Origin of the sequence: Bacillus sp. 2D03 (genome assembly GCF_003946765.1) — a bacterium.
Classification (GTDB): domain Bacteria; phylum Bacillota; class Bacilli; order Bacillales; family Bacillaceae_G; genus Bacillus_A; species Bacillus_A cereus.
This window is the reverse complement of record NZ_RPSJ01000010.1, coordinates 1-57,671: the sequence shown is the minus strand read 5'-3', so window position 1 is coordinate 57,671 and position 57,671 is coordinate 1. Positions and strand designations below refer to the sequence as shown.

The window sequence follows — 57,671 nt, the reverse complement described above, 5'->3', positions numbered from 1 at the left end:
ATGTATTTCTACTGTTTTTCTTATTCTTCTTTCTTTTTGCGTTCTTTTATAAAATTATGATGGAATGTAACAAATGGGAGAAAACGTATTTACTTTGTGATTTATGCATTGTTGTTACTGCTATTTTTACATTAGAGTGGTACCTATTTAATAAACCATCTGCAAATATTTTATTCTTATCAATTGGAGATGTTTTTCTCTCATTTATTTTTCCGATTATAGATTTATTGCTTCTATTACTTGGAGTTACACTGATCTTTCGACCTGCTATTTTCAATGCAAAAAGTAAATTGTTTATTTTTATCCTAGTATTAACTGGATTGGCTATTACGGACTATTTGTATTTTTACTTACAAGGTGATTTGTCAGAGCGTTCAGTTATATTTTTAAGGTGTTTGTATAGAGTTTTCCTATTATTTATCGCTATTGCTGCTACAATCCCAAAGAATACTTCTTCTAAAAGAAATTATTTTATTATTAATCCGACATTTGGAGAGAAACTTCTTGGTATATTCCCTTATCTTGCAGTTGCAGTCTTAATTGGCTTTACTTTGAAAGAGCAAACTTCTTCAGCTACATTAATTACGGGAAATTGTATTGCTTTTGTATTTGTACTGATTCGTCATACAATCGTACGAATGCAAAACAAAGAGTTAACTAAAACATTAAAAGTGTTTAATAATCAATTAGAACAAACAGTATCTCAAAGAACAAGGGATTTAATAAATAAATCTAATGATTTAGTAAAAAATCAAGAGAGATTTAAGTCATTATATGAGTATCATCCGGATCCTATTTTAACGATTGATTCAAACGGTATCGTATTAAATATAAACCAGGCTGGAAGTATGTTACTAGGAAAAGAAAGTGCTGCATTGATAGGGAAAGAGTGCTTCTCTATTTTTTTAGATGAAGATAAATCTGAATTGGAAGCAGCTATAAAGAAAGGGAAACGATGTAGTTCATCTTCACTACAGTTACGTGTGAAAAATAACAATGAGAAGGATATACTCTTTTGGTATGTCACTATAGTTCCTATTATGATAGAAGGACAAACCTTTGGGAGCTATGTAATGGTAAAAGACATAACAAGGATGAAACAACAACAGGAAGAGATAAATTACCTTGCATTCCATGATACGGTGACGGAGATTGGAAATCGTATATTCTTCCAACAAGAATTAGATAGATCTATTAAGCGTGCACAAAAAACACAGGATAAGTTTGGGCTCCTGTATATTGATTTAAATCGCTTTAAGACTATTAATGATACATTGGGTCATTCGATTGGTGACAAGGTTTTAAAAGAAGTTGCCAAACGTTTTAGGACATGTCTGTCACCGACTATTCCTCTAGCAAGAATAGGTGGTGATGAGTTTGCGATCATTGTCCATAACCAAACAGAGCAACAGCTATTGGATTTGTGTAAAACTCTATTTCGTATAACTGAAGAACCATTTGTAGTAAATCAGCATAGTTTTTACTTATCTCTTAGTATAGGAATAGCAGTGTATCCATTTGGAGGAATAAATACTACTACACTTTTACAACACGCTGATATCGCTATGTATAGCGCAAAGGAAAAAGGTAACAATGCTGTTTGTATGTATGACGAGACATTATCTCAAAAAGTAACTCGTCGATTACAATTAGAACAGGATTTACCAAATGCAATTGAAAATAATGAGTTGTTTTTATTGTATCAACCACAAATTGATAGTAAGGCAGGTAAGGTTATTGGTGCAGAGGCTTTAATACGTTGGCAACATCCAGAGCTTGGGCTGATTTCTCCTTTTGAGTTTATACCTATCGCAGAAGAAACGGCGCAGATTATTTCAATTGGGAAGTGGACGTTACAGAAAGCGTGTCAACAACTGAAAGAATGGCATTCTACGGGCTTTTCAAATCTAAAGATGGGGATAAATTTATCAGCTATAGAGTTTGAACAGAAAGATTTTGTTCAAACCATTATATCTACCATAGAAGAGATAGGAGTACCTGCTAATTCGATTGATTTGGAATTAACAGAGCGAATAGCAATGGTAGATGAAAAGGAAACCTTATCGAAGTTAAAAGCATTAAAATCATATGGTGTACATTTATCAATTGACGATTTTGGTACAGGTTATTCTTCATTAGCGTATCTGCCTCTTTATCCAATTGATACTTTGAAAATTCCAAGAGAATTTGTTAATAGGATTGGAACTTCTACTGATGGAGATGAAATTATACAAACCATTATTTCACTTGCTCATACTTTAAACATGAAAGTGATAGCAGAAGGGGTAGAAACGAAGGAACAATTAACGGTATTACAGCGTAATGCATGCTATCTAATTCAAGGCTATTACTACAGTAAACCTGTAAATGATGATGAATTCATTGGTTTTTTAAGTACAATACAAAATGAATAAGTGAAAAATCAGTATATGTATGAAATAAAGTGAAAAGACGTTCTATCCATATGGATTTGAACGTCTTTCTTATGTTTATTTTCAGTAGTTATGCAGCAAGGTTTCAGCCTTTGAAAGTAAAATAAGTATCTATATTCCTTGTATTTAGGGCTAATGGGATATGAGGTGAAAGTTGCTTCTTGTGAAACCGCATTAGGGACAGCTCGTATATTCTTAAAGCAATTTGAAAAAGCGGAAGAACATTTCAATCGTTCCATTGACCTTTTGCAAAAACATAATGAAGACAAATTGATTTTAATAGTAAGGCATAATTTAGGACTATTATATGCAACTCAAAACTTATCTAAATTAGCAATTCGTCATTTATCAGAAGTGACAGAGAAGAATATTGCCCATTTTAAAGCATTGTTCTTACAAGCGCGTGAACATTATAAGCTAAGAAAAACAAATATTGTAAAAGAACTTATTGAAAAAGGATTAGCAGTTTGTATGGAATTAGGAAATGAAGAGTATGTATATCATTTCAATATTTTACGTTCTCTTAATGAAGATGAAGCAATTAAACTCTTGGAAGAAGTGAAAAAGTATTTCTTACTTCGAAAAGCAAGGTTTATGGGATTTCGTAGAAGAATATGCAGATCTAAAAAAGGAAGAAATTATACAATAATCACATGCTATCATTTTTAATAGCTAATTAACAAAGGGATTCCAATTATGGAGTCCCTTTGTTAATGGGGTAATGCTTTGATTTATCTAATTATAACAATATTTGTAAAAAGTGTAAAGGGGTCCTAGTTTGGAGGGGGAATTATTTAATCTTTTTTATTTAATAAAGGGATGATATTTAGTTATCTGCGTTTCTTAATTATGTTTTTTATCACAATTTGAAGTAAATTTCAGTTAATCTTATTTATTTTATAGGAATTATAAGTTATACTAAAAGTAGGTGCAAAATGTACCATTTGAAAAAGAGTGCATTGCAAAAAGGAATCCGTAAAGGATTCCTTTTTTGTTTCTTTTAAAATGAAGCAACGTTCTAATTATCTCTTTCTTTTTTTATGAATGAACTACCAATGTATAAATTTAAAAGGTATTTTTGGAAAATTGCCATATTCCTGTAACAAAACAAAGGTATGTTATGTGTGTTAAATATAAAGAGAAAGAAGGAAAAGTTGTGAAAAAAGTTTTGCCAATTGTTGCGTTATTAGGCATGATGAGTTTTGGAGTACAGGAAATGAATGTAAGAGCTGATACATACCACAAGGGCGATTCAAAAATTAGTTTTTGGGATTCGAAAAGAAAGGGTACTAATTTCATGAATAGTACGTCATTACCTGAAAACTATAAAAGTGCAAAAGAAGCTAATATTGAATATGTACGTTTAGCACCTGATAAATGGGCAAAAGATAAAGATTTTCTATTTGAGGATAAACCAGATATTTCTGGAAAAGTTTATCTTATATAATGGTGGAGACAATAGGATATATGTATTACAAGCACTAAGTAATGGTAGATATATATCAGCAAATGGTGGTAGAGAATTAACAGCTACTAGTTATGTAGCTGGAAGTTGGGAAAGATTTGTTATTGTATACTTCTAAACTTTGAAGTGTTATATATCTAAATGATAATGGCATGTTTAGTTGGTATAAATACCTAATACAATAAAGTTTTAAGCATGTAATACAAGTGTATATTAACGTGTAAAAGGGCTGCAAATAATTAGCAGTCCTTTTTGCATGGACTTACTGAGGTTATAATGAGAAGAAAAAGAACCCTATAGGGTTCTTTTTCAAGGCATATTAACAGTAAGGAGAATCATGAAATGCTACTTCAAATCTTTATTAGGGGAAAGATTTTGAAAAAGCTTAACATGTATTTATTTTTACATAAATGTAAGATGTAGTAAATTGATAATGTTTATACTTACTATTACTAATATTCAATTAAGATAGTTAATACTATTTATATAGTGTTAACTGGTGTATAGTACAGTATAGATTTAGAAATTTAATATTAGATTACATTTGTTAAAAAAGTTAATAGATATATTATTTCAAATTTTAACTAACATTTAAACGGTTTTAATTGAAATTGGTTGTGTATTAACCCTTATAAGCCAATAAAAGTAAATAAAATAAACAAAGACCCTGTAATAAATACAGGGCCGGATACAGGGTTAAGGGAACGCATAGTTTCTTAATATCATAGTAGCATATATTCTTTGTATAGCTACATGAGGATTTTGACAGAATTAAGAACAAGACAGAAAATCTGTAGGAAAGCAAATATAGTGCTGGAAATGTGATTTTAAATTAAGCTATAGGTATATTGAAATGGATGAAAACTCTTGAGTACCATGATTAAATTGCCTTTAATTATGAGGTCTAGGTTAGAGGGATAATTGGATCTTACTGAAAAGAAAAAATATTTTTTAGATTAAAAGAAGAAAAGACACCTTTTGGGTGTCTTTTCTTTAGGTAAACAGTTCACATATTGCTGAATTAGATACGAAACCATAATTCGACTACGAAGTAAATCCTAACATAATCTGAACAGAAAAAATATGTAATATTACATATTTAGTTTTTAATTATTTTATTCAATATAGAGAAACAACGTAAATAAAAGGGCATGCAGTCGTATCTGCAGCTCTTTTTAAGAGGAATTCAAGATACCAACAGGACGCGTATTGGTAAACAGGTTCAAAAATAGTATATGTGTTAAGAAAAAGTCCTATACAAAAAAACTACTGTAAGCAAGCCTATTTGTATGTGAAATAAAGAAGAGCCGTCCTATTTGGAGGGCTCTTCTCGTTTGAAGAATTAATATTCAGATAGTTTATCCATTAAATTTTGAATTTCACGTCTTCTTTTTTCTATTTTCTTTTTATCAATTGTATACTAATTACCCTCAATTATTAATTGAGGGTAAAGAAGTAACTGTTGAGACTAAGTTTACTGAAAAAGAAAAAAGGTTTTGTAAAGCTAGCCATTACTTTCGTTGGTACTAAACAGCAAGAAAGAGAAATAGTAGTGTTTGAAGACTTATTACATAAAGGTCAAGTAATTGTAACATACCCTGATGTTAATCAGATTTGGAAAAAGAAAAACAAATTTACACACTATACTTGGCATCTAGATGAGACTTATATCAAAGTCAAAGGAGAGTGGGGTTATCTTTATTATACAAGGGAGCAAGATGGAGTTAATGATGAATAGTTAATTTCATAATTAAGAAATAGTTAAGAAATAGTTAAGCCTGGTTTAAAATTTGCTTTCTATACTAAAAACATAAGCATACAAGAAAGTTGGTGTTCTTACATGAGCGCAATAATAAAGACTACAAATTTAACAAAGATTTATGGCAATCAGAAATCAGTGGATAATCTTAATATAACCGTAAATCAAGGAGAAATTTACGGCTTTTTAGGTCGAAATGGTGCAGGGAAGACGACTACAATTAGAATGTTATTAGGATTGATAAAGCCCACCCATGGAAAGATTGAAATATTTGGAGAAGACTTATTAAAAAATCAAAAAGAAATCCTTAAAAGAATTGGGTCTATTGTTGAAGTTCCTGGATTTTATGAGAATCTTACAGCACGGGAAAATCTACTAATTAATGCGAAAATTATTGGGATACACAAAAAAAATGCAATTGATGAAGCGTTAGAAATCGTGGGATTGCAACATGAAACTAAAAAGCTTGTGGGTAAATATTCTTTAGGGATGAAGCAAAGATTAGGGATTGCTAGAGCTCTTCTTCATTACCCAGAATTATTAATATTAGATGAGCCTACTAATGGTTTGGATCCAATAGGAATTAAGGAAATTAGAAGGTTGATACAAAATTTGGCTAAAGAAAGAAAAATTACTTTATTAATATCCAGCCACATTTTATCAGAAATAGAACAGTTAGTAGATCATATGGGGATCATTCATGAAGGTAAGCTCTTAGAGGAAATCGAATTTAACAGCCTTAGAAAAAAGAATCGCAAATATATTGAGTTTCAAGTATCGAATGACAATAAAGCTACAAAAATCTTAGAGAAAAACTTTGGTATTTTTGATTATGAGGTTCATAATGAGGGGATTATTCGCGTGTATTCTAAACTTGGGCAACAAGGAGATATTAATAAAATATTTGTACAAAATGATATTCAGGTTTTGAAAATCTTGATGAGTGAAGACAGATTAGAAGATTACTTCACAAAATTAGTTGGAGGTGGAACAATTGGTTAATCTGTTATATACAGAATTATTAAAGCTAAAACGATCCCATATGTTCTTAATTAGTATTCTCGGTGCATCGGTAGTACCTTTTATGGTAGTAGTAGCATCATTTGTAAGCCTAAAAACTAAACATCCTACTCCTACTATTGTATTTAGTCAATTGTTTGGTGAAGTAAATTTATATACTGTTCTAATAATAGGAGTACCACTATATGGGGTAGTAACCGCCTACCTATTTATTCGGGAATATACAGAAGATACATTAAAGAATTTATTAACTATACCTGTATCACGTATGAATTTTCTTATAAGTAAATTCCTACTTCTATTTTCGTGGATTATGATGTTAACTTTTGTAGCATGGGGATTAACATTATTATTAGGGATAATATTTCAATTTGATGGACTAAGTTCATCCTTAATAAGGGAATCTTTTGTACAGTTTTTGATAGGTGGATTATTGCTTTTTATTTTATCAACACCAATCATACTTTTAACAATTGTACTTAAGAATTACGTACCGACCATTGTATTTACAGTTGTAATAACCATGATTAATTTAATGACAGCAAATTCAGAACATAGAGGATTGTTTCCATGGGCAGCAGCAGGTGATATCTCAAGAAATACGCTTCAGCCCACTTATCCTCCCGAGTACTCCTATATAGGCATATTCGGAACATCTATTATTGGATTAGTATTATTGATTTCATATTTTAAAAAGGTAGATATTCATTAAGAACAATAAAATGGGACCATCTAAAACTATTAGGTAGTAACAAAAAGTAGATTAAAAAATTTTAATTAGCGTTTGATTTATATATATGGTAAGGAGGAGTTTGAAAATGTCTTTTTCTCAGTTCAATATTGATGCTTTTCGAGCCGTTAACGATTTAGGTAAACAGTACCCATTTCTCAATTCTACTATGACGTTCGTGGCAGAATATATGGTATATTTCTTAGCTTTAATTATTGTAGTGTATTGGTTTACTCGATCTAACCAAAATCGAATGATGATTGTTCAAGCGATGATTGCTTTTGTGATTGCTGAGGTTATCGGGAAAATAGCAGGGAAGTTTCATTCAAATTATCAACCATTTGCAGAGTTACCCAATGTTAATAAATTGGTAGAGCATGCTGTTGATAATTCATTTCCAAGTGACCATACAATTTTATTCTTTTCAATTTGTTTTTCATTTTGGCTTGTTCATAAAAAGATTGGTTGGTTATGGATTACACTTGCATTCTGTGTAGCCATTTCTCGTATTTGGGTAGGAGTTCATTATCCTTTCGATGTTATAACAGGTGCTATATTAGGGATTGTTTCAGCGATAATTGCTTATTGGTTAGTACCAAAAGTTACTTTCTTGAAAAGAATACTTTCTATATATGAAAAAGGGGAAAACTACATTTTACCTGCAAAAGATAAATCAAAAAATTTTTAAGGAAAAACATCTGAATTATAAGTAGCTTTTTGCTTATAGTGTTAATTTGATGTTAGATAAAGATGCAACATTTCTAGGACAATTGAAGTGGCTTAAACTTGCCACTTCAATTGTCCTAGAATGACTGATTAAAAATATGGTTTATATATGTATCATAAATACGAATAACGTTTTCTTGGTAAGAATTTACTCATTACAATTTTTTTTGGAAGACTAAACCTCATAGACATACCCCATATCATTTTCGCTTCAAAAATGAATTTCATACTTAAGTTAAAACAGTTATAAGGGATAGGATAACATTGGTGTTCATTCCTTTTTGTAATAATTGTGGATATACATAATTATTTTTTGGAAAACAATTTACAGTAATATTACGTTTTTTAGAGGAGAAATCAAGTTGTCAAAATCACTAATAAATATGATTTATTAGTGATTTTGACAACTTGAGAAAATAATTCGTTTATTATTTTGATTACAATATAAGGTAGTATTAGAATGTAGCGTCGAAAGTTAGAGAAAATAAACTGCATATCAAAAGGAGGATGCTTTTGGATAGTTATGTTTGGATTATGAATATCAGAATGAAAAACTATACAATTTAATGAGTGGTAGTGTACATTTGGACGTGTAATCCGCGATAGAAATCCTAATGGCAAATTATATCTTAAAGCAGTGTGTTAGGCTCTAACCAAAGGAACTGCGATGAACGTTAGGGATTTAGATATTCTACGTTTCAAACATAGCAAAGGTGTTGAATTCTGAATAATTAGAATTAAGTCAAATTAAATGGGGAGTCCTTATGAAGAAAATTTTAGTTATATTTCAAAATGGGAATTACTCGAGGCTATTTTTTGCATCTTTTACTTCACAAATGGGTAGTACAATTGGTTTAACTGCACTTATGTTTTATTTTTTAAATCGTTTTTCGCACCAACCTGCATATGCTACTATTACGGAGTTGATGTTGTCTTTGCCCACATTAGTAGTATTTTTTCTTGTTGGTGTAGTTACTGATAGGATTGATCGACAAAAAATAGCTCAAAATTGTGATTGGATCTGTTCTATATTATCGCTTTTATTATTGTGGTCTCTTTTTCTAAACTGGATGCCAGTAGCATTTGCGCTGTTATTTTTAAGAAGCATGGTAAAGAGCTTTTTTACACCCGCGCAATCATCCCTTGTACAGGGTGTTTTAACAAGAGATGATTATGCTACTGCAGTTGGTTTGAATCAGATGGTTACAAGTTTGTTTATGCTTTTTGGTAGTGGTATCGGGATTTATTGTTATTGGGTAATCGGTATTTATGGTGCAATCTTAATTGATGCAATTAGTTTTTTTATTAGTGCTCTTCTTATAAAATCTTGTAGAATGTCAGAAGAAATTCGTATGCCAAACGGAAAACATAATATCAAGGATTTGAACATTTCAATTGTAATGAAGGATTTTGTGAAGGGAATACGTTATATTTTGAACCACAACTTGTTACTTACACTTATCTCCGGATTTATAGTTTTCGGAATTTTAAATGGAGGGCTCTCAGTGATGCAGGTATTTATTTTAAAATACAAACTAGCCCCAAGAAACTATGAAGAAGTTTCAATTATATTAAGTATAGTCTTTGGTATCGGGATTTTACTTGGTAGTGTTATAGCATCTATACTTTCTCAAAAAATAAAGCTTTATCATTTACTAATTTTAGCTTTGTTTATTGGAGGAGGAGCGACTATTTTGAGCTCATTAGTCAATACAGTTTGGCTGTATGTTATTTGTACGGGCATAGTTGCCCTAGCACTTCCGATGATTAATGTAGCTATTGGAGGTTGGATTCCAAAAATAGTAAATCCAAAAATGATGGGAAGAGTACACGGGTGTATTAATCCTTTGATGATGCTCTCACAGTCACTAACCTTACTTTTTATTGCTGGATTTTACCCAGGTATTCTTGCAGTTGAAACTCTTTTTTGGATAGTTGGCGGATGTTTAATATTTGTAGGAGTTTTTTACATGATTAGCATTCCACGATTAATGAAGGTAGAAAAATCAGCTAGCATAACGCTCGAATAATTGTAGTTGATCAATTAATTTAACTAGGATTTGTGAGGGGTTTTATGGAAATTTTTGTTACCAAAATTAAAGATATGAATGATCGAAAATTAGAAAAAATTTGTTCGTGGATAGATGAAGAGAAAAGATATAGAATAAAAAAATTTATTAATAAAAAAGATAAAATTAGAACCTTGATTGGTGAATTACTAGTAAGGACTCTAACAAATAAAAAGCTTAAAATCGGTAATGAAAGAATAGTATGGGGGAAAAATAATTATGGAAAACCTTATTTAAAGGGGTATCCGAATTATTACTTTAACATTTCACATTCGGGAGAATTTGTAGTATGTGCAATTAGTAATAACCCTATTGGAATTGATATTGAACAAATAAAACATATTGAATATGAAGAAATAGCAAAAAGTTTTTTCTGTGATAGTGAATATGCTTATATACAAAAAGGTGATGTTAATCATCAATTGAGGAAGTTTTATGAGGTATGGACATTGAAAGAGAGTTATATTAAATGCTATGGAAGCGGATTATCAATGTCACTAAAATCATTTTCTATTAATATAGATAGTCACAAAGCTGTTCATATACTTTTCGATAATAGAGAAAAGAGTAATTCTTATTCAATGGCGATTTTTGATATAGAGTTAGAATACAAAATGGCTGTATGTTCATTAAATGAAGAAATTTCTAGTAATATAACAGTGATTAACCAAGATATTATTATTAATGATTTTTACAAACTTTTATCAGATAGAGGTGCATTTTAATGATGTTATTTTGTTTGCCTTATGCAGGAGGATCCGAAGCGTTATATTATAAATGGGGTGATTATCTAACCCCATCTATAAATCTATGTCCAGTACTGTTAAAAGGAAGAGGGAAAAGATTCAATGAACCATTTTATAATAGCTTAGAAGAAGCGGTAGATGACATCTTTGATAATATTCGGGACAAAATATGTGAGGAAGATTATGCAATTTATGGACATAGTATGGGGAGCCTATTAGCGTATGAATTATACTATAAAATAATAGGAATGGGATTCAAGAAACCCAAGCATATCTTTTTTTCTGGATACAAAGCACCGAGTGAAAGGGAAAAGAAGGAGATAACTTATAATTTACCAAATAACGAGTTTAAAAATAGAGTTATAGAATTAGGGGGAACTCCAGAAGAATTAATTCGTAACGAAGAATTGTTCGAATTTTTCATTCCTTTACTAAAACATGATTTTAAAATAGTTGAAACATATGAATATAAAGAAAAAACGGACAAAATCACATGCGATATTACTGTATTAAACGGAATAGAAGATTTAATTAGTCTAAAAGGCATAATTGGTTGGAAGAAGCATACTTGTGGAAATTTTAAGATTTATAATTTGGAAGGAAATCATTTCTTTATAAATAACAATGTAAAAAAAATTACAACAATAATAAATGATACGTTAACTGAGGTTGAGAACTACTCGCCACTTAGCAAAGCTTGAAGTGGGAGCTTCTCAGTTCCACGACGAAAGTAACCTTTCGTCTCCCTGAGCGTTACTTCGGGGTGTTCCATCCCTAGATGTCCAACGCATGGATGCTCTGTTGGTGCGGTTGATATTTTACGCAGGAACCGAATGGCTTGGTTTTCGCACTCTATTTTCTTCCTGCAACCTTCTATATCAAGTTATCAAAGAACTTCATATAGCAAGTTTATCAAAAGTTTTTGGCTATGCCAAACCGAAAGTCATCTCCGACCTATCGTAGGGCTACGCCCTTCACACGCTTGAGGAAGGAGAATTCTTTCGGGGAATACGTTAAATTAGATTCCTCAGATATATACCAATAGTTATCTTTACTTATTCATTTTCTTAATTATGTGCTGTAGTAGCGTTATCTGTAACTTGTGATATGAGGTTTAATATTTGTCTTTAATTTAATTATCGTAAAAAAATTCTGATTATTTTAATTTTTTAGATAAATTTTTATCATATGTTTTTTGCATGAAAATAAGGAAATTTTTCTCGTAGTAAGTTAAATTCTTTTATAGAATTCCTTTTAGTAACTTCTAAATAGGGGGGATTGTATACCTTGTTATGAACGATGAATTTTTTATTTAATTCATTCTCTATATTTTTAACAGTAATAAAATAATAAATAATTTTGGTAATGGATAATTACTAAAAAAGGGGAAATCCAACATGTCTATTAAGAATTCTGGTGAAATAAACAAGGGTGGTATAAGAACTTACGATGAGATTACAGTAGCAGAGCAAGATATGATATTAAATAAATTCAATTCTACAAAAACCGAATATCCAAGAAATAAGACCATAAACCAGCTATTTGAAGAACAAGTGGAGAGAACACCTGAAAATATTGCAGTTGTGTTTAAAGATAAACAACTCACATACAGGGAACTTAACGAGAAATCCAATCAATTAGCAAGGATGTTAAGGAATAAGGGTGTTAATACAGACGCTATTATAGGATTAATGATTGATAGATCACTTGAAATGATAATTGGAATAATGGGTATTTTAAAATCTGGAGCAGCTTACCTCCCAATTGATCCTGATACTCCAAAAGCAAGAATTGATTATATGTTACGGGATAGTCATACCATGATTTTATTGACTCAAGAGAAATTCATTAAGAAAATCGAATATGATTTAGAAATAATTAATTTGGACGAGCTAGATTCAAGTGACTTAAGTACAGATAATCTGAAACATGTAAATCGTTCTGATGATACAGCTTATATTATTTATACATCGGGTTCTACTGGAATACCAAAGGGAGTTATCATTTCGCATTATAGTGCTATCAGAGTCGTTCGAAATACAAATTACATAGAAATAAAAAATAATGATACCATTCTGCAGCTTTCGAATTATTCTTTTGATGGATCAATTTTTGATATATATGGTGCGCTGTTAAATGGGGCGAAATTAGTAGTGATAGAAAAAGATACAGTCACGGATATAAATAAGCTTGGAAATATAATTAAGCAAGAAAACATAAACGTGATGTTTATTACAACTGCTTTATTTAATGCGCTTGTAGATATGAAAATAGATTGTTTAATCAATATAAGAAAAATATTATTTGGTGGAGAAAGAATTTCAGTCTCCCATGCAAGAAAAGCATTAGAATTTCTGGGGAAAGATAAACTCATTCATGTATACGGACCAACGGAAAGTACTGTTTTTGCCACATATTACTTTATAAATGAAATAGATGAGAATGTTGACACTCTACCTATAGGTAAACCGTTAGCAAATACTTCAGTTTACATAGTAGATGAAAAGAAAAATTTACTGCCTATTGGTGAACCTGGAGAACTTTGTATTTCTGGTGATGGATTAACTAAAGGGTACTTAAATAATGAGCAGCTAACATTAGAGAAATTCGTTAAAAACCCATTTGCAGAAGGAGAGCGTTTATACCACACAGGAGATTTGGCTAGGTGGTTACCTGATGGGAATATTGAATTTATAGGAAGAATTGACCATCAAGTAAAGGTTCGGGGATTTAGGATTGAACTTGGAGAGATAGAGAGTCAGTTATTAAAGCATCAAAATGTAAAAGAAACTGTAGTTGTAGCAAGAGAAGAAAAGGACAAGAGCAATTATATTTGTGCATATCTAACATTAGTAGGAGAAGTTACTGTTGAAGAATTAAGAAGATTTTTAGGTGAAAAGTTACCTGATTATATGATTCCTACTTATTTTCTTAAGTTAGATAAAATGCCGTTAACAGCAAATGGAAAAATAGATAAAAAGTCTTTACCTGAACCAGATCGAAGTTTTAATACCGAGGTTGAATATGAGGAACCAAGAAATGAGATTGAAAAACAGCTCGTTTTAATGTGGCAGGAAACTTTGAATCTAAATAAAGTTGGTATTAATGACAGTTTTGCAGTTCTTGGTGGGCATTCAATAAACGCAATGGAGCTTTTATCTAAAATGAATGACAGGTTAAGTGTTGATTTACCATTAAAGGAACTGTTTAAATTATCTACAATAAAGAAAATAAGTGCTTACATCGAAACAAACAAGGGAGAAATTATAGAGAACCGACAATTTACAAAAACTACAGATTTAAAGAATTTACATGAACCTTTCCCACTTACAGGTATACAATTAGCCTATTTAATAGGTAGAGATCCGGCTTTTGAAATTGGTGGAGCAGCTACAAATTTAACGGTTGAATTTGAAATAGATATTAATATAGATAGGTTTAATAGTGCATTACAAAAATTAATTAATAGACATCCAATACTAAGAACAATAGTTTTTGAAAATGGAACACAAAGAATCTTAGAAGGAGAACTATTTTATTCTGTAGACACAGTAGATGTAAGGAATTTAAATCAAGAAGATATAATGATACGTATATTGGAACAAAGACAAAAAATGATAGCTAAAATCATAGATCCAAGTACTTGGCCATTATTTGAGATAAAAGCATTTATATTACCCAATAATCAAAAATATTTTTGTTTAAATATAGATCCACTAATTTGTGATGACAGTAGTATGAAAATATTAATCAAGGAATTTAAAATGTTTTACAATCAGCCAAGTCTGCAGCTGCCTGAGCTGGAGTATAATTTTAGAGACTATGTTTTAGCAACCAATGAATTTAGGCAATCTAATCGATATAAAAAAGATGAGAAGTACTGGTTAAATAAATTGGATAATTTCCCAAGTGCACCAGCATTGCCTTTAAAATGCAACCCATTAGAAATTGAGAAACCTACATTCAATAAATGTTCGGAATTTTTAGAACGTGAAACATGGGATAAATTAAAACAAAAAGCAAGAGAAAAAAATCTTACCCCTACATCGGTTTTATGTGCTGCATATGCTTATGTCCTAGCATATTGGAGTAATCAGAGTCAATTTGCAGTAAATTTAACTGTTTTTAATCGGATACCGTTTCATCAAGACGTAAAAAAAATCATTGGGGATTTCACAACTCTAATGTTATTAGATATTAATGCGAAAGATAGTATTGATTCATTTTGGAAATTTGCTGCGAAGGTACAGGATACATTGTTAGAAGCCCTTGAACATAGACATTATGATGGTGTGGATTTTATAAGAGCTATTGGGAAAAAACATAGAATGGTTAATCAAGCTATAATGCCTATTGTATTTACAAGTGTATTGAGTGAGGACTCAGATGATTCATTTAATCATTTGATAGATTTTGAAAAAATTAAATTTTTTAGTACAAGAACATCCCAAGTTTATATAGATAACCAAGTTTATGAATTAAATGGAGGTTTATATATTACATGGGATTACGTTGAACAATTATTTGAGATTAATGTTATTAAATCAATGTTTGAACAATATATAAATGTATTAAATCAGGTTATATTTCATGATCAAGTGTCAGGTATTAACCTTAGTGAGAATAGCATAAAAGTTATTGAAACCTATAATGATACAAACAAAAAGTTTGATAAGTGTACTTTACATGAAATGTTTGTGAATCGAGCAAAACTAGTACCAGATAAGGTAGCTGTAATTCATCATGATGATTCGATAACTTATAAAGAACTAAATGAAAAATCGAATCAAATTGCAAGATACTTAATGGATAAGGGAGTTAGAAAAGGTGATTACATTGGTGTGATAGGTAAGCGATGTATAGATACCATTATAAATTTGTTTGCTGTTTTAAAGGCTGGAGCAGCATATATACCGCTTGATCCTGATTATCCTGAAGAAAGAAAAGAATATATAAAAAAGAAAAGTAATTGTAAGTTCTTTATAACACCGTCTACCTATAAAGATGAAAATATTAGGGAATATTCTGGTGATGAAGTCAATATAAAAGTAGATGAAACAGATATGGCATATGTTATTTTTACTTCTGGTAGTACAGGGAAACCTAAAGGAGTTCAAATAACTCATGGTGCAGCAACAAATACAATTATAGATATTAACGAAAAATTCTGTGTGACAGAAAATGATAAAATTATGGGGATTTCTTCACTGTGCTTTGATTTGTCAGTTTATGATGTTTTTGGTGCATTGAGCTGTGGAGCGGCCCTTGTAATTATAGATGATCAAAGGGATGTATATAACCTAAAAAAAGTTGTAAAGAAAGAAGGAATCACAATTTGGAACTCAGTTCCAGCAATTATGGAACTGACAGTGGACTTATATAATGATGGTGAACAGGATGATAGTCTAAGGCTTGTATTGCTTAGTGGGGACTGGATACCGCTGGAACTTCCTCAGAAGATAAAGAAAACTTTCAAAAATGCGGAAGTTATTAGCTTAGGTGGAGCAACTGAGGGGTCAATATGGTCCATATATTACCCTATTAAGGAAATTAAGGGTGATTGGAAAAGTATACCATATGGAATGCCGTTGGCTAACCAGAAAATTTATGTATTAAATCAAAATAAGCAATTGTGTCCCGTAGATGTAGAGGGAGAATTGTACATTGGTGGAGTGGGAGTAGCAAGTGGGTATATAAATGATATTGAAAAAACTAAGATGTCATTTATTTCGCACGAAGAATTAGGATATATTTACAAAACTGGTGATTATGGTGTGTTAAAAAAGGACGGATATGTCGAATTTTTAGGAAGAAAAGACAGTCAAGTTAAGATAAGGGGATATAGGGTAGAATTAGGGGAAATTGAAAATTGTATAATCAAATATAAAGGTGTAAATAAAACAGTAGTAATTGACTATACAAACGATAATAAAATGAAAAGCCTGTATGCTTTTGTAGTTTCAGATGAAGACATAAACCCAAATGAACTAAAACAATATTTGCAAAATCAGCTCCCGAATTATATGATTCCATCAAGATTTTTCAAAATAGATGAAATACCATTGACTGTAAATGGGAAAGTAAATAAGAGTATTTTGGGGGAATTAATAAAAAATCATGAACTAGATGAAGTTGCAGCAACTACATGTGAAGAAGCAGAAAATGAAATTCAAGCCCAAATATTAGATATATGGAAAGATGTATTTGGAATAGAAAACATAGGAATAGATACTAATTACTATGAAATAGGCGGAGATTCATTAAAAGCGATATCGATTGTTACTGAAATTAAAAAGAGAATGAATATAGAGGTGCCTATAGGAGAAATATTTAAAAATGACACTATAAAGGTATTAGATCAATATTTGAAAAATAGCCAAGACAATCATAGGGGAAATATGATTGAAAGGGTATCGAAAAAGGATTATTATGCTACATCGCCTTCTCAAAAACGAATGTACATGCTTTCTATGATGGAAAATAATAGAGGAGCATATCATATTCCTATGGCGTTACTTGTCGAAGGTGAAATCGAATGTAATAGACTTGAAAATGCATTTAGAAAATTTATAGATAGACATGAAATCCTGAGAACAGGATTTGAAGTATTAGATAATGAATTAGTTCAAAAGGTTTATGATAAAGTTGATTTTGATTTGGAATACCAATGTTTAGATATAGTCGTAACAGATGATGAAGGTTTAAGAGATTTAACTAGCAAAATGTGTAAGGAATCAACAAAGCCTTTTGATTTAAGTAAACCATCATTAATGAGAGCTAAACTAATTAAAATCGGAGTAGAGAAGCATATATTGGTTGTTAACTTCCATCACATAATAGCAGATGGGGTATCACAAGGAATATTTATGAATGAAATACTCGATTTATATAACAATCTTGATTTACCTAAGATAAATATACAATACAAGGATTATGTAGAATGGAATAATACGTATAATCAATCTAATGCTATAAAAAAACAAGAGCAATATTGGCTGAATTTATACAGTCATCTGCCATCTAAATTAGAATTACCTTATGATTATAGAAAAGAAAATATTGATACCTTTGCAGGAGAAAATGCATACTTTCATATAGAAAAAGAGTTATCTGAACAGATAAGAAGGGTAGCTAAGGATACAGGGTCAACTTTATATATGCTTATGCTTAGCGCTTATCATATATTACTTCATAAATATACTGGAAAAACTGATATCGTTGTCGGAACAGCAGCATCAGGTAGGTTACATCAAGATTTACAAAATATTTTTGGTGTGTTCGTCAATACTATTGCTTTAAGAAACAATATAGATGCTACAAAAAGTTTTAAAGAAATTTTGGAACAGGTAAAAGAAAATACAATTACAGCATTTGAAAACTCAGAGTATCAGTTTGATGAACTAGTTCGCAGTATAGACTATGAAAGAGACTCTAATAGAAACCCTTTATTTGATACTATGTTTGTATTGGAAGACGCTAAATTATTTACTAAGAAGCAAGGTGCTTTAAATCTTAGTCCAATAATATTTGAATTAGATAATGCAAAATTCGATATCACTTTTAATATTTTAGATTATGACGATGAGATCGTGTTAAATGTCGAATATAGTACTGGATTATTCAAAAGAGACACAATATTAAGAATGACAGAAAATTATATTAATATTCTGAGGGAAATATCAAGGAATCTTTCGATAAGTGTAAATAAAATAGATATGATCCCACAAGAAGAAAAGCACTTTTTATTGTATGAACATAACGATACAAATGTAGATTTCTCTAAAAACCAGTTAATACACAAGTTATTTGAAGAACAAGTAGAACGAACGCCAGATAGCATTGCAGTTGTTTTTGAAGATAAGAAATTGACATATAGGGAGTTAAATGAAAAATCTAATCAATTGGCAAGAGCGTTAAGAGAAAATGGTGTTGGTTCTGATAAAATAGTAGGAATATTATTAGAACGTTCAGTTGATGTGATTGTGGGAATTATGGGGATTTTAAAAGCTGGTGGTGCGTATTTACCAATTGATCCTACATATCCTATAGATAGAATTAAATATATACTTCAAGATAGTCAAACTGAAATATTATTGACCCAGGATAAATTAATTAATTTAGTTGATTGTACAGAAGTTGATGATATTAGCATTATTAATATTCATAATGAGCATTTGTTTAAATACGGAACCGAAAACTTACGTATTGATAGCAGCAGTAAAGATTTAGTCTATGTCATTTATACATCTGGTTCTACTGGAAAGCCAAAAGGAGTTATGGTGGAGCATCATTCATTGGTGAACTTATGTAATTGGCATAATTCCTTCAATGAAATAAGTGAAACTGATAAAAATGCTAGTTATGCAAGTATAAGTTTTGATGCATTTGCTTGGGAAGTATTTCCTTATATCATAGCGGGTGCAGAGATTCATATTATAAATGATAATTTAAAATTAGATATTACGAAATTAAACAAATATTTTATTGAAAAAGAGATTTCAATAAGCTTTTTACCTACACAAGTATGTGAACAATTTTTAATGCTTGAGAATACATCTTTAAGAAGATTATTAACAGGTGGAGATAAACTAAATTATTTTGAAAATAAAAGTTACCAGATTGTTAATAACTATGGTCCTACAGAGAATTCAGTAGTAACAACAAGCTTTATTATAGAAAATTCTTATGACAATATACCGATAGGAAAACCAATATGTAATACAAAAGTCTTTATTTTAAACGAATCTAATGGGCTTTGTCCATTGGGAGTGCCAGGCGAGCTTTGTATCAGCGGAGAAGGTTTGGCCCGTGGTTATTTAAATAGACCAGAGCTCACAGCAGAAAAATTCATTCCAAATCCGTTCATTCCAGGAGAGAGAATGTATCGAACAGGAGACCTTGTGAGAATGTTACCTGATGGAAATATTGAGTTTTTAGGAAGAATTGACCATCAAGTGAAAATTCGTGGTTTTAGGATTGAACTGGGTGAGATAGAGAGTCAACTTCTAAAACATAAGGAAGTAAAAGAAGCTGTTGTTATCGCAAGAGAAGATAATAGTCATCATCAATATCTATGTGCGTACTTTACTTCCGAATCATCGAAGGGCGAGACTAGGGTTCAAGAAATTCGAAAGTTTTTGGCAAAAGAGTTACCAGAGTATATGATTCCTGCTTTTTTTGTTCAGCTAGACAAGCTACCACTTACTACAAATGGGAAAGTGGATCGAAAGGCTTTACCAAGTCCTGATGAAAGCTCGGTTGCAGGAGTAGTAGAGTATGAGGCGCCAAGGAATACAGTCGAAGAAAAGCTTGTATCCATTTGGCAAGATATTTTAGATATAGAAAACATAGGAATTCAACACAACTTTTTTGAAATTGGAGGCCATTCACTGAAAGCGACTACGATGGTTTCTAGAATCCATAAGGAACTTATGGTGGAGATACCTTTAGGACAAATATTCCAAGCACCTACTATAAAAGGGATTGGAGAATTTATTGACTCTACAAAAGAAAGTGTATATGCATCCATCAAAAAAGTAGAAGAACAAGATTATTATCCGCTTTCATCTGCCCAAAGAAGACTCTACATTTTAAACAAAATAGAGGGTAGCGGAGTATCTTATAATATGCCTTTCGCTATGAAAATAAAAGGTGATTTAGATGTTCATCAGCTTGAACAGGCTTTCCATAAATTAATCGAAAGACATGAAGCTTTAAGAACTTCTTTTGTAATGGTAGATGGTGAACCAGTTCAAAAGATTGAAAAAGACATAGATTTCCAAGTGACGTATAGAGAAATGGGTACCAATAAGCTAGATGATATAATCAATGGATTTGTTAAACCGTTTGATTTGGAGAAGGCTCCTCTTTTACGGGTTGAAATCATACATGTTACAGATGATGAGCACGTGATGGTATTAGATATGCATCATATCATTTCAGATGGTGTATCAATGGGGATTTTCATGCAGGAATTAGCTGAATTATATAATGGTCAAAAATTATCTCCATTAAGCATTCAATATAAAGATTATTCTGCGTGGCAAAGAGGCTTGTTTACTCAAGAAGAAATCACAAAGCAAGAAAAGTATTGGATGAATGTGTTCAATGAAGAAGTACCAGTACTAAATATGCCAACGGACTATAAAAGGCCAAAAAGAAGAAGTTTTGCTGGAGATAGAATCAATTTAAAAATCAATAGTGAAACTTATAATCAGTTAAACAAGTTGGCTACAGAAAATGAAGTTACTATGTATATGCTGATGTTAGCAGGATACACGACTTTGCTTTCTAAATATTCAGGGCAAGAGGATATAGTAGTAGGATCACCAATTGCAGGAAGAAAACATGTAGATTTAAATAATGTAATGGGAATGTTTGTGAATACCCTTGCGATGAGAAATTATCCAAAGGGCAATAGATCTTTTAGAGAGTACTTAAAAGAAGTAAAAGAAAATACATTGAAAGCATATGAAAATCAGGATTATCAATTTGAAGAATTGGTAGAAAAGGTAAATGTAAGAAGAGACATTTCACGAAATCCACTATTTGATACGATGCTGGTATTTCAACACACTGATAATATGCTATTAAATTTGGATGGACTAAAGGTTAGCATGTTAGAAGATCAGAGGAAAATAGTTAAGTTTGATATTACTATACATGTAAGTGAGTTAGAGGACGGATTAGGATTAGAAATTGAATACTGTACGGCTCTCTATAAAAAGGAAACAATAGAGAGGTTTTTAGAGCATTTTATAAACGTCTTAAGAGAAGTAGTAGAAAATCCAGAACAGAAATTAAGTGAAATAAATATATTAACAGAGAAAGAAAAAAGTAAGTTATTAAACGAATTTAATAATACCAAAGGAAAATATGCTAAAGAAAAAACACTTCCAGAGCTTTTTGAAGAACAGGTAGAGAAGACACCTAATAATGTGGCACTTGTTTTTGAAAATCAAAGTATAACATATAAAGAGCTAAACGAAAGGGCAAATAGCCTTGCGCATATACTTCGCGAAAAAGGAGTTGGTCCTGACGTAGTAACGGGAATAATGGTGGAACGCTCTATTGAAATGATAGTAGGTATAATGGGGATTTTAAAAGCTGGAGGAGCTTATTTACCGATTGATCCAACTTATCCTAGGACAAGAAAAGAATATATGTTACGTAATAGCCATATAGAGATACTATGCGTAACGAATGAGGTTCATAGCGATATATCTTTTCATGGACAAATTATACAATTAGATAAATTAGAATATAAAGAAAATAGAGCGAATATCAGTAAATTAAATAGTCCCCGAAATTTAGCTTATGTAATATATACATCAGGTTCTACAGGGAATCCTAAAGGGGTAATGATAGAACAAAATAGTGTAAATAACTTAGTCAATGGGTTAAATGATGTAATTTATAAAAGGTTCAATACTAATGTTAATGTCGCGTTGCTAGCACCATTTATATTTGATGCATCGGTGAAACAAATATTTGCAACATTACTTTTAGGGCATACCTTATTTGTTGTGCCAAAGGAAGTAAGTTGGAATGCAATGAGTTTAATTGAGTATTATGCAACAAATAAAATACATGTATCGGATGCTACTCCGGCACATTTAACAATGCTTAGCTATGTAAATAAAATAGAACAAGAATTAGAAATTAAAGAATTTATTGTAGGAGGAGAGGCATTAACGCCTTATTTAATCAAAGGTTTATTTGGAAAGTTTGCTGATTTTAAACCTAATATCACAAATGTTTATGGGCCTACAGAGTGTTGTGTAGATTCCACAAGTTATAGAATTGAGTTTGATCAAATAAGCGGTGATAAGGTAATTCCGATTGGAAAACCAATTTTAAACACTAATATATATATATTAGACAAGGGAAATAATCTTCAGCCAATTGGAGTAGCTGGGGAACTGTGTGTATCAGGTGAGGGGATAGCAAGAGGATATTTGAATAATCTAGAATTAACAGCTGAAAGGTTTATTGAAAATCCATTTAATAACGGTAAATCTATGTATCGAACTGGAGATCTTGCAAGGTGGTTACCTGATGGGAATATAGAATTTTTAGGACGGATAGATCATCAGGTGAAAATACGTGGTTATCGAATTGAACTTGGAGAAATAGAAAGTCAACTGTCAACTCATCAAGATATCGAAGAAACGATTGTTATAGCTAGAGAAGATAAGGAAAGTAATCAATATTTATGTGCGTATATCGTTTCACAAAAAGAATTACATGCAAGGGAAATTCGAGAATATTTAGAACAGAAACTTCCGGATTATATGATTCCTGGATATTTTGTGAAATTAGATAAACTTCCGTTGACAACGAACGGGAAAGTAGACAGAAAAGCACTTCCTGAACCAGATGGAAGTATTAATACTGGGGTAGAGTATGAGGAACCGAGAAATGAAGTGGAAGAAAAGCTCGTTGAAATTTGGAGAAGTATTATTGGGATAGAGGATATAGGGATTAATCATAATTTCTTTGTATCTGGAGGAGATTCCATTAAGGCAATCCAAATTATATCTAGATTATCTAGAATTGGTCTTAAACTAGAAATGAAAGATTTATTTGCAAATCCAAAAATTAAAAATCTTGGAAAATATATAAAACGAGAAAAGAAAGAACAAAAGGTTCATGAAATAGTAAAGGGGGAAGTAGAATTAACCCCGATACAAAGCTGGTATTTTGAGAAAAACCAAGAAGAGATACATCATTTTAATCAATCGTTCATGCTATTTAGAGAAAATGGATTTGATGAAAAACAGATAGAAGAAGTATTTAATAAAATTATGGAACATCATGATGCTTTACGCATGATATATAAAGAAAAAGAGGGAGAAATAATTCAATATAATAGGGGTTATGACAAGAACCTATTTGATTTATATATTCATGATGTTAAGGGCGTTGAGAATAAGGAAGAGAAGGTATATGAAATTGCTACAAATATTCAAAAAGAGATGGATATTAAAGAAGGTAAACTTGTAAAGCTTTGTATATTTAAATCGGATGAAGGAGATCATCTTCTGATTGCGATTCATCACCTTGTAGTGGATGGAGTATCATGGAGAATCCTACTCGAAGATTTGGAGACTTTATATTCACAACTAGAAAAGGGTGAAAAGCTAGAAATAGGATTCAAAACAGATTCCTATAAAGAATTTGCATCAAAGTTAAAAGCTTATAGCGTGAGTAGGGAATTAATGAAAGAAAGGGAATATTGGACAAGTATATCAAAAGAGAATGTACAGTTTATCCCTAAAAAGAAAGAAATCACAAAAAACAACTTTGAAAATAGTAGTACAGTAAGTATTACATTAGATAAAGAACTCACTACATCTTTACTTAGAAATACAAATAGGGCATATAACACAGAAATAAATGATATTTTATTAACAGCTTTAGCAGTTGGAACCAGAGAATTGACGGGGAAATACAAGCTAAAAGTAAATATGGAAGGGCATGGAAGAGAGGACGTAATAGAGAATTTCGAAATCAATAGGACTGTTGGCTGGTTCACGACGATGTATCCAGTGCTTTTAGATATAGGGAATGAAAATGAACTTTCGACCAACATAAAGACAGTTAAAGAAACTTTGAGGAAAATACCAAATAAAGGAATAGGTTATGGGGTATTAAAACATTTAGCAAAAGATAAGGGATTTATGAATGAAGAAAAGGCACCAATTTCATTTAACTATTTAGGTGAATTGGATCAAGATATTAACAGGAGAGAATTCTCTGCATCGAAATGGTCTATAGGTGAAACAGTGGGTAAGAAAATTAATAGGAATACATCTATAGAAATGAATTCAATGGTTTTAAATGGTGAATTGGTTATTCATACAACATTTAATGAATTAGAATACAGTGAAAAAATGATAAAGGACTTAAATCAGAAATATAAAGAAAGTCTTGAAATGATAATTAATCATTGTGCGAATAAAGTAGAACCAGAACAAACACCTTTTGATTATGGAGATATAAATATAACATTAGAAGAACTTGAAGAAATAAAAGAAAAATACAATGGTTTTATTATTGAGAAAATATATCCGTTAGCAAATATGCAAAAAGGGATGTTATTCCACGCATTAGAAGATAAAAATTCAAGTATGTATTTTGAACAAATTGTAATGGATATAAAAGGGACTGTGGATGTAGATATTTTAGAAAAATCATTTAATACAATAATGAGGAGACACGAAATATTAAGAGCAGCATTTGAGTATGAATTAGTGGAGGAACCAAGACACGTCATACTTCAAGATAGAAAAGTAGGTTTCAAACATTATGATATTCAAGACGAAAGCATTGAGCAGAAAACAAAGTTTATAGAGAATTATTTACAAAATGATAAACAAAAAGGCTTTAATTTAAGTGAAGACACATTAATGAGAATTAGCTTAATTCAAATGAATCAGGATTCATATAAATTGGTATGGAGTCATCATCACATATTGTTAGATGGATGGTGTCTTGGGATTATATTAGGTGAGTTATTTGATGTTTATGGAAGAAAGATGAAAGGTGAAGATAGCCATTTAGCGGAGCCAACACCATATAGTGATTATATAAGATGGCTGGAAGAACAGGATAAAGAAGAAGGATTAGCACATTGGAAGAGCTATTTGGATGGATATGAAGAACAAGCACAGGTTCCTAAAATCTTGAATAAAGTTAATGAGTATAAAAGAAAAGAAAAAATGATAGAATTTTCAAAAGCAATGACCCGTAACATTATTCAACTCGCAAATAGAAATCAAGTTACTTTTAATACCGTACTGCAGGCAATTTGGGGCATTCTTTTAGCGAGGTACAATAATATAGAAGATGTTGTATTTGGAACAGTCGCATCAGGAAGAGAGGCAAAAGTAGAAGGAATTGAAGCGATGGTAGGATTATTCATTAATACAATTCCGACTCGAGTTAAACTGGAAAAAGATAGTAGTTTTAAAGAGGTTTTAAGAAATGTCCAGGATGAATCAATAGAAAATAATAAATATAACTATATAAATTTAGCTGAAATTCAATCTTTACATGATCTAAAAAGAAATTTAATTGATCATGTAATGGTATTTCAAAATTATTCACTGGATGATAGTAGTTTTAATCATGCAGAAAGTAATACAGGTTTTATGTGTCAAAATATAAGGGGAGAAGAGCAAACCAATTATGGATTCAACATTGTAGCAATTCCTGGAGAACAGTTAGTATTAAAATTAACTTATAACGAAAAGATTTATCCACAGGAAATAATAGACAATATAGAAATGCATCTTAAAAAAGTAACGGAACAAGTTGTTATAAATGAGGATAAGAAATTAAATGAGATAGACATAATCCCAGAGAAAGAGCGAGATGTATTATTGTATAAATTTAATGATACAAAGACGAATTATCCGAAGGATAAGACTATACATCAGCTGTTTGAGGAACAGGTAGAGAAAACGCCTAATCATATTGCCGTTGAATTTGAAGGCACTAAAATGACGTATCAAGAATTAAATGAAAGGTCTAATCAAGTTGCTAGATGGTTACGAGATAAAGGAATTACTGCAAATACAATTGTGGGAATTATGGTTGAGAGATCCCCTGAGATGATAATTGGAATAATGGGTATCTTAAAATCAGGTTCAGCTTATTTGCCGATAGATCCTAAATCTCCTCAGGATAGAATTAAATTTATGATACAAGATAGTGATATTCAAATTCTATTAACGCAGGAGAAGTTCATTAATGATTCCTCATTGGATGTAGAGATGGTTAGTTTAGATAAGAGTGAGAATTTTCAATTGAGTAAAGAGAATTTAGCTCCTATAAATGATTCTGAGAACATAGCTTATATCATATATACATCGGGCTCTACTGGAGTACCAAAAGGTGTGGTTACATCACATTCTAATGCAGTAAGGGTTGTTCGTGACACAAACTATATTAAGATTGATGCAGATGATATTATTTTACAGCTTTCAAATTATTCTTTTGATGGATCCGTATTTGACATCTACGGTGCATTGTTAAATGGTGCAAAATTAGTGATGGTATCAATAGATACAGTATTGAATTTAAGTAAGCTAACAAAGTTAATAAAAGAAGAAAAAATTAGTGTTATGTTTATAACTACAGCCTTATTTAATACATTGGTTGATTTAGAAATAGAGTGTTTATCTAATATAAGAAAAATCCTCTTTGGTGGTGAAAGAATTTCAGTATCACATACAAAACGAGCATTGGAGTATTTAGGGAAAGATAAGCTGATTCATGTATACGGTCCGACAGAAAGTACTGTTTTTGCTACGTATTATTGTATAAATGAAATCAATGAAGAATTCGACACAATACCAATTGGGAAGCCATTAGCAAATACTTCAGCATTTATAGTAGATGGAAATCAGAGACTACTTCCAATTGGCGTAGCTGGAGAACTTTGTTTAAGTGGAGCAGGATTGGCTCATGGATATTTAAACCGACCAGATTTGACAGCAGAAAAGTTTGTCTCAAATCCATTTATACCAGAAGAAAAAATGTATCGAACAGGGGATCTCGTTAGGATGTTGCCTGATGGAAATATTGAGTTCTTAGGTAGAATAGATCATCAAGTGAAAGTTCGTGGTTTCAGGATTGAACTTGGTGAGATAGAGAGTCAGCTACTTAAATATAAAAAAGTAAAGGAAGCTATTGTTATCGTAAGAGATGATATTCATGGCGAAAAATATATATGCGCTTACTTTACTTCTGAAACATGGAAAGATGAATTAATAATTCAAGAAATTAGAAAGTATCTAACTAAAAAGCTTCCAGAGTATATGATTCCTGCATTTTTTGTTCAACTTGATAAGCTACCGCTAACTACAAATGGGAAAGTAGACCGAAAGTCATTACCAAAGCCTGATGGGAATGTAACAACTGAGGCAGAGTACGTAGCACCAAGTAATTTTGTAGAAGAGACTATTATTTCAATTTGGGAAGAAATCCTAGGCATCAAATCTATTGGAATTTCTCATAACTTCTTTGAAATAGGAGGAAATTCACTGAAGTTAATGAGTGCTGTTGCTGCTATTAATAAAGTTTTAAATACAGATATAAGCATTCACAATTTCTTTGAGAATCCAAGTGTAATGGGTTTAGCAAATTATATCCTATCAACTGAACATGATCGTCAAAATAGTTCTTATGATTATGTTGAGGAAGAGGTATAACGGTTTAAAATGAAATTCATTTCTTTTGGAGGTAAAAGATATTAGTAATAGGTGTAAAAAGGCAGATTTTCTATAATGTTGATTGTTTTGAGATTTAAGATTTAATTATAAGAAAAGGGGATTTATCCTAGGAAAACTGTACAATCTATACTTCTTCTCAGCAGAGAAAAAGGAATAGATTGTGCAGTTAAACTAGGCCCAATGGTTTGAATTTCAAAGATGTATATGAAATTTGATAGTTGTTTTAGTTATTTACTAATAGTGTGAGAAATTGAATGGGCACCGCGAAGGGAATGATTCTAGTTATGGATATTAAAGGGTTTATAAATGATTTGAAAAAATCAAACATTTTCTTATATCAGAATCAAGGGAAGATAAAAATTATTGGACCTCGTGAACTAATAACAGCTGAATTAAAGGGAAAAATAAAGTTATATAAAGAAAAAATTATTATAGCTTTAAAAAATGAAGATATAGAAAAAAAGAATGAAATTCCAAAAGCGAAACAATCAGAAAATAATTGTTATACCTTATCAATGGCACAAAAAAGGATGCTTATTTTAAATAATTTGGAATCTAAAGGTACGACATATAATATTCCTTTAGTTATCAAAATCGTGGGCGATTTTCAAATGCAAGTTTTTGAGAATGCTTTTAAGGCACTAATTGATAGGCATGAAGCATTAAGAACATCCTTTGTAATGATTGATGGAGAAGCAGTTCAAAAGATAGAAAAAGAAATAGATTTTAAAATTGAATATAGTGAATTAGGAGAAGATAGCGTATCAGAACGAGTGGCACGATTTATAAGACCTTTTGATTTAGAGATAGCGCCGCTTCTAAGGGTAGAGATTTTACGTGTTAATCAGAATGAGCATATCATGATGCTTGATATGCATCATATTATTTCAGATGGAGTATCAATGGGCATTTTAATGAAGGAGTTAGCTGATTTAGTTAGAGAAAAAGAATTAGCGCCATTAAAAGTTCAGTATAAAGACTATTCGGAATGGCAAAAAGAATACTATAAAGGAGATAACATAAAGCAGCAGGAGGAATATTGGCTCAAGGTATTTGAGGGTGACATTCCAGTTCTGAATATGCCAACTGATTTTCCAAGACCACAAATACAAAGTAGTGAGGGAGATAGGCTTGGTTTTGAAATAGATTCTGAACTAACAAATAAACTTAAATTTCTTGCAAAGGAAAATGGAGTTACTATGTATATGCTTCTTTTAGCAGTATATAAAACGCTTCTTTCTAAATATACAAGGCAAGAGGACATAATAGTTGGTTCACCAATTGCGGGAAGAACACATGATGATTTAAAAAATACAATTGGCATGTTTGTCAATACCCTTGCAATGAGAAGTTATCCAAAAGCAGATACTAAATTCATTGATTATTTAAAACAAGTAAAAGAAAACACATTAAATGCTTATGAGAATCAAGAATATCAATTTGATACATTAGTAGAGAAACTAAATTTAAGAAAAGAAACAAGTAGAAGCGCATTGTTTGATACGATGTTTGATATACAAACTCAAAATAATTTTGAGTTTAATATAAATGGAGTAACCACTGAGGTTTGCGATATTGATTTTAATGTGGCGAAATTTGATTTAAGTCTTACGGCGATAGAATATACAGATCATTTGAAATTTGATTTGCAATATTGTACAAAATTATTTAAAAAAGAAACAATCAAAAGACTTGCAGGTCATTTAGTAAATGTAATAAAGGAAATTACCAATAATCCGGGGCTTAAATTAGGAGAAATAAATTTACTTTCAGAAGAAGAAACGGAAATCATATTACACAAATTTAATGATACTATGGCCGAATTTCCTAAAAATAAGACCTTAAACCATGTATTTGAAGAGCAGGTTCTAAAAACACCAAATCATATTGCAGTTATATTTGAAGAGGAACAATTAACATATAAACAACTAAATGAAAAAGCAAATCGACTGGCAAGGTTGCTTAGAAAAAATGGTGCAAAGCCGGATACTGTAATAGGAATTATGGCGGATAAATCCCCAGAAATGATAATTGGCATATTGGCGATTTTAAAAGCTGGAGCAGCATATTTACCAATTGACCCTGAGTATCCTGAAGAAAGAATTGAATATATGCTAAAAGATAGTGAAGCAAAATTAGTTGTTACTCAGGAGCACTTACAATTCAAAGTAAGAACAGTTCCAAGTATTTTATTTAATGATGAAGAAATTAGTTCTTTAAATAAGGACAACCTAGAAAATTTAAATCATTCATCTGATTTAGCTTATTTAATATATACGTCAGGTTCTAGTGGAAAGCCTAAAGGGGTTATGACTACACATCGTAATGTCATTAACTATATTTATGCATTTTCAAAACAAATTACTTTAAATGAAGAAGATTCTATATTACAAGTAGTTTCATTTTCATTTGATGCTTTTACGGAAGAAACATTTCCTATTTTGGCTAATTCAGGGAAATTAATCATTAGTAAAAAAATTGGTGATCTGAACATAGATGAGCTAGTTAAAAATATTGAAAAATATAATGTGACTTTAGTAAGCTGTTCACCACTGTTACTCAATGAAATTGATAAAAATAAGCATTTAATACTTAATAAAAATATGAAATTTATTAGTGGTGGAGATGTTTTAAAGTATGAATATATAAAAAATATTATTGAGATTGCCGATGTTTATAATTCATATGGTCCTACAGAAACAACTGTTTGTGCAACATATTATAAGGTCAGTTCCAATGATTATATGGGAATGAGTGTACCTATAGGTAAACCACTAAGCAATTATAAATTGTATGTTTTGGATAATAATGCTCAATTACTGCCGATAGGAATACCTGGTGAATTATATATAGGTGGAGAAGGTGTAGCGCGAGGATACAAAAATAAAAAAGAATTAACTGAAGAAAAATTCAAGTCTAATGCTTTTAGTTTAGGAGAACGAGTGTATCGGACTGGAGATTTAGTAAGATGGCTACCTGATGGAAATATTGAATTTTTAGGTAGAATAGATAATCAGGTAAAAATTCACGGTTTTAGAATTGAACTGGAAGAAATTGAATATCACTTATTAAGACAATCGAACATAAAAGAAGCTAAAGTAATTGATAAAGAGGGGATAGATGGAAACAGATATCTTTGCGCATTTATTACAGTTAATGATTTGAATGAAGAACTGAACATAGATAAAGTGAGAGAGTTGCTTGCCAAAGAGCTTCCTGGTTACATGATTCCTTTGCATTTCATAGAGATGGAAAAATTGCCGATTACACTTAATGGAAAAGTGGATGTGAAAGCATTACCGGAACCAGATTTCAATAAATTTATAGAAAATCATTATGAAGCACCTCGAAATCTAGTAGAAGAGAAGTTGGCTTTAGTGTGGAAGGACGTTTTGGGTATAGAGAAAATTGGAATAAATCATAATTTCTTTGAAGCTGGAGGACATTCACTAAAAGCTTTTTCATTGGTATCAAAGATACACAAAGAATTAAATGTTGAAATACCATTAAAACAAATATTTAATTTTCCTACTATCAAAGGCATTGGCGAATATATAAAAGGGAAAGAAACGAGTACTTACTCAAAAATAAAGAAAGCTGAGGAAAAGCAATTTTATAATCTTTCATCGGCTCAAAAAAGGCTATATATTTTAAATCAAATAGAGGATAGTGGAATTACTTACAATCTACCAGTTGTTATACAAATGAAGGGGCGCTTTCAATTGGACACTTTTGAAAAAGCCTTTAAAGCATTAATTGATAGACATGAAGCATTAAGAACTTCTTTTGTAATGATTGATGGAGAACCAGTTCAAAAGATAGAAAAAGAAATAGATTTTAAAATTGAATATAGTGAATTAGGGAAAGAGAACGTATCAGAACGAGTGGCGCGATTCATAAGACCCTTTAATCTAGAGGTAGCTCCTCTTCTAAGGGTAGAAATCGTACAAGTTAGTCAGGATGTGCATATCATGATGCTTGATATGCATCATATTATTTCAGACGGAGTATCAATGAGCATTTTGATGAAAGAGTTAACAGATATATTTGGAGAAAAAAAATTAGCGCCATTAGAAATTCAATATAAAGACTATTCAGAATGGAAAGAAAATTTTTGTAACGGTGATAATATAAAGAAACAGGAGGAATATTGGCTTAAAGTATTTGAGGATGAGATACCAGTTCTGAATATGCCAACTGACTTTCCAAGACCACAAATACAAAGTAGCGAGGGAGATAGATTAAGTTTTGAAATAGATCCTGAACTAACAAACAAGCTTAAAATGTTTGCAAGGGAAAATGGAGTTACTATGTATATGCTACTTTTAGCAGCATATACAACGCTACTTTCGAAATATACGGGACAAGAAGACATTATAGTTGGCTCGCCAACTGCAGGAAGACAACATGATGATTTGAAAAATACTATTGGTATGTTTGTTAATACTCTTGTGATGAGAAATCGTCCTAAAGCAGACAGTAGATTCATTGATTATTTGAAGAAAGTAAAAGAAAACACCTTAAATGCTTATGAAAATCAAGATTATCAATTTGATGAGTTAGTTGAAAAGCTAGCCTTAAAAAGGGATATTAGTAGAAACGCATTGTTTGATACGATGTTTTCTATTCAAAATTTAGATAATCTAGAGTTGAATATAAAAGGCTTAAAAATCGAACCGTATGACATTGATTTTAAAGCGGCAAAGTTTGATTTAAGTTTATCGGCAATTGAAAATACAGATCATATAGAATTTATTTTAGAGTATTGCACAAAATTATTTAAAAAAGAAACTATACAAAGAATTGGAAATCATGTAGTTAATATCTTAAAAGAAATTGTTAATAATCCTGAACAAAAATTAAGTGAAATAAATTTGCTTTCACAAGAAGAAAGAGAAATGATATTAAACAAGTATAATAATACTGCTGTTGAATATCCAGTAGGTACTATACACGAACTTTTTGAAGAGCAGGTTAAAAAAACACCAAATCATATAGCTGTAGTGTTCGAAGAAAAGCAGTTGACCTATGAAGAATTGAATAAAAAAGCAAATAAACTAGCTAGAACTTTGAGAGAAAAAGGTGTTGTACAAAATAGTATAGTTGCAATAATGGTGGATAGATCAGTAGAAATGATTGTAGGAATATTGGGGGTTCTAAAAGCTGGAGGAGCATATCTGCCGATAGATCCAGAATACCCTACAGAGAGAATAGAATTTATGCTTGAGGATAGTAATGCGGACATTATTATTACCCAAGAACATCTAACGGATAAAAATGGTTCCTACGGTGAAGTAGTAAATATAAATCATATAGATATATATGATATCGATGAAGATAATTTGAATCATATCAATTCACCAGATGATTTAGTGTATATCATATATACATCAGGAACAACTGGAAACCCTAAAGGTGTGTTAGTAGAGCATAAAAATTTGGTTAATGCCCATTACACTTGGAGAGATCACTATGAATTGTCAAAGTATGAAGTAAATTTATTACAAATGGCTAGTATGTCGTTTGATGTATTTGCAGGGGACTTATGTAGAAGTTTATTAAATGGCGGGACAATGTATATAGTACCGAGTCATATCAAGCTAGAACTGGATTTATTATATAAGACAATTAAGAAGTATAAGATTAATATTTTTGAATCCACTCCAAGTCTTATTATACCTTTTATGAATTATGTATATGAAAATAATTTTGATCTCACGACATTACGATTATTAATATTAGGTTCTGATAGCTGTCCTATACATGAGTACAAAAATTTGGTTAAAAGATATGGGGAGAATATGAGAGTAATTAATAGCTATGGAGTTACAGAAGCAACTATTGATTCTAGCTATTATGAAGAAGAGTACGATTATATACCACAAATGGTAAATACTCCTATAGGAAAGCCGTTAAATAACACAAAATATTATGTTTTAAACTCTTTATTAGAACCACAACCTATAGGGGTGTATGGTGAATTGTACATTGGTGGAAAAGGTCTTGCAAAAGGATACTTAAACAAGCCAGATCTTACTCATGAAAGGTTTGTTTCAAATGGCTTTATACCTGGTGAAAAAATGTATAAAACAGGAGATTTGGCAAGATGGCTTTCAGATGGAAATATTGAGTTTTTAGGAAGAATAGACAATCAAGTAAAGGTTCGAGGGTTTAGGGTAGAAATAGGAGAAATTGAAGCTAAACTATTAGGTAATCAAAATATAAATCAGGCGGTAGTAATTGATCGGAAAGATAATGCTGGTTTTACCTATTTATGTGCATACATAATAGCTAAAGAGGAGCTAACTACAAGTGAATTAAGAGACTACTTGTCAAATTATTTACCAGATTATATGATTCCTTCATTTTTTATTCAATTAGATAAAATGCCTCTTACACCGAATGGAAAAATAGATAGAAAAGCATTGCCTCTTGTACAAGAGGGGGACCTTTCTAAGGGAACAGATTATGAAGCGCCTCGAAATGAAGTGGAAGAACATCTTGTATCAGCTTGGCAGGATGTCTTGGGTATTAAAGAAATTGGAATTAACGATAGTTTTTTTGAGGTTGGTGGAGATTCTATAAAAGCGTTACAAATAGTTTCTAAACTATCGAAAGTGAATCTTAAACTCAAAATTAAAGATTTATTTGAAAACCCGAAAATTAAAAATCTTAGTAAGTATGTAAAAAATGAATCGAGAGTAAAGAAAAACTATGAAATAATTCAGGGAAATGTTCCTTTAATGCCAATACAGAAAAGACATTTTGTATTAAACGAAGCATTAAATAATAAAGAGCTAAATCACTATAATCAATCATTTATGCTGTATAGAAAAAATGGATTTGAAGAACAGATTGTAGAAAAGGTGTTTCGTAAAATTTGTGAAAAACACGATGCTTTACGAATGATTTATAAAGAGGAAAATGGTGAAATTATTCAATATAATCGTGATTTAAATGGGGATTTCTTTGATTTATATGTCCATGATATTAAGAATCAAGATAATCAACAGGAGATAGTGGGTCAACTAGCAACAAATATACAAAAAGAAATTTCGATTACTGACGGTAAAATGTTAAAACTTTGCATTTTTAGAACAAATGAGGGTGATCATTTGCTTATTACTATCCATCATCTTGTAATAGATGGAGTATCATGGCGAATATTATTCGAAGATTTTGAAATGTTATACAAACAAGCATATCTCAATGAAAAACTTGATATAGGTTTTAAAACGGATTCATTTAAGGAGTTTTCAGAAAAGTTAATGGATTATGCGGTAGGTAATAAACTTCTAAAAGAAAAAAAATATTGGGCAGACATATCTAAAATGAAAGTAGATTTTTTAGCAAAAAATGAAGAAATAGATGTGACCGATTATAAAAATAGCAAGACCTTAACCATTTCACTAAATAAGGAGAACACTCAAAAGTTATTGGGAGAAACAAACAAAACATATAATACTCAAATAAATGATATCCTTTTAGCGGCTTTGTTAGTAACAGTAAGAGATTTAACAGGAGAAAACAGGCTGAAAATTCTCATGGAAGGTCATGGAAGAGAAGAAGTCATTGAAAACATAGATGTTAGTAGGACTATTGGGTGGTTTACTACAATATACCCTGTATATTTTGATTTAGGTAAAGAAAAAGAAATTTCTATGAGTATAAAATTGGTAAAAGAGGCTTTAAGAAAAATTCCTAATAACGGAATAGGATATGGGGTTTTAAAATACCTAAAAAAGGATCAAGATTTGTTAAATGATGAAACGGCACCTATATTATTTAATTATTTGGGAGAAATGAGTAAAAAAGCGACCGATGAAGAATTTTCTGCATCATGGCTATCACCTGGCGAAAGTATAGGTGGCGAAAATGCAAGAGATGCTTCTATAGAAATTAATTCAATAATTGTAGAGGATACATTAATAATAAACACTACCTTCAATGAAGGGGAATATTCTGAATTTTTAATCGCTGATTTTAACCAAAAGTATAAAGAGAACCTTGAAATGATAATCGATCATTGTATTAATCAAACGGAATCAGAAAAAACAGCTTCCGATTATGGTTACAATAAAATGTCACTAGAAGAGCTTGATGAGTTACTAGGTGAATATGAATTCATCGATAATTAAAGCCTGGAGGCAAAACACAATCATAGCGACTACTTAATTGTACAAATCATATTTATAATTTTTGTGCCTTTTCCGACGGAAACTATTTAGGGGGATAAATATATGAAAGTTAATAAAGTTGAGAAAATCTATCCATTGTCAAATATGCAAAAGGGGATACTGTTTCATGCTATTGAAGATAAAAATTCAGATGCATATTTTGAACAAATTATATTAGATATAAAAGGTTATGTAGATGAAACTATTTTTGAGGAAAGTTTCAACGAGATTATGAAACGGCACGAAGTGTTAAGAGCATCATTTAATTATAAATTGGACGAGCCATTACATGTAATATTAAGGGATAGAAAAATTAAGTTTAGCTACAATGATGTAAGTAATTTAGATTTATACACTAAAGATTTATATGTGGAAAAATATATAGTAGATGATAAGATGAAGGGCTTTGACCTAACAAAAGAAACCCTTATGAGAATTTGTTTGATCAAAACAAATGATAACTCATATAAAGTAATTTGGAGCTTTCATCATATATTACTTGATGGTTGGTGTATTGGGATTATATTAGATGAGTTATTTACTATCTATTCACATAAAATGAAAGGTGAAGAGCATCAATTAGAAGATCCTAGACCCTATAGTGATTATATAAATTGGCTAAATAATCAGGATAATGAAGAAGGATTGAAGTATTGGAGTAAGTATCTGGAGGGGTATGAGTTAACTGCTACCCTCCCTAAATTTAATAACTCTAGTGCTGGAAAGTATCAGAGAAGAGAAAAAGTGATAGAGTTTTCAAAAGAGTTAACTGATAAGATTACACAACTGGCAAATAAAAATAACGTCACCTTAAATACAGTGATGCAGAGTATTTGGGGGCTTATTCTAGCGAAGTATAACAATAGTGAGGATGTTGTTTTTGGAACAGTTGTCTCAGGCAGAGATGCAGCTGTAGAAGGTATAGAGAATATGTTAGGTTTATTTATAAATACAATACCAACTAGAATAAAGTTGCAAAGTGAAAAATCATTTAAAGAAGTTTTAAAAGCAACTCAACATGATGTAATAGAGGGTAATGATTATAATTATATTAATTTAGCCGAAGTTCAAGCTCTTAGCAACTTAAAAAGTAATCTTATTGATCATATATTAGTATTTGAAAATTATGCTATTGATGAAAAAGGATTGGAAGAAAAGGAAAGTGGATTAGGGTTCGAAGTTGTATCTGTAACCGACGAAGAGAGAAGTAATTATAGCCTAAGCCTTACTGTAGGAATAGGAGAGAAATTGAAACTAACAATTGTATATGATGAAAATGTATATGAAGAAAGACTAATCAATAATCTAGAGTGTCATATTCAAAATGTAACGAAGCAAGTTATCGAAAATGATGCTAAGAAATTGATCGATATAGATTTAATTTCAGAAGAGGAAAGAAACATCCTTCTTTATAAATTTAATGAAACAACCGTTGAATATCCTAGAGATAGGTTGATACATCAATTGTTTGAGGAACAGGTTGAGAAGACACCTGACCGTGTGGCAGTTAGCTTTAAAAGTAATAACCTAACTTATAGGGAATTAAATGAAAAATCAAATCAAATAGCTAGACTACTGCGAGAAAAAGGTGTTCAATCAAACACAATTGTAGGAATCATGGTCGACCGTTCTTTAGAAATGATTATAGGAATTATGGGGATTTTAAAATCCGGAGCGGCTTATTTACCAATTGATCCTGAGACTCCTAAAGAGAGAATTGACTACATGTTACAAGATAGTAATGTAAAATTTTTATTGACTCAAGATAGATGTATAAGTCAACTTAATTTGAATGTGGAGTTAATTAATTTAGATCAAGAGAATTTTTTAAGGCTAAGTACAGATAATTTGAATTTGATAAATCATTCAAGTGATACAGCTTATATCATTTATACTTCAGGATCAACAGGAACACCAAAAGGAGTAGTTATTCCGCATTATAGTGCAATTAGAGTAGTTAAGAATACAAATTATATTGAAATTAATGAGAATGATACGATACTACAACTTTCGAATTATGCTTTTGATGGGTCTATATTTGATATTTATGGTGCGCTTCTAAATGGTGCAAAGTTAATAATGGTTGAGAAGGACACTGTATTAAGTCTTGTTAAACTAGCTAAGTTAATAAAGGAAGAACAAATAAGTATTATGTTTATTACCACAGCTTTATTTAATGCGCTTGTAGATTTAGAAATAGATTGTTTAGATAAAATAAGAAAAATATTATTCGGTGGTGAAAGAGTTTCAGTTTCACATGTGAACAAAGCCCTTGAGAAATTGGGCAAAGATAAAATTATTCATGTTTATGGTCCAACTGAAAGCACGGTATATGCTACTTATTATTTTGTTAATGAAGTAACTGAGGTTATCCCAATAGGAAAACCGTTAGCAAATACTTCGGTTTTTGTAGTAGATAAAAATTCTAACCTGCTTCCACTTGGTGTGCCTGGAGAACTATGTATTTCTGGAGACGGATTAAGTAAAGGGTATTTAAATAACGAGAGATTAACAGTTCAGAAATTCGTTCCAAATCCGTTCATTCTAGGAGAGAGAATGTATCGAACAGGAGACCTTGTGAGAATGCTACCTGATGGAAATATTGAGTTTTTAGGAAGAATTGACCATCAAGTGAAAATTCGTGGTTTCAGGATTGAACTGGGTGAGATAGAGAGTCAACTTCTAAAACATAAGGAAGTAAAAGAAGCTGTTGTTATCGCAAGAGAAGATAGTAATAATCATCAATATTTATGTGCGTACTTTACTTCCGAAACATCGAAGGGCGAGACTAGGGTTCAAGAAATTCGAAAGTTTTTGGCAAAAGAGTTACCAGAGTATATGATTCCTGCTTTTTTTGTTCAGCTAGACAAGCTACCACTTACTACAAATGGGAAAGTGGATCGAAAGGCTTTACCAAGTCCTGATGGAAGTTCGGTTGCAGGAGTAGTAGAGTATGAGGCGCCAAGGAATACAGTCGAAGAAAAGCTTGTATCCATTTGGCAAGATATTTTAGATATAGAAAACATAGGAATTCAACACAACTTTTTTGAAGTTGGAGGCCATTCACTGAAAGCGACTACGATGGTTTCTAGAATCCATAAGGAACTTATGGTGGAGCTACCTTTACGACAAATCTTCCAAACACCTACTATAAAAGGAATTGGAGAATATATTGACTCTACGAAAGAAAGTGTATATGCATCGATCAAAAAAGTAGAAGAACAGGATTATTATCCGCTCTCATCTGCCCAAAGAAGACTCTACATTTTAAACAAAATAGAGGGTAGCGGAGTATCTTATAATATGCCTTTCGCTATGAAAATAAAAGGTGATTTGGATGTTCATCAGCTTGAGAATGCATTCTATAAACTAATCGAAAGACATGAGGCCTTAAGAACTTCTTTCGTAATGGTAGATGGTGAACCAGTTCAAAAGATTGAAAAAGAGATAGATTTCCAAGTGACGTATAGAGAAATAGGTACCAATAAGCTAGATGATATGATTAATGGATTTGTTAAACCGTTTGATTTGGAGAAAGGTCCTCTTTTACGGGTTGAAATTATACATGTCACAGATGATGAGCACGTGATGGTCCTAGATATGCACCATATCATTTCAGATGGAGTTTCAATGAACATTTTAAATAGAGAGCTCTGTAAACTGTATGAAGGGAAAGAGTTATCCCCATTGGACCTACAGTATAAAGATTATGCAGTATGGCAAAAAGACTTGTTTACTCAAGAGGAAATGAAGAAGCAAGAAGAATATTGGATAAATGTTTTTAAAGAAGAAGTACCTATTTTAAATATGCCAACAGATTATAAAAGGCCGCCGACACAAAGTGTTGAAGGGGCTCGAAGAAGTTTTGAAATAGATAGTGAGTTGACAAAGAACCTTAATAGAATTGCAAAAGAAAATGGGGTTACCATGTATATGCTTCTGTTAGCTGGATATACAACTTTACTTTCAAGATATACGGGTCAAGATGATATTGTGGTAGGATCTCCAATTGCAGGAAGAAGCCATCATGATTTTAAAAATATTGTCGGAATGTTTGTGAATACCCTTGCGATGAGAAATTATCCAAATGAAGATAAAACATTTCGTAATTATTTAAGAGAAGTAAAAGAAAATGCATTAAAGGCTTATGAAAATCAAGATTATCCTTTGGATGAACTGGTTGAAAAGCTGGACTTACAAAGAGATATGAGTAGAAGTGCATTATTTGATACGATGTTTGTGCTACAAAACTTAGATACCTCTAATGAAGAGATTAAAGGGTTAAGTTTTGAAACATATGATAGTGAACTTAATATAGCAAATTTTGATTTAACATTATCAGCAGTAGAAACTAATAACATCATAAAATTTGATTTAGAATATTGTACAAAATTGTTTAAGAAAGAGACAATAGCTAAAATATCAGAGCACTTTGTTAGTATTTTAAGAGAAATTACTAATAATCAGGAAGTTTGTTTAGGTCAAATAGATATGCTTTCGGGAGAAGAAAAGCACATTCTTTTGAATGAATTTAATGAAACTTATATGGATTATCCAAAGAATAAAACCATTTATCAATTATTTGAGGAGCAGGTAGAGAGAACTCCAAACAAGGTTGCCGTAGAATTTGAGGGGCAACAAGTTACTTATAAGGAGCTCAATGAAAAATCCAATCAAGTAGCTAGAGTACTTTATGATAAGGGTGTTCATCCAGAAATGATTGTAGGAATTATGGTGGAACGTTCTTTAGATATGATTGTCGGTATCATGGGTATATTAAAATCAGGGGCAGCGTATTTACCAATAGACCCTGAATATCCTGAAGAGCGAATTAAATATATGGTAGAAGATAGTAACGCAAAATTCGTATTAACGCAGACTCATTTATACGATAAACTTCATTTTATCAATAATGAATGTATAACTAAAATCTCAATTAATGATGAAACAATAAAAAATCAAGAGCAAATTAATATGGAAAGGCGTAATAATAGAAATGATTTAGCCTATGTCATTTATACGTCTGGTTCCACGGGTTTACCAAAAGGGGTGTTAGTGGAACATCATTCCTTAGTCAATTTATGTAATTGGTATGTAGATTTTCATAAAATAACAGAAAGAGATCGAATTACAAACTATTTGAAAGTCTCATTTGATGCATCTATTGGAGAAATTTTCCCTTGTTTAATCACCGGAGCTACTTTGCACGTTTTAGGCAAAGATATGAGGCTTGATCTAGATAAATTAAATGAATATATGAATAGTAAAGACATAACAGTTGCAACATTCCCATCTAAGGTAAGTGAACAATTTATATTACAAGATAATCATTCTTTAAGAATGTTAGTATCCGGTGGCGAAAAGTTAATTTTAAATAAGAATACTCGCTATCAACTTGTAAATGCCTACGGTCCAACCGAAAATACAGTAGTAACTACAAGTTTCTTAATGAATAACAATGATGATAATATTCCAATTGGAAAACCGGTGTATAATACTAAAGTTTATATAATAAATAAGTATAATCAGCTTTGTCCAATTGGAGTAACAGGAGAGTTATGTATATCTGGAGTTGGATTGGCAAGAGGTTATTTAAATAATCCAGCCTTAACTGCCGAGAAATTTGTGGGAAATCCTTTCGTCAGTGGAGAAAAAATGTATCGTACAGGTGATCTTGTAAGATGGATGCCTGATGGAAATGTTGAATTCATAGGAAGAATTGACCATCAAGTAAAAATACGTGGGTATAGAATAGAACTTGGTGAAATAGAGAGCCAGTTGTTAAAACATCAAGATATAAAAGAGGTCGTAGTAGTAGCAAAAGAGGATAAGAAAAATCATACGTATATAAGTGCTTATATTGTGTCTGAAAAAGCAATATCTTCAGCCAAGATAAGAGAATTTTTAGAAAAGGAACTTCCTGATTACATGATTCCCTCTTATTTTGTTCAACTTGACCAGTTACCACTTACATCAAACGATAAAGTGGATCGAAAAGCACTTCCAGAGCCAGATAGAAGTAGTCAATCAGGGGTAGAATATGAGGCGCCAAGAAATGAAGTTGAAACACATCTTGTTGAGATTTGGAGGGATATCCTAGGCATAGAGGATATAGGGATAAATCATCATTTCTTTGTATCAGGTGGAGATTCTATTAAGGCTCTGCAAATTGTGTCCAGGTTGTCTAGAATAAATCTTAAGTTAGAAGTGAAAGATCTATTTGCAAACCCTAAAATTAAAGATCTTAGTAAGTATGTAAAAAAGCAAAACAAACGGTTAAAACCTTATGAAATAGTTACAGGAGAAGTAATATTATCTCCAATTCAAAAATGGTATTTTGAGAAAAATAAAGAAGAACTAGATCATTTTAATCAATCATTTATGCTGTTTAGGGAAGATGGATTTGATCAAAAGAGAATAGAGAGAGTCTTTAATAAGATATTAGAGCAGCATGATGCCCTTAGAATGATTTATAGAGAAAATGATGGAGAGATCATTCAGTATAATAGAGGCTATAAGGATAACCTCTTTGATTTATACGTTCATGATGTTGAGGGAGTAGAGAATAAGGAAGAGAAAATATATGAATTAGCGACAAATATCCAAAAGAAATCTTCCATCAAAAATGGTAAACTCGTTAATCTTTGTTTATTTAAAACGAATCAAGGTGATCATCTGCTTATTACCATTCATCATCTTGTAGTAGATGGAGTATCATGGAGAATAATATTAGAAGATTTTGAAACTCTATATTCTCAGGATTTAAGAGGTGAGAAGTTAGACGTTGGATTCAAGACTGAATCCTTTAAAGAATTTTCCTCTAAGCTGAGGGAGTATGCTAGTAGCAATAAATTATTAAAGGAAAAAGAGTATTGGCAAGAGATAGCAAATACTGAGGTTGCATTTATACCTAGAAAAAAAGAGCTCAAAAGTGACACATTCGAAAATAGTAAAACAGTTAGTATTTCTTTAAATAAGGAAAAGACTATAAGTTTATTAAGAAAATCCAATAGGGCATACAATACAGAAATAAATGATATATTGTTAACTTCCTTATTATTAGGTGCTAGAGAGATAACAAGTGAAAATTGTATAAAAATAAATATGGAGGGACATGGAAGAGAAGATATCTTAGAAAATGTAGATATTAGTAGGACTGTAGGTTGGTTTACAACTATGTATCCAGTACTTATAGATTTAGGCAATGAGACCGATCTTGCTACTAATATAAAAATGGTAAAAGAAACTTTAAGGAAAATTCCTAACAAGGGAATCGGATTTGGTATACTAAAATATTTATCAAAAGAGAAGTATCTATTAAATGAACAAAAAGCACCAATTTCATTTAACTATTTAGGTGAAATGGATAATGATGTTAACAGAAATGAATTTTCTGAATCAAAATTTTCTTATGGGGAAACAATTGGAGGAAAGATTTCAAGAAATAATTCGATAGAAATTAATTCGATAATTATTAATAATGAATTGGTTATAAATACTACCTTTAATGAGCTAGAGTTTGATGAACTAACAATCAGGAAATTAAATGATAAGTTTAAAGAAAGTCTTGAAACTATAATTGATCATTGTGTTAGTCAAATAGAGGTGGAAAAAACGCCTTATGACTATGGGGATACTAAATTAACTCTAAGTGAACTTAAGGATATTAAAGAAAAGTATAAAGATTTCGAAATTGAAAAGATTTACCCGTTAGCAAATATGCAAAAAGGAATGCTGTTCCATGCTTTGGAAAACAAAAATTCAAAAGCATATTTTGAACAAACTGTCATGGATATAACAGGATACGTTGATGTAGAGATATTAAAAACAAGTTTTAATAAAATCATGCAAAGATACGAAATACTAAGAGCATCATTTGAATATGAAATAGTTGAGGAGCCTAGACAAATAATAATAGCGGATAGAGAAATAGGTTTTCAATATTGCGATATAAGTGAAAGAGGAACTATAGAAAAAGAGTTATTCATAAAAAATTATAGAGAAGAAGATACAGAAAAGGGATTTAACTTAAGTAAAGATACTTTAATGAGAGTATGTTTGATTAGAACAGATGAAAACTTATATAAATTGGTATGGAGTCATCACCATATTTTATTGGACGGTTGGTGTCTTGGAATCGTATTAGGTGAGTTATTCACTGTATATGGAAAATTAATAAATGGTGAAGAATATGAGTTAGAAGAAACGAAACCTTATAGCGATTATATAAAATGGCTGGAAGAGCAAGATAAAGAAGAAGGTAAAAGTTATTGGGAGCAATATTTAGATGGTTATGAAGAGAAAGCGCAAATACCAAAATTACAGATTACTAAGAATAATAGTGAGTATTTAAGAAGAGAAAAAGTAATTGAATTTTCGAACGAACTAACAAATAAGATTACACAGCTTGCTAATAGGAATAGCGTAACCTTTAATACAGTATTCCAGAGTATTTGGGGTATTATTTTGGCGAAGTATAATAATACAGACGAAGTAGTATTTGGAACTATTGTATCGGGAAGGGAAGCACCAGTAGACGGAATTGAAAAGATGATTGGTTTATTTATTAATGCCATTCCAACTAGAATAAACCTTGGAAAGAATCAGAAGTTTAAAGAGGTTTTAACGGTTGTACAGAGTGAAGCTATAGCTAGCAATAATTATAACTATATGAATTTAGCTGAAGTTCAAGCAATGAGTAAATTAAAGAATGATCTTATTGATCATATAATTGTGTTTGAGAACTATGCTGTTGATAAACGTATTGCCGGAAATGAAAAAATGGATATAGGTTTCGAGGTAGAAGATATACATGCAGAAGAGCAGAGCAATTATAGTTTTAGTATTGCTGCAACTCCAGGTGAGAAGTTAAATTTAGTTTTAACTTATGATGGCAATATTTATGATGACAAAATAATAGATAATATCGAAATGCACATTAAAAAAGTAACTGAACAAGTGATTGCAGATGAGAATAAGAAAATAAATGAAATAGACATAATTTCAGAAGAAGAAAGAACAACTTTATTGTATGAATTTAATGATACAAAAGTAGATTATCCAAAAGAGAAGACGATACATCAATTGTTCCAAGAACAGGTAGAAAGGACACCTGAAAATATTGCAGTTGTGTTTGAAAATCAACAATTGACTTATTGGGAACTTAACGAAAAATCTAATCAAGTCGCTACTCTGCTAAGAGAAAAAGGTGTGAAATCTAATACTGTGGTTGGTATTATGGTTGAACGTTCGATTGAAATGATAGTTGGTATGATGGCAATATTAAAAGCCGGGGGAGCATACCTTCCAATTGATCCTGAGTATCCAGAGGATAGAAGAAGATATATGTTAGAAGACAGTGGTATAGAAATATTGTTAAAACAAGAAAATAAACATGTAGATTATGATTTAACTTGTATTGATATAAATGTACAAAAGATTAAGGATAGATTTACAGAAAACTTGCCTAGTCTAAATAAGTCCTCTGACATGGCTTATATAATATACACTTCAGGTTCAACAGGAAAACCAAAGGGTGTTATGGTGAATCATAAATCTATTCTCAATACGTTATGTTGGAGAATAGAATCATATCAATATAGTGAAAGTGATATTACGTTACAGATGCCTTCTTTCTCTTTTGACAGCTCTGTTGAAGATATTTTTACTACTTTGCTTTCTGGAGGTAAATTAATTTTAATAGAAGATATAAGAATGAATTTCAGTAAATTTATAAATATTATTCAAAATAATAAAGTAACTAATTTGTTAGCTGTTCCAAGCTATTATAATAATCTATTAAACACTATTGATAAGCCTTTAGTAGATTTGAGATTTGTGACAATTGCAGGTGAAGGTTTTAATGAAAATCTAATTACAAAACATTTTCAGAAAATGCCTCACGTAAAATTGTTTAATGAATATGGTCCAACAGAAAATAGTGTTTGTTCTACAATATGTGAATTAAAACAGGAAGATCAGAAGGTACTTATTGGTAAACCAATAAGTAATAACAGGGTTTATATCCTTGATATGGAAAATAATTTATTGCCATTAGGAGTTGCAGGTGAACTTTGTGTAAGTGGGGAAGGTTTGGCACGTGGTTATTTAAACAGACCAGAGCTCACAGCGGAGAAGTTTGTTCCAAATCCATTCATTCCAGGGGAAAGGATGTACCGGACAGGAGATCTTGCAAGGTTATTGCCTAATGGGAATATCGAATTTTTAGGTAGAATTGACCATCAAGTGAAAATTCGAGGTTTCAGGATTGAACTAGGTGAGGTAGAGAATCAACTTTTGAAACAGAAAGAGATTAAAGAAGCCGTTGTCATCGCAAGAGAGGATAATAATGGTCAACCATATTTATGTGCTTATTTTACGTCTGAAACACGTAAGAAAGAATCCATATTACAAGAAATTCGGAAGGTTTTGGCGCAAGAGCTTCCAGAGTATATGATTCCTGCGTTTTTCGTTCAGTTGGATAAACTACCACTTACAGCAAATGGAAAAGTGGACCGAAAGGCCTTACCAGAACCTGATGAAAGTGCAGTTGTGGGAGTAGAGTATGAGGCACCAAGGAATGAAGTCGAAGAAAGACTTGTATCCATTTGGCAGGAAATTTTAGGAGTGGAAAAAATCGGTATCAACCAGCACTTTTTTGAAATAGGAGGTCATTCTCTTAAAGCAACTACGATGGTTTCTAAAATCCATAAGGAACTTATGGTGGAGATACCTTTACGACAAATCTTCCAAACACCTACTATAAAAGGGATTGGAGAATTTATTGACTCTACAAAAGAAAGTGTATATGCATCGATCAAAAAAGTAGAAGAACAAGATTATTATCCACTTTCATCTGCACAAAAAAGACTCTATATTTTAAACAAAATAGAGGGTAGCGGAGTATCTTACAATATACCGTTCGCCATGAAGATAAAAGGTGATTTGGATGTTCAGCAACTTGAGAAGGCTTTCCATAAATTAATCGAAAGACATGAAGCTTTAAGAACTTCTTTTGTAATGGTAGATGGTGAACCAGTTCAAAAGATTGAAAAAGACATAGATTTCCAAGTGACGTATAGAGAAATGGGTACCAATAAGCTAGATGATATGATCAATGGATTTGTTAAACCGTTTGATTTGGAGAAGGCTCCTCTTTTACGGGTTGAAATCATACATGTTACAGATGATGAGCACGTGATTGTATTAGATATGCACCATATTATATCAGATGGTGTATCAATGGGGATCTTTACACAGGAATTAGCTGAGTTATACAACGGGAAAGAATTATCTCCATTAAGCATTCAATATAAAGATTATTCTGTATGGCAAAGAGAATTGTTTGCTCAAGAAGAAATGAAAAAACAAGAAGAGTATTGGATGCATGTATTTAAAGAAGAAGTACCAGTACTAAATATGCCGACAGATTATAAAAGACCGCCAATTCAAAGTACAGAAGGTGACCTTGTACATTTTGAAATCGATAGTGACATATATGTTAATCTTAAGAAGATGGCGAAGGAACATGGTGTGACGCTGTATATGCTTCTGTTAGCGGGATACACAACACTGCTTTCAAAATATACGGGGCAAGAGGAAATCGTAGTGGGATCTCCAATCGCAGGAAGACCTCATGATGATTTGAAACAGATTATGGGTATTTTTGTTAATACTCTTGCAATGAGAAATTATCCAAAACGAGACGTTTCATTCCAAGATTATTTAAAAGAAGTTAAAGAGAATGCTTTAAAAGCCTATGAAAATCAGGATTATCCATTTGATGAATTAGTTGAAAAATTAGATTTAAAGAGAGATATGAGCAGAAGTGCTTTGTTTGATACAATGCTCGTCTTACAAAACTTTGACTATGATGATTTTGAAATACAAGGTTTAACTTTCTCACCATATCAAATGAAGGCGCATGTTTCTAAATTTGATTTAACACTTACCGCTGTTGAAGAAGAGCGTAGTATCAAATGTGTATTAAATTACAGAACTAAATTATTTAAGAAGGAAACTGTAGAAAGATTAGCTAAACATTTAATCCAGGTTTTTAAAGAAATTATTGAGAAGCCAGAACAAAGCATTCAGGATATTATGTTGCTTTCAGAAGAAGAAGTGCAGATGCTATTACAGGATAATAAAGATACAAAAGCTGATTATCCGAAAGATAAAACAATTTCACAATTATTTGAGGAACAGGTGAAACGAACGCCTCACCATGTAGCCGTGGTATTTAAAAATCAGAAACTTACGTATGTGGAACTGAATGAAAGAGCGAATCAAATGGCAAGGTTGCTTCAAGAAAAAGGAGCAAAGCCAGGGATAACAGTAGGTATGTTAGTGGAAGAATCTCTTGAAATGATTATTGGAATTATGGCCGTATTAAAAGCAGGAGCGACTTACTTACCAATAGATCCTGAACAACTGGATAAAAGAACGAATGTCATTTTAAAGGACAGTAATGCTAGCCTATTGATAGTAAAAGGAGAAAGGAAAGAAACTCTCCAATTTAATGGAGAAGTAATCTCCATGGAAGATGATTCTATAAAAGAGAGGGATACATCAAATTTATTAGTCAATTATAAATGGAATCATAATGCGTATATCATCTATACATCAGGTTCGACTGGTACACCTAAAGGCGTATGCGTTCAGCACAACAACGTTGTAAACTACATGACTTGGTTTACAAAGGAAGCGAATCTAAAAGAAACAGATAAGGCAATGTTAGTATCTTCCTATGCATTTGACTTGGGCTATACAAGTCTATATTCATCACTTTTAAATGGATGTGAACTGCATCTCGTTACAAAAGAAGTATATACTAATGCTCAGAAAGCATTACATTATATAGAAGAACAAGGGATTTCTTATTTGAAATTAACACCGTCTCTCTTTAACGTCTTGGTGAATGATCCGAGTTTCTTAAATAATCAGAGCTGTAAAACTTTGAGATTAGTCGTGTTAGGTGGAGAGAAAATCAATCCAATAGATGTTGAAACATTCTATACACATTACCCAAATCATGCGGTAATGAATCACTATGGACCTACAGAGGCGACAATTGGTTCGGTATATCAAGTTATTGAATATGATACAATGGCAGCTTTCAAAGAATGCCCTGTGATTGGAAGACCAATTCAGAATATGAAGGCTTACGTAGTGGATCAACAAATGAAACTTGTCCCAGAAGGTATTTATGGTGAATTATGCTTATCAGGAGATGGCGTAGCAAGTGGATATTTAAACAGAGCAGATTTGACAGAAGAAAAATTTGTTCAAAATCCGTTTGAACCAAATAAAAAAATGTATCGGACAGGGGATCTTGCTCGAAGACTATCAGATGGTAGAATTGAGCTTGCAGGTAGGATTGACGGTCAAGTGAAAATAAGAGGTTATCGAATTGAAACAGAAGAGATTAAGCGTCATTTAGTTAAACACGAACAAATTAAAGAAGCATTCGTGATTGATCGAGAAGGTCAGGACGGAAGAAGATATCTATGTGCATATATTACGTCCCAGAGGGACCTATCATTTGAAGAATTAAGAGCGTACTTAAAAGTAGAAATCCCTGAATACATGATTCCATCTTATTTTGTTCAGATGGAGCGTATTCCACTTACGGCAAATGGAAAAGTAGACGAAAAAGCCTTACCAGAGCCAGATGTGAGTAAGGGAGTAGATTATGAAAAACCAAGAAATCAGGTAGAAGAAAAACTTGTGAAGGTATGGGAAGATATATTAGGAGTCAAGCCAATTGGGATTAGCCATAACTTTTTTGCTTCGGGTGGAGATTCTATTAAAGCTTTACAAATTATCTCACGTTTATCACGAGAAGGTATCACGTTAGAGATGAAAGATCTATTTACCTATCCGGAAATCAAGTTTTTAAGCAACTATGTCAATATTGAGACAATACAAGAAGGCTCTTATGAAATTGAAACAGGAGATGTGTTGCTCACTCCAATTCAAAAAGCGTATTTTATGAATGGAAAAGAAGAAGTAAATCATTATAATCATGCAGTTATGTTGTATAGGAAAGATGGATTCCGTGAGGAAATGATAAAAGAAGTTATGGAAGCAATTTTTGTACATCATGACGCATTACGAATGATTTATAAAGAGGAGAATAATGAAGTACTTCAATTCAATCGAGAAGTGGAAAAAAATCAATTTGGTTTTAATGTTTATGACGTTTCGAGAGAAGATAATCCAGATGTGAAAATTCAAGAACTTGCGACAATATTACAGAAGAAAATTGATATACAAGAAGGACCTCTTGTAAATGTAGCACAGTTTAAGACGAATGTTGGAGACCATCTGTTACTTATTATTCATCACCTTGTGGTGGATGGAATCTCTTGGAGAATCCTATTTGAAGATTTTGCACTTGGATACAGCCAGCTAATGAAAGGCGAGCCAATAGCGTTTTATCCAAAAACGACTTCTTATAAAGAGTATGCTACTCAGCTCAACGAGTATGCTAAGAGTGCAAAAATCCTTAGAGAAAAGCAATATTGGGTGAACACATTAAAGGATAATGTTAACTTTTTAGAGAAAAAAGAGGAAGTTGGACTATTCCGATATGAGGATAGTGATACTTTTAGTACCGCTCTCGGAATAGAGGAAACAAGCCGATTGTTAAGAGAAACAAATCAAGCATATCATACTGAAATCAATGATTTACTGATTAGTGCTCTTTTAATAGCTACAAGGAGAGTAACTGGTGAAAATAAAATTAGGATTAGTCTAGAGGGCCATGGTAGAGAACGGATTATAAAAAATGTAGATATTAGCCGAACAGTTGGATGGTTTACAACCAAATATCCTGTATACATCAATTTAGGAGATGAAAAGGACCTTTCAATGACTATTAAAACAGTGAAAGAGTCTCTTAGAAGAATTCCGAATAAGGGAATAGGCTATGGGGTTTTAAAACAATTGAGTGGAGATCCAGATTTATGGAATATTGAACAGCCACCTATTTTGTTTAATTACTTAGGTCAAATGGATGCAGATCTCAATAATACAATTTTTTCTTCTTCTTGGATATCGGCAGGAGAGTCGATTGGAGGTAAACATACAAGAGAAACACCTATAGAAATGAATGCTATTGTCTTAGATGGAAAGCTCACTATTGATACGACTTATAATACAAAAGTATATGCAGAGGATGTCGTAGTGGAGTTTACAGAAGCTTTCAAGGCTGCTCTTCTTGATGTAATCCATCATTGCATTTCTAAGGAACAGGCTGAAAAAACACCATTTGACTATGGAGACAAAGAATTAAGCTTCGAACAACTAGAGGAAATCAAGGCGAAAAATAGGTGGGGAGAAATAGAAAAGATTTATCCATTAGCTAATATGCAACAGGGTATGCTATTCCATGCATTAGAAGATCCACAATCAGGTGCATACTTTGAACAACTTGTCATTGATGTCAAAGGGTTTATTGATGTCAACTTATTCGAGGAAAGCTTGAACGATATTATGAAAAGACATGAAATCCTTCGGACAGCAATTGAATATGAAATTACAGAACAACCAAAAAATGTAATTATAAAAGGTCGAAAGATTGGCTTTAGATACCGAGATATTAGACAGCAAGGAATAGATCAGCAAAAAGAAAGTATAACAACCTACATTGAACAAGATCGAGAAAAAGGTTTTGATTTTAGTAAAGATGTCTTAATTAGACTGGAACTTATTCAAACTGATGATAAGGCTTATACAATTATATGGAGTAATCATCACATCTTGTTCGATGGATGGGGCAGAGGTATTATTTTGGGAGAATTGTTCCATATCTATGGAAACAAACAAGTAGGACAGTATCCTAATTTAGAAGAGCCAAGACCATATAGTGATTATATTAGATGGTTAGGAGAACAGGAAAAAGAAGAGGGAATTCAATATTGGAAACAATATTTAGCAGGATATCAAAAACCCGCGAAAGTTCCATCGTTCAAAATTGATAGTACAAGAGAGTACCATGGACAAGAGACGCTCATTGAATTTTCAAGGGAACTTACGAAAAAAATGACTGAATTGGCTAATCAAAATAATGTTACGTTAAACACTGTGCTACAAACTTTATGGGGGATTATTTTAGCCAAGTATAATCATACAGACGATGTTGTATTCGGTTCTGTCGTTTCTGGTAGAGATGCCAAAGTAGCTGGAATTGAAAAAATGGTTGGATTATTCATTAATGCAATTCCAACGAGAATTAATATAAAAGAACAGAAGAGCTTTAAAAATATTTTAAAAGAGGTACAGCAACAAGCAATAGAAAGCCAAGCATACAACTATATGAATCTTTCAGATATACAGTCTCTTAGTGATTTAAAAAGGGATTTAATTGATCATGTAATGATTTTTGAGAATTATGCACTTGATGAACGTTTACTTCAGGAAGAAGAAAGTAAGAGTAGTTTCGTGTTTAAGGATATTAAAGGGATTGAACAAACCAACTATGGATTTACAATAGTTGTCGTTCCAGGTGAACAGCTTGTTCTCAAAATATCATATGATGGAAATCTCTATTCAGAAAAACTCATCCAGAACATAGCAAATCATCTGAAAAATGTTACGGACCAAGTTGTGCAGGATGAACATAAAAATGTGAATCAATTAGAAATCCTTTCAAAAGAAGAAAAGCATTATTTCTTGAATGAGTTTAATGAAACAAAGGCAGAGTATCCAAAAGAAAAAACAATTCATCGCTTATTTGAAGAACAGGTAGAACGGACTCCAAATAAGGTAGCTGTGGTATTTGATAAGCAGCAACTTACTTATAAAGAACTTAATGAAAAATCTAACCAAATAGCTAGGATACTCCAGAATAAAGGAGTTCAACCAGACACAGTTGTAGGTATCATGCTTGAACGTTCTCTAGAGATGATTATAGGAATTATGGGGATTTTAAAATCTGGAGCAGCATATTTACCAATAGATCCTGAATATCCTGAAGAACGAATTAAGTATATAGTAGAAGATAGTGGAACAAATATAATACTTACAAAAGGTAAAGATGCAGTGAGGTTAAGCAAAGAAATAGTATTTTTAGATGAAGAGTATAATCATTATTCTACTGAAAATATAAAAGTAACAAGTAATACTAACAATCTAGCTTATATGATTTATACTTCGGGTTCTACAGGTATGCCAAAGGGAACTATGCTTAAGCAACGAGGCCTAGTCAATTATATAACATGGGCAAATAAGGAATATGTCAAAGGAGAGGCCTTAGATTTTGCCTTATATTCATCTTTCTCATTTGACCTTACAATTACATCATTATTCACACCATTAATTTCTGGAAATAAAATAGTTATTTACAATAATGATGGGGATGAACCAATTATAAGAAAAATCTTTAAGGATAATAGAGTAGGTATAGTAAAATTGACACCATCCCATTTAAGATTGATAAGAGATATTGATAACAGCAATTCAAGTATAAAACGATTAATAGTGGGTGGAGAAGATTTAAAGACTGAGTTAGCAAGAGAGATTTCAAAAAGTTTCAATCATAATGTTGAAATCTATAATGAGTATGGTCCAACAGAAACAACAATTGGCTGTATGATTTATAAATATAGCCTTAATGACGATAAACACATATCGGTACCTATTGGGAAGCCAATTGATAATGTTCAAATTTATATATTGGATGATAATCAAAATATATTACCAGTAGGAATAGAAGGAGAACTTTATATAAGTGGAGATGGTGTTGCTACAGGTTATTTAAATAGACCTGAATTGACAGCAGAAAAATTTATATCAAATCCATATGTACCTGGAGCAAAGATGTATCGAACAGGGGATCTTGCAAGATGGTTGCCTAGTGGAAATATCGAATTTATAGGGAGAACTGACCATCAAGTAAAAATTCGTGGTTATAGAATTGAATTAGGAGAAATAGAGAATCAAATTCTAAAATTAGATAATATAAAAGAAACAAAAGTTGTTGCAAGAATAGACGGTGAGAATAGTCAGTATCTTTGTGCATATGTTGTTTTAGAGAATAAAGAAAAAGCAATTACTGTTACAGAGATGCGAAGATATTTATCAAAAGAACTTCCAAATTATATGATACCGGCATTTTTTACACAGCTTAAGGAATTACCGTTGACAACAAATGGTAAAATAGATATAAATTCATTACCAGCACCAGATGGAAATGTCAAATATGAATTAGAATACGAACCACCAAGAAATGATTTAGAAGAAAAAATTGTTAGAATATGGGAAGAAATTTTAAATATCAAAAAAATAGGTATGAATACTAATTTATTTGATATCGGAGCGAACTCTTTAAACGTTATGACATTTGTTTCAAGGATAGTTGCAGAGTTAAACTTTAGAGTACCGTTTAAAGATGTATTTGATAAACCTACAGTCCGAAGTTTTTCAGCGTTCTTAGAAGGCGCAAAAGAAATGTTAAAGGATTATACAGAGGATTGTATTCAACTTAGTAGCTCAACAAGCACCAATAAAAAACTATTTTGTTTCCCACCTGCTGCTTCAATAGGAATAGCATATATGGGGCTAGCAAAGCATATTGAGTCATATTCGGTTTACAGTTTTAATTTTATTAAATCTGAAAATAGAATTGCACAATATGTTAAAATAATAAAAGATATTCAATCAGAAGGACCGTACACATTAGTGGGATATTCAGCTGGTGGAATTCTTGCCTTCGATGTGGCAAAAGAATTGAATAGACAAGGTTTAGAAGTAGAAAATCTTATTCTTATTGATTCAAAATACCGTACGATTGTAGAACAGAATCTTTATACAGAGGAAGAGTGTAAGAGAGAGCTTCATGAAAAATTCAATCTGAAAAAATATAAAGATTTAGAGAAATTAGCTAGTGATTATTTGATAGAATTAATTATGAAGTCTTATATGTATGTACAGAGTACAACAACAAATGGTAGTATTGATGGAAATATAAGTTATATAAAATCAGTAAAAGAAAAAGAAGATGAAAATAATTTACTGTGGGAGAATGCTACTACGAAGAATTTCAGGATAATTCAAGGGTACGGAACTCATATGGAAATGTTATCAAATTCAAAGCTAGATATTCTTAAAAAGAATGCTAATATAATAAACGACATATTGGCGTTTGAAACAGTTTAATTTTTGAGAATTGGCATTTCTTTAAAGAAATGCCAATTTTCTTATTTTAATGACTTGTAAATTAAAGAGAATAAGCGCAATAATTTTGGACATGTATAATAGAAATTATGAAAGCAGGTGTTATTTTGCGAGAAATTAGAATTCTTATAGCGGATGATGAAAAAGAAATTAGAGATTTATTAAAAAAATATATGGAGCGAGAATTATATAAGGTTGATGTTGCTATAGATGGCGAGCACGCTCTTTCGTTATTTAATAAAAACAAATATGATCTGTTTATATTAGATCTTATGATGCCAAAAATTGATGGGATTGAGGTCTGCAGAAAATTAAGAGAAAAAACGAATGTTCCTATTCTAATGCTCACTGCTAAAAATCATGAAACTGATAAGATATTAGGTTTAAGTATGGGCGCAGATGATTATATTACAAAACCTTTTAGTATAAATGAGGTAGTAGCTAGAGTTAAAGCTCTTATGAGGAGATTTTTAGTTTTAGGAAGTGAAGCAGGGGATAGAGAACAAACACGTATAGAGTTTAAAGAAATCTCAATTGATATGAAAAAATATACTGTTTTCAAAGAGGGGAAAGAGATTCCTTTAACTGCAAAAGAGATGGAACTACTAAGGTTTTTTGCTTTAAATCCGGAGCAAGTGTTTACAAAATCTCAGTTGTTCCGTAATGTTTGGGGGGACAACTATTTAGAAGATGATAATACTGTCATGGTCCATATTCGAAAACTTAGAAAAAAAATAGAAGTGGATCCCTCTAATCCTCAATTAATACAAACAGTTTGGGGAATCGGATATAAGTTTGTAGGTGACCAAAATGTATAGCGATAAAATTATCTTACTTAATATTCTTCAATTATTATGTATTATAGGACTTTTTTTTACAGATTTAAATAATCAGCTATTAGGAATAAATAAACTTGTTTTGTACATAGTACTATTTTTCTTTACGACTTTTCTCTTACTTATAAGGTTCCACTTCGTTAATCGTTTGAAAATAATGATTGAGGAGTTACAACGTGTAATTAAAGGGAATTTAACAACAAGGTTAATTGTAAATGAAGATAATGTATTTAATAAAATGATATTTTCTGTGAATGAATTAATTGAACAGTTAGAGAGAGTTCAAATCGAATCCATTAAAGCTCAAAATGCTAGAAAAAGGCTCTTATCAAGTATTTCTCATGATATCAGAACTCCTCTTACATCTATTATAGGATATATTGATGCTTTAAAAGATGATATAGCTGTTTCTCGAGAAGAGAAAAAAGAGTATCTTGAAATTATTTCAAAAAAATCCAGCAACTTAAAGCAATTAATCAATGAAATATTTAATATGGCAAAGCTAGATGCAGATGAAGTTTTAATAAATCCTGAATCTCTAGAATTAACTGAAATTACCAGAGAAGTATTAATTGAGTATTTGCCTGAAATCAAGAAGAATAATTTGGAGTTAAAGCTTAGTTTGCCAAAAACAAAATGTTTTATCACGGCTGATTATCTAAGTATTATAAGAATTATAGATAACCTAATAAAAAATGCTATTTTATATGGGAAAGAAGGAAAAGTACTTGGGATAGAACTCATGGAATCAAATCAAGAATTCCAATTGCTTGTTTGGGATAAAGGACAGGGAATCGCGGAACATGATTTAGATCATGTATTTGAACGAATGTATCGTGGTGACCAATCAAGAAATTCTATTAATGGAGGTAGCGGATTAGGGCTTGCTATTGCTAAATCCTTAGTAGAAAAAAACCAGGGCAGGATATGGGTTGAAAGTAGTCCATGGAATAAAACAGTTTTTGGTATCTCATTTCCAAAAACAGAAAAGGTTTAATAAATATAGATAATATATGGTTTAAATTAAAATTTGTCCCAAACAATGTAGTAAAATTGTTATACAATACAGGTTTACGTATTAGTGATATTTTAAGTTGCAAAAATAGTACGAATAGGATTAAAAAATTTATATAGAAATGCAAGAAACCAAAATAAAAAAGAGCAGTTATGAACTGCACCCCAATTGTTAGACACAGTCTAACAATTGGGGGTGCAGTTTTTCTATGGCTAAATTTACAGCTGATGAAAAAATACAAATCGTTCTACGTTATTTGAACGGAAATGAAAGTTATCGA

Annotated in this window: 12 protein-coding genes and 4 pseudogenes (1 of these 16 running past the window's edge); all 16 read left to right on the top strand. The window is 31.5% G+C overall.

From position 1 onward, the window contains the following. A protein-coding gene (locus tag EBQ15_RS21225) for a sensor domain-containing protein (RefSeq protein WP_033683744.1) crosses the window boundary here: on the top strand, positions 1 to 2,414 show its 3' portion. 316 nt of this gene lie to the left of the window's left edge; 2,414 of the gene's 2,730 nt are visible here — the last part of the coding sequence; the start codon falls outside the window, past its left edge; its stop codon occupies positions 2,412 to 2,414. A gap of 156 nt (positions 2,415 to 2,570) precedes the next feature. Next, positions 2,571 to 3,057, top strand: a pseudogene (locus tag EBQ15_RS21220) (tetratricopeptide repeat protein); the annotation flags it as partial. 495 nt (positions 3,058 to 3,552) lie between these two features. Next, positions 3,553 to 3,876: pseudogene (locus tag EBQ15_RS21215) on the top strand (cellulase); the annotation flags it as partial. Then, positions 3,860 to 4,015, top strand: a pseudogene (locus tag EBQ15_RS32100) (fascin domain-containing protein); the annotation flags it as partial. The pseudogenes EBQ15_RS21215 and EBQ15_RS32100, both read left to right, overlap by 17 nt. A 1,491-nt stretch (positions 4,016 to 5,506) precedes the next feature. Beyond that, a pseudogene (locus tag EBQ15_RS31460) lies at positions 5,507 to 5,623 on the top strand (DDE-type integrase/transposase/recombinase); the annotation flags it as partial. Between the two features lie 114 nt (positions 5,624 to 5,737). Then, positions 5,738 to 6,658, top strand: coding sequence for an ABC transporter ATP-binding protein (locus EBQ15_RS21195; protein WP_001273091.1), 921 nt, complete (start codon positions 5,738 to 5,740; stop codon positions 6,656 to 6,658). Then, positions 6,651 to 7,388 carry an ABC transporter permease gene (locus EBQ15_RS21190; RefSeq protein WP_000247702.1) on the top strand — a complete coding sequence of 246 codons (738 nt, stop codon included), beginning with the start codon at positions 6,651 to 6,653 and terminating at the stop codon, positions 7,386 to 7,388. Before EBQ15_RS21195 ends, EBQ15_RS21190 begins: the two co-directional genes overlap by 8 nt. 106 nt (positions 7,389 to 7,494) lie before the next feature. After that, the gene (locus tag EBQ15_RS21185) at positions 7,495 to 8,094 is read left to right on the top strand and encodes an undecaprenyl-diphosphatase (RefSeq protein ID WP_000010573.1); all 600 of its coding nucleotides are present in this window, start codon (positions 7,495 to 7,497) and stop codon (positions 8,092 to 8,094) included. An 802-nt stretch (positions 8,095 to 8,896) separates the two neighbouring features. Continuing rightward, positions 8,897 to 10,162, top strand: a complete 1,266-nt coding sequence (locus EBQ15_RS21180; RefSeq protein WP_000722986.1) for an MFS transporter — start codon at positions 8,897 to 8,899, stop codon at positions 10,160 to 10,162. Between the two features lie 44 nt (positions 10,163 to 10,206). Further along, positions 10,207 to 10,926, top strand: a complete 720-nt coding sequence (locus EBQ15_RS21175) for a 4'-phosphopantetheinyl transferase family protein (RefSeq protein ID WP_000402330.1) — start codon at positions 10,207 to 10,209, stop codon at positions 10,924 to 10,926. Further along, positions 10,926 to 11,648, top strand: a complete 723-nt coding sequence (locus EBQ15_RS21170) for a thioesterase II family protein (protein WP_000979067.1) — start codon at positions 10,926 to 10,928, stop codon at positions 11,646 to 11,648. The genes EBQ15_RS21175 and EBQ15_RS21170 overlap by 1 nt, the downstream gene beginning before the upstream one ends. A gap of 696 nt (positions 11,649 to 12,344) precedes the next feature. Continuing rightward, positions 12,345 to 28,166 (top strand): non-ribosomal peptide synthetase, encoded by a 15,822-nt coding sequence (locus EBQ15_RS21165; protein ID WP_125653120.1) that lies wholly within the window; start codon positions 12,345 to 12,347, stop codon positions 28,164 to 28,166. A gap of 305 nt (positions 28,167 to 28,471) precedes the next feature. After that, the gene (locus EBQ15_RS21160; protein WP_000351748.1) at positions 28,472 to 36,325 is read left to right on the top strand and encodes a non-ribosomal peptide synthetase; all 7,854 of its coding nucleotides are present in this window, start codon (positions 28,472 to 28,474) and stop codon (positions 36,323 to 36,325) included. 102 nt (positions 36,326 to 36,427) lie between these two features. Further along, positions 36,428 to 55,522 (top strand): non-ribosomal peptide synthetase, encoded by a 19,095-nt coding sequence (locus EBQ15_RS21155; RefSeq protein WP_033693015.1) that lies wholly within the window; start codon positions 36,428 to 36,430, stop codon positions 55,520 to 55,522. Positions 55,523 to 55,647: 125 nt separating this feature from the next. Then, positions 55,648 to 56,358 (top strand): response regulator transcription factor, encoded by a 711-nt coding sequence (locus tag EBQ15_RS21150; protein WP_001206988.1) that lies wholly within the window; start codon positions 55,648 to 55,650, stop codon positions 56,356 to 56,358. Beyond that, on the top strand, positions 56,351 to 57,373 hold the full coding sequence (locus EBQ15_RS21145; protein WP_000286657.1) for a sensor histidine kinase: 1,023 nt from the start codon (positions 56,351 to 56,353) through the stop codon (positions 57,371 to 57,373). The genes EBQ15_RS21150 and EBQ15_RS21145 overlap by 8 nt, the downstream gene beginning before the upstream one ends. Positions 57,374 to 57,671 lie beyond the last annotated feature (298 nt).

Bases quoted from the DNA above. Each gene is read 5' to 3' on its own strand.
- EBQ15_RS21195 (WP_001273091.1), top strand. From the start codon at position 5,738: ATGAGCGCAATAATAAAGACTACAAATTTAACAAAGATTTATGGCAAT.
- EBQ15_RS21185 (WP_000010573.1), top strand. From the start codon at position 7,495: ATGTCTTTTTCTCAGTTCAATATTGATGCTTTTCGAGCCGTTAACGAT.
- EBQ15_RS21180 (WP_000722986.1), top strand. From the start codon at position 8,897: ATGAAGAAAATTTTAGTTATATTTCAAAATGGGAATTACTCGAGGCTA.
- EBQ15_RS21175 (WP_000402330.1), top strand. From the start codon at position 10,207: ATGGAAATTTTTGTTACCAAAATTAAAGATATGAATGATCGAAAATTA.
- EBQ15_RS21170 (WP_000979067.1), top strand. From the start codon at position 10,926: ATGATGTTATTTTGTTTGCCTTATGCAGGAGGATCCGAAGCGTTATAT.
- EBQ15_RS21165 (WP_125653120.1), top strand. From the start codon at position 12,345: ATGTCTATTAAGAATTCTGGTGAAATAAACAAGGGTGGTATAAGAACT.
- EBQ15_RS21160 (WP_000351748.1), top strand. From the start codon at position 28,472: ATGGATATTAAAGGGTTTATAAATGATTTGAAAAAATCAAACATTTTC.
- EBQ15_RS21155 (WP_033693015.1), top strand. From the start codon at position 36,428: ATGAAAGTTAATAAAGTTGAGAAAATCTATCCATTGTCAAATATGCAA.
- EBQ15_RS21145 (WP_000286657.1), top strand. From the start codon at position 56,351: ATGTATAGCGATAAAATTATCTTACTTAATATTCTTCAATTATTATGT.